This is a genomic window from Bordetella genomosp. 9 (assembly GCF_002261425.1).
Taxonomy (GTDB): Bacteria; Pseudomonadota; Gammaproteobacteria; order Burkholderiales; family Burkholderiaceae_B; genus Bordetella_C.
In genome coordinates, this window is sequence record NZ_NEVJ01000002.1 from 56,302 (window position 1) to 111,381 (window position 55,080).

Genomic DNA, 55,080 nt, shown 5'->3' on the forward strand with positions numbered 1-55,080 from the left:
ACCAGGCCTTCTTGCCCCAGTTCGAAGCGCTTGGCGCAAGCCTCATGGCGATTTCGCCGCAGATGCCGGACGGTTCGATTTCGACGGCGGAGCGCAATGCTTTGGCTTTCGAGGTCCTGAGCGATCCTGGCAATGAAGTTGCAAGGCAATTCGGACTCGTCTACACCCTGCCGCAAGAATTGCGTGACGCCTTGAAGTCGAACGGCAAGGCCTTGCCGCCCATCAATGGCGACGACAGCTGGGAGTTACCGGTTCCTGCCACCTACGTCGTTGCGCAAAGCGGCGAGATTGCGTTGGCGTTTGTCGACGTGGACTACCGACGCAGATTGGCGCCGGAACGCATCCTGGACGTTCTCCATATTCTGGCCAACAAGCAGGCGCCCGAGCCGTGATCCGCTTCCATTTTCATCCGACGCCGGACCCCGCGGGAGCCGCACTTCGCCTTGAATGCCTGCATCCTTGAGTAGAGAGCCAACATGGAACTGAAAAACAAACGTGTCTTGGTGACCGGTGGTTCGAGCGGGATCGGTTTGGCACTGGCGCACGCGCTTGGCGCGGCCGGCGCTGCCGTGTTCATGACCGGTCGGCGTGAGAAAACACTCAACGACGCACTGGCCAGCCTTCCCGGCGCGGCGGGAACTTGTGCCGATGTGGCGACCCCGGAAGGGCGCGCGAAGACGCTGGATGCGGCCATGGCCAGCCTGGGCGGCCTGGACATCTTGATCAACAATGCCGGCGGTGTCCGGGCTGGGCGACTGGAAAACATGTCTGAAGCAGACATCGAGGCCATGGTCACCGTGGACCTGCTGGCGCCTATCTTGTTGGTCCGCTTGGCCATGCCCGCGCTGCGGGCGAGTGGCGACGCGATGGTCGTGAACGTTTCATCGGGCATTGCCCTGGTTGGCGCGCCCTTCTATGCGACCTATGCCGCTGTGAAAGCGGGTCTGGCGCATTTTGGCGAGTCGCTGAGACGGGAACTCAAGGGCGAAGGTATACACGTCCTGACCGCCTATCCGGGTGGAACGGATACGCCCATGATGAAAACGAACCGCGCCGGTCCGGAATTGGGTTTCTCGCGCGAGCCGGCCTCCGCTGTTGCTCAAGCGATCGTGGCTGGCATGGAATCGAATGCTTTCGAAGTCATCCGGGGCGGCGAGGCCCGGGCCGAGATGATTGCACTGAACCGTGAAGATCCTGCGGCGGTCGATGCCAGGTTCCTCTCCCGCAAGGCGGCGCTGGAGGACGCAGTGAGAGACCACAACGCGTTATGAACGCGCGGATCGCGCGGGCGCGGGAATAACGGGCATTAAAGCCAGGTTGGCTCGATCGGTTTTCGTTGCGGGCCGTGGCCTCTTGATCCCTACATCAGTTTGGCAAGTTCGGTGACTGGCAACCCCACTTGCCGCGCAAGGTCCTTCCTGGACAACTTGCCGCTTGCCAGGAGAAGCTTGGCATTCTCTTGTCTCAAGGTTTTGAGCAGCTCCTGGGGCGGCACGCCGAAGTGCTGCTTGAATCTGCGCTGAAACGTCCGGCGTGACATATTGCACCGATCGGCCATGTCATCCACGGTCCATGGCGCGGCCAGGCTCTTTTCCATGCTGCCGATCAGATCCCGGAATGGCGCGCTGGCACGGTCCTGCACGCGCAGGGTCTGGCTGTACTGCCGCTGGTCGCCGCTTCGCCTCAAATAGACCACCAGGCGCCGGGCAACGCGCTGGGCAAGCGCGATGCCGCAATCGTGTTCGATCAGTGTCAGCGCCAGATCGATACCGGCAGTGACGCCGGCGGTCGTCCAGTATTTTCCGCTTTCGCAAAAGATACGTTCATCGACAACGTCCAGGTGCGGAAACGCCTGGCGAAGCCGGTCGGCGTTGCGCCAATGCGTCGTGACGGGCCGTCCGTCCAGAAAGCCGGCTGAGGCGAGTAGGAATGCACCGGTGCAGACGCTGCAGGTTCGAGCAGTGCTCAGGTCGCACGCGCGCAGCCATTGCAGGATGGCAGGATCCTGAGCGGCGCGATGCACACCGTCCCCGCCAGGGACGATCAGCGTGTGCAAGCGAAAGTCGATCGCCGCGTCCAGGGTGTGGTCGACCAGCAGGCGTAAGCCTCCGTCAGTGCTTTGCGCGGGAGTTTCGGGGCCAAAGCTGGACAGGTGATAGCGCTGGTATCCGAGTTCATCGTTGGCGGTCGTGAAGGCCTGCCAGGGACCGCTCAGGTCTATCGGTTGAAAGCCGGGGAAAACGAGAAAGCCAATGTGAAGTGGCGCAATTCCCTCTGCTTTTGGCGCATGTTCATTCACGAAGACCTCTACCTTGGAGACTTTCAAGGGGATTCTGTATGCAAGTCAATTTTCTGCTCTTTTCCGCGGTCACTCAACTCGATTTGACGGGTCCGTACGAGGTTCTGGCTCGTGCGCCAGGCTTCGAGATCGATCTGGTCTCGCCATCGATGGAGCCGGTCCGATCCGACCGCGGCTTGACCCTGCTACCCACCGCGACGTTCGATACGGCCAAGCCCTGCGACCTGTTGGTCGTTCCCGGTGGGCCGGGGACTGACGACGCCTTGGTAGACCCCCGCTGGGTGGATTTCACTGCCCGCCAGGCCGCGCAGGCCAGGTTCGTCTTCGGCATTTGCACCGGATCGCTTCTGTTGGGCGCAGCCGGATTGCTTCGTGGACGGCGCGCCGCATGCCATTGGCAGGCACGAGAGTTCCTGAGTGAATTCGGCGCCATTCCTGATGAATCCCGCATGTGCGCGGACGGCAACATCTTCACGTCGGGCGGTGTGACTTCCGGCATCGATATGGCCATCAAAGTGGTCGCCATCCTGCTCGGCGACGACGCCGCGCGGCAAATCCAACTGCAGATCGAATACGATCCGGAGCCGCCATTCGCCGGCGGCACGCCGCGCACGTCTCCCGACCATATCGTCCAGCGCTGCCTGGATGCCACCCGCAAGCGTCACGCTATTCGCGCACAAGCCGTCGCCCAGGCCGCGCGGGCGCTGGACGCGTAAAGCGACGACGGAGCGCATCATGAAATTGTTGAAGAGAGGACTCGCCGCAGCGCTTACGTTCTTTGTCCTTGCGTCAGGCGCCGCGCATGCGGCTTTTCCGGATCATCCGATCACGCTGATCGTGCCGTACGCCGCGGGTGGCCCGATGGACCGGCTTGCGCGTCAGCTCGCCGCCAAGCTCGTTCCCCAGCTTCACCAGCCGATCGTCGTCCTCAACCGGGGTGGCGCGGGCGGCAACATCGGCGCGGTGACCGCCAAGCACGCCGCGCCGGATGGGTACACGCTATTCCTCGATCACATCCATATGGCGACGGCACCATCGCTCGAGCGCAAGCTGGACTTCAAGCCGCTGGAAGACTTTACCCCTCTGGGCATTTTCGTCGAGTCTCCGCTGGTCCTGATAGCCCGGCCTGGGATTCCCGCCGACAACAAGGACGACTTCCTGCGTTGGTTGGCGAGTCAAGCCCAGGTCAGCATGGCCAACGCAGGAACAGGCTCGGCCTCGTTCCTGTGCGGTTCGCTATTGCAGTCCGGGCTGAGAAAACATATCACCATGGTTCCGTATCGGGGAACGGGGCCGGCGATGATCGACCTGCTTAGCGGCCAGGTCGATCTCATGTGCGATTTGACCGCCAATGCCATTCCTCAAATCCAGGCGGGAAAGGTCGAGGCGATCGCCGTTACTGTTTCGCAGCCGCTGATTGGCACTGCCTTGGCAACCACGCCGACGATGCGGGATTTCGGCATCCCCATTGCACCATTGACGGTCTGGTATGGACTTTACGCTCCGGCCAAGGCCCCCGATCCTGTAGTCCGGAAAATTTCAGAGGCACTCCAGAACGTGGTGCGGGACCCTGAATTCCAAAAGGAACAGGCGGACGCGGGTCTTAAGGTCATCAAGGATGAACGGCTCACCCCGGAAGGTCACCGGGATTTCCTTCAGGCAGAAATCAAGAGGTGGGGCTCCGTGATCCAGGAGCCTGGCAATTGATCCGAGATCGCTTTACCTGAGCACCAGCCTGTACTGAGGGCTGCAATTTTTCGATTTTCAAGGAAAGTGCTGATCGATTCCTGCGATTTTTCAGAAATGCGGGGTGACGCAATATGTGCGTACGCCACGGCCTTGTGGCCTACCCATCGAGTTTCTGCCTCGCCAGGCAAGGAGATCATCATGTCCGCCTTCCATCCCTTTATCCGTAAAGCCTTGATCGCGGCTCCCCTGGCCGCGGTGGCACCCGCTTCGATAGCCGCATTGGGCATGCCCGCGGGGGCGGCTCCCATCAAGCCCATCCAGGTCCAGCACCAGGCGCGTGAGAAGGCTTACGGCAAGCTGGAAACCGTGGCGATCTTTCACGATGCCATGCCGACCGGCGTGACGGTGACGGAAACGGGCCGCATCTTCGTCAATTTCCCGCGCTGGGGCGATGACGTGCCCTTCACCGTGGGCGAGGTGCGCGGCGGCAAGGTGGTTGCCTATCCGGATGCCGCCGTGAATCGCGGCGACGCGGGATCGCCGGGCAGCCAGTTCATCAGCGTGCAGAGCGTGGTGGCGGACGGCCGCAATCATCTCTGGGTGCTGGATACGGCCGCGCCGAAGTTCGGGCCGCCGGAGGCGGGCGGCGCCAAGCTGGTGGCCGTCGACCTGGGCACCAACAAGATCGTGAAGACCATCATTTTCCCGCCGAACGTGATGCGGCCGCAGACTTACGTCAATGACGTGCGCTTCGACTTCCGGGTCGGCAAGGCGGGCGTGGCGTACGTGACGGATTCGTCGTTGAGCGGCACGGGCGGCATTATCATCGTCGACCTGGATAGCGGCACGGCGGTGCGGCGCCTGACCGGCGATCGGTCGACCTCCGCCGATCCCGCTTTCGTGGCGGTCGTGGAAGGCGAAACGCTGATCGGGCGCAACCCGGACGGCACCACGTCGCCGTTCACGGTGGCATCCGATGGCATCGCGCTGTCGCCGGATGGCAAGACGCTGTACTTCTCGCCCCTGTCCAGCCGCCATCTGTATTCGGTGCCGACCGATATCCTGCGCGACCCGAATGCCAGCGACGCGCAGGTGGCCGCCGCCGTCAAGGACCTGGGCGAGAAGGGCGCTTCCGATGGCCTGGAAGCGGACGCGAACGGCGCGGTCTATGCCGGCGACTACGAGCGCAACTCGATACGCAAACTGCGTCCCGGCGGCCAATGGGAAACGATCGCGCACGATCCGCGCATCCTGTGGCCGGACACCATGTCGATCGGTCCCGACGGTTACCTGTACTTCACCGTCAACCAGTTGCATCGGCAGCCCGGTTTTCACGCGGGCAAGGACTTGCGGCAGAAGCCCTACAGCCTGTTCCGCATCCGCATCGACAGCGCGCCGGCGCCGACGCATTGACGCGGTTCAGAATGTCGTGAACAGACTGCGCATGACGACAGGCGCGTCGGTGAAGTTCTTCACATCGTCCATCACCTGCTGCGTTTTCGGGCTGGCAAGCGCGTCATGGACGCCTTGTTCCGAGGAAAAGGTATACACGCCTATCGATTTCCATTCGCCGTTTTCGGCGTATGGGAAGTATGCCTCCGCCGACTGGAGTCCATGCTCCGCCCAGCATGACTTTGCCAGCTTGAAGTGTTCATTGGCGTAATAGTCGCGGTCGAACCTTACGTTGGCGTCGCCAGCGCAAACAACGATCATCTTCGTCATGTTTTCTTCCATCATTTGTCCGAGGGCCCGTGTGGGCGTGTGTGGCCATTCAGGCGCTTATGCCGCCGTCGACAAGAATGCCCGAACCGGTGATGTAGGCGGCGTCGGGTCCCGCGAGGAAGGCGACGGCCTGGGCGACTTCCCGAGGCTTGCCGTAGCGGGCAATGGACAGGCTGGGAAGGACGGCAGCCGCGATAGGGCCGTCCGCGGGATTCATGTCGGTGTCGATGGGACCCGGGCGGACCAGATTGACGGTGATGTCCCTGGGGCCCAGTTCACGGGCGAGACCTCGCGTGAAGCTTTCCATCGCGGATTTGGTGGCTGCGTAGACCGCTATGCCGGCGAACGGGACGGACAAGCCCGCATTGCTGCCTATGGTGATGATGCGGCCGCCATTCGGAATGTGTTTCAGCGCGGCCTGCGTGGCGATGAAAACGCCGCGCACGTTCACGTCCAGCTGCAGGTTGATCTCCTCCAGCGTATGTTCGGAGAAAGGGCCCGCGATCAGGACGCCGGCATTGTTGACCAGGATATCGATGCCGCCGAGTTCGGCGACGGTCCGTTCGACTGCGGTCCGCGCGGCTTCCGGGCTGGCCGCATCGGCCTGGATGGCGGCTGCCTTGCGGCCTTGGGCACGAATCTCGGCGGCGACGCCCGCGGCCTTGTCGGCCGATTTTTCGAAGGTGATGGCGACGTCGGCGCCGTCTTCGGCGAGCTTGAGCGCGATGGCCGCGCCTATGCCACGGGCCGCGCCGGTAACCAGCGCGCGTTTGCCGGCGAGACGAAGAATGGGGGTGTTCATGCGATATCCCTGATCCGGACATTTATATATCAATCGGTATATAAATACTATCGCCCGTGGGGTTGATCTGCAAGAACTTTATGGAATAATCAGTACAGAATTGGACCGTACGAGGATTCGACATGAAATTTGATCGAACTGCGCCGCCCGCCCGCAGGGCCGGACGGCTGGCTCCGTCAGGCGGGGGTGGCAATGAATGATCCGAAACACAAAGTGCGGTCCGCGGGCGGTGACGGTTTGCGTCTCGTCGGGATCGGCGTGATCGTCATCGCGGCCGCGGGCGCTTTCGCCTACACGGCCGGCTGGCTGAGCCCCACGCGCATCACCCCGGAGAAAGTCGTCGATTCACTGGCGCCTCCCGGCGGACCGGTGAAAGGCTATCGTCGGAATCACGCCAAAGGCATCTGCTTTACCGGCACCTTCGAAGCCAATGGGGCAGGCGCCGATCTGTCGCGCGCGTCGGTATTCAAGGCGGGTGCCTACCCGGTCACGGGGCGGTTCAATCTGGCCGGTCCGATTCCGACCATGGCGGATGGCACCGGGCGGGTGCGCGGGCTCAGCTTGCGGATTCAGCCGCCCGACGGGCAGGAATGGCGCACCGCCATGCTCGACGCGCCGATTTTCCCGGTCGCGACGCCAGAGGACTTCTATGCACTGCAACTGGCCTCCGCGGACAAGGAAAATCCCGCCGCCATGAAGCAGTTCGCCGCCACGCATCCTTCGCTGGGGGCTTTCGGCGCGTGGGCGCACAGCGCGCCGTTTACCGAGTCATACGCCGAGGATCGCTACAACAGCCTGAACAGTTTCGTGCTGACCGATGCGAAAGGCGAAAACAGGGCGGTGCGCTGGTCGTTCGTGCCGGCTGCCACCGCGGTGCCCATCCCGCCCGAAGAGTTGGCCAAGCGCGACCCCGACTTCCTGTCCAAGGAAATCGTCGGACGCGTCGCGTCCGGCGCGCAGAAGTGGGCCTTGGTGCTGACGATCGCCGACAAGGGCGATCCGACCGCTGATCCGACCCAGGCCTGGCCGGACAGCCGCCGCAAGGTCGACGTCGGTACGCTGGTGGTGAGCCGGATCGAAGCCGAGGCGGACGGCCCATGCCGCGACATCAACTTCGATCCCACCGTGTTGCCCACCGGCATGAGTACATCGGACGACCGCTTTCCCGCCGCCCGTTCGGCGGCCTATGCCGTGTCCTATGACCGCCGCACCAGCGAGTCTTCGAGCTATCCGCGTGTGCCTGCCCAGGAGAAACCATGAAAGGCGCCTGTCCGACCTTCACGCCTTTGCAGCGTGCGTTGCATTGGCTCATGGCGATCGCCATCCTGGCCATGTTGTTCATCGGCGTGGGGATGATGTCCACCATCGAGCCCGTATATCTGGTGCTGGTGAATATCCATAAGCCGCTGGGGATCGCGATTCTCGTGTTGGCCGTGCTGCGGCTGATCGTGCGGTGGCGCAAGGGCGCCCCGCCGTTGCCGGCGGGTATGCCGGAGCCGATGAAGCTCGCGGCGCGGCTGTCGCACGTCGCCTTCTATGTGCTGATGATCGCGATGCCGCTGCTGGGGTGGTCCATGCTTTCCGCGGCCGACTATCCGGTGATCGTGGCGGGGGTGCGATTGCCCTCCATCGTGCCCCCCAACGCCGAATTGCATAGCGTGCTCTGGTCGGCGCACCGGGCGCTGGCGTTCTGCTTTTTCGCGCTGATCCTGCTGCACCTTGCCGCCGCGCTTTTTCACGCGTGGATCAGGCGCGACGGCGTGTTCGAGGCGATGGCTCCCGTCCGCCGCCGGCGGATATGAAACGCGTGCAGCCCACGGCTGCCTCCACGGCCAGCGGCGCCGTGGAGACGCTTAGCCAGGTGCGGATTCGACCAGGATGCGCCTTGCGCAGCGCATGACTTCTTCCACGAGCGCCTGGACGGCAGGGTGGTCCCGTTCGCCTTTCCTATAGGCCAGCAGGATGCGCCGTTGGATCTCCGGACGCAGGCGCACGGCCTTGACGCCCGGCAGGGGGCGGCTGAGCCGCAGGCCGGAAGCCAGCGAGACGGAGCACCCGGCCGCCACCATCGCGGCGACCAGTTCGAATCCGGCGCAGTGGGCGTTGATGTGAGGTTCGAAGCCGGCGCGCCGGCATAGCCCGGCGACGAAATCGCCGAAGGAGCTGTTGGAAGAGTCCAGCGCCCACGACGCGTCCTTGAGGTCCGACATGCGCAAGGACGTGCGCCGCGCCAAGGGATGCTTGGCGGGCAACATCACGTGCAAGGCGTCCGATGCCAGCGGAACCAGTTCATAGGCATGATGGCGGACGCCCGGGTGCACCGCGAGATCGTCGATGACGGCGACGTCGGTATGCCAGGCGGTCAAGGCAGCCAATCCTTCGCGCGCCTCCATTTCGCTGACGATCACCTTCAGCCGTGGATGGCGGGCTTGCAGGGACCGCAGGGCGCCGGCCAGCACCGCCACCGAGATCGAGGAAAAGGCCGCCACGCGCAATTCGCCGGCAATGTCGGTGCGCAACTGCGCCAGTTCGGACCTGGCCTCGTCGAGCACCGACATGAGTCGTTCGGCGTGCCGCACCAGCGCGTGGCCGGCCGCGGTGAGCGCCACGCCGCGGCCGCGCCGTTCGGTGAGTTTCGTGTCCAGGTCTCGCTCGAGCTGCGCGAGCTGCTGGGATATGGCGGACGGGGTCAGATGCAGGGCCTGCGCCGCCGCGGCCATCGTGCCGCAACGCGCGAGTTCGCGCAGGGTGAGCAGGCGATTCATGTCCATCCTGGGACTCCAGCATCCTTGGTTCGACAATTTTTCTAATGGTACGCGTAAATTTATATAAGTAGACATGTCGATACGCTCTTCCTACCATGGGCGTGGCATCTCATGCTTCCCGGCGGCGTTGCGTCGCCCGTCTTTGGCGCACATCCATGGCAATCAGCGTTTTCGACCTGTTCAAGATCGGCATCGGACCGTCCAGTTCCCATACCGTGGGACCGATGCGCGCGGCCAGGCGCTTCTGTCGCGCGTTGGTGGATCATGGGCAGATGCACGAGGTCGCGAGGGTGCAGGTCTCGCTGTATGGATCGCTGGGCGCGACGGGCAAGGGGCACGGAAGCGACAAGGCCGTGCTGCTGGGTCTGGCCGGCCATCGGCCCGACACCGTCGATGTCGACCGGGTGCCGGACATCCTGCAGGGCATACGCGAGGCGGGCGCGATTCGGCTGGGCGGCGATCACGCAGTCGCCTTCGACGAGAAGCGTGACATCCTGTTCTTCCGGCGCGCCTTGCCTTTCCATGCGAACGGCATGACCTGCGCCGCCTTCGACGCGGGTGGCCGGCTGCTGCGCGAGGCGACCTACTACTCAGTGGGCGGCGGCTTCATCGTGAGCGACTCGCTGGCGGCCGATGGCGAACGGCAGCGGGTCATCGCGCCCGATGCGACCGTGCTGCCCTTGCCTTTCCATCATGCGGACGATCTGCTGCGGCTGACGCGCGAACTTGGCATCAGCATCGCCCAGGTGATGCGGTGCAACGAACGGCACTGGCGGACCGACGACGAGATCGACACCGGGCTGCTGGACATCTGGCGGGTCATGCAGGCATGCGTGCAGCGGGGCTGCCGCACGGAAGGCGTGCTGCCCGGCGGTTTCAAGGTAAAGCGCCGCGCCGCCGACTGGGCGCGGCGCCTCGGACCGGTAGGCGACGATGGGGACGATCCGCTGCGCCTGCTGGACCGGGTCAATCTCTGGGCACTGGCGGTCAACGAAGAAAATGCCGCGGGCGGTCGCGTGGTGACGGCGCCGACCAATGGCGCGGCCGGCATCATTCCGGCGGTGCTGCATTACTACGCGTTTGCGGTTCGGGGCGCCACCGAACAGGGCATCGTCGATTTCCTGCTCACGGCGGGTGCCATCGGCATCCTCTACAAGGAGAATGCGTCGATCAGCGGGGCGGAAGTCGGTTGCCAGGGCGAAGTGGGCGTGGCGTGTTCCATGGCGGCCGGCGCGCTGTGCGCGGTGATGGGCGGTACGCCGGCCCAGGTCGAGAATGCCGCCGAAATCGGGATGGAGCATCACCTGGGCCTGACCTGCGATCCGGTGGGAGGCCTGGTGCAGATCCCCTGCATCGAGCGGAACGCGATTGCCTCCGTCAAGGCGATCAATGCCGCGCGCATGGCCCTGCATGGCGACGGCTCGCACTACGTCAGCCTGGACAAGGTGATCAAGACCATGCGCGAGACCGGCGCCGACATGCACATGAAATACAAGGAAACGGCCCGAGGCGGCCTGGCGGTGAATATTGTCGAGTGCTGAGATCCGCCTGTTTCTCGGCTAGCCCGTCCGTATCTCCGTCCTTGGCGTGCCGGCGGCCCGCGCCATCAGCTTGCCAGCGTCTGTCAGCGTTTCCAGTTCCCATACGCCGCCGATGATGGCCTCCGCGTCGCAGCCCGATCCACCATAGGCGCAGAGCTCGCGCAGCTTGTTTTCCAGGTCGGCGTCGGTAAGCGGGTTGCCCGATGAGCCGCGAGCGGCGTCGATGCGGTGCTCGAAGCCGCGGCCGTCGTCCAGGGTGATCCGTATCTCGACCGCGTCGACGGTATAGGCGTCGTCGTCGTGGAAGCGCAGCCGCGTGTCCAGCGCGTGGGCGCGCGGGTCGGCGACGGCCTGGTCGGAGAATTCCGCCAGGCCGGCACGGCCATGCAGCAGGCATACCGCGATGGCGTGTTGCGCGCTGACTTGCGATTCGCGGCCGTTGCGCACGCCTGGACGATCGGTGCGCTGGCGCAGCAGCGGATGGCCAGTGAGTTCGACCCGCGCGACGCGGGCCGGATCGCGATCGGCAAGCGCCATGCGCTCCCTGAGTGCCAGTACGGCCTCTATGACCGGGTTCAGCACGACACCGCAGGGATAGGGCTTGTAGGTGTTGGTGCAAAGCTCCCACCGTTGGCCCAGGCCGTCGATCAGCTTTTCCGGCGCCGGCGTGGCGGACAGCACGTTCAACACGCCGCGTGCGCCTTCGATCGGCTGGTCGGGGCCCGCCAGGCCCTCGCGCGCCAGCAGCGCGGAAAGCAATCCGTTGCGGGCGGTGTTGCCCACCGAGATGCTCTTGGACATCGTACCGAGCGTCTCCACCAGCCCGCCGGTCTGGTTGCCCGCGCCGGCCAGCGCCCAGGCGGTGCGGCGCGCATCCAGGCCGAGCAGGCTGGCGCTGGCGATGGCCGCGCCGAATACGCCGCAGGTCGACGTGATATGCCAGCCATGCGCGTAATGCCCCAGCGTCAGCGCATTGCCCATGCGGCATTCGATCTCCGCCCCCAGGATGAAGGCGTGCAGCAGGCGCACGCCGCTGACCGGCTGGACCTGCGCCAGGGCGAAAGCGGCCGGCGCCACGGGCGCGGTGGGATGGATGATGGTGGCGGGATGGGTGTCATCGAAGTCGAAGACATTGGCCATCATGGCGTTCAGGCTGGCTGCGTTCAGCATATCCATCCGCTGGCCGCGACCGATGACCGTGGCCTGCTGCCCCGCGCTGAATCGCGCGAACACGCGCGCGGCGATGTCGACCGTCGGGTCGGCGCTGCCGGCCAGCGCCACCGCGAAGTAGTTCAGCAGCGAACGCCGGGCTTCGTGGCGCACGGCTTCCGGGATGTCCTTCCAGCGCCATTCCGCGCCGAAGCGGGCCACCGCACGGGTGATGGGGCCGAAGCGCTCCATATCCGTATCGATATCCGTACTTGGAGTCGAAGCGAGGTCCGATGATCGTCCGGTCATAGGATGCCGTGTCCTTTGCAAAATATCAATAATACAATCATACTAACCGTCATCCCGGCGCGGCGGAAGTCCTGTCGCGTCCCCCGGCCGACAATAAAAGAGGAGCACCATGGAGACAGAGAGCGCCATCGCGCCATCGATGCGCGGCCGTTGCGCGGTCATCACCGGCTCCGTCGCGGGGCTGGGCCACGCCATCGCACGGCGGCTGGCGCTGGCGGGCGCGGACGTGATGCTGCACGGCCTGGAACCCATCCAGGACGCCCAGGCCGCCGCGCGCCGGCTGGCCGAAGAGACCGGCTCGCGCGTGTCGCTGTCGCGCGCGGACCTGAACGACGTGGACCAGATCGAAGCCATGATGGCCCAGGCGGAAACGGAACTGGGCGGCGTCGATATCCTGGTGAACAACGCCGTGGTCAGGCATTTCGCGCCGGTCGACCAGTTGCGGACCGAGCACTGGAACGAAGCCGTGGCGGTCAACCTGTCGGCGGCTTTCCATACGGTGCGGCTGGCGCTGCCCGGGATGCGGGCGCGTGCATGGGGCCGCATCGTGAACATGTCCTCGGTATATGGCGCTGGCGCGACCTCGGACCGCATCGCCTATATCACCACCAAGACCGCACTGATAGGGATGACACGCGCCATCGCGGTGGAAACCGCGCGCACGGGCGTGACCTGCAACGCCCTGATGCCCGGCACGGTGCCCACGCCGCCCATCGTCGACCGGATCGCGGGTATCGCGGCGACACAGGGCATCACCGAAGCCGAAGCCGCGGCGAATTACCTGCGGGCACGGCAGCCCACGGGACGCTTCGTGGCGATGGATAGCGTGGCGGCCATGGTCATGTTGCTCTGCTCGCCCGCCGGGGCGGACATCACCGGCGCGATGCTGCCGGTGGACGGCGGCTGGACGGCCGCTTGAGGAAACGCAGTCTTCGACCCGCACGCCCGCGCGGCTTCTGAACGACCATCACGATGGAGACGAATATGAACGACAAGGACAAGCCTCACCTGGGCTTCGTCGGCATAGGCCGCATGGGAGCGCCCATGGTGCGGCGGCTGCTGGAAGCCGGCTATCCGCTTACCATCCACGACGCGCAGCCGGCGGCGGTAAAGGAACTGGTCGCGCTGGGCGCGCGCGCCGTCGACTCGCCGCGCGCGGTCGCCGATGCCGCGTCCATCGTGCTGGTTTCGCTGCCCAAGCCGGACATCGTGACCGACGTCGCGCTGGGCGCGGACGGACTGGCGCTGGGCAGCGCCATCCGCATTGCCGTCGACCTGTCGACGTCGGGCGCACAAGCGGCACAACGCCTGGCGAGCGGCTTGGGCGAGCGCGGCATCGCGTCGGTGGATTGCCCCGTCAGCGGAGGCATGGCGGGCGCGGCCAAGGGCACGCTCGCGCTCATGCTTTCGGGACCGCGCGAGGCCTGCGACACGCTGGATCCGGTGCTGCAGGTGCTGGGCAAGCCCTTCTACATCGGCGAAAAGCCGGGCCTGGCGCAGACCATGAAGGTCATCAACAACCTGGTGTCGGTGACGGCGCTCGCCGTCACCTCCGAAGCCCTGGTCATGGGCGTGAAGGCCGGGCTCGATCCGGACATCATGGTCCAGGTCATCAATTCGGGCTCCGGCCGCAGCAATTCCTCGGAAGACAAGATACCCAAGTACGTGTTGAGCCGCAGCTTCGGTTTTGGCTTCGCCATGGGCCTGTCGGCCAAGGATGTCGGCCTGTGCCTGTCCGAAAGCGAGGCGATCGGCGCGCCGTTGCGCGTGGGCAGCGTCGTGCGCGACCTGCTGAACGATGCGGTCGCGCGTTTGGGCGACCAGGCCGACATGACGGAAATCGTGCGCCTGGCCGAAGCGGCCGCGGGCGTGGAAGTGCGCGGCAAGGCAGCCCGCAAGGAGGCATCATGACTCGATCCGAACGATTCCGCGAGCTGCTCAAGCAGCCGCCCTTCGTCTGCATGGGCGCCCATGACGCGGTCACCGCGATGCTGGCCGAGCAGGCCGGCGCGCCGGCGATCTACGTCAGCGGCTTCGTCGCGTCCGCCATCGTGGCGGGCAAGCCGGACGTCGGGCTGCTCACCCAGACAGAGATGTTCGACCATATCCGGCGCATCTGCCGCGTGACCAGCATCCCCGTCTTCGCCGACGCCGATACCGGCTACGGCGGCGTGCTGGACGCCCAGCGCACCATACAGCTGTGGGAAGAGGCCGGCGCATCCGTGCTGCACCTGGAAGACCAGGCCGTGCCCAAGCGCTGCGGCCATTTTGCCGGCAAGCAGCTGGTGTCCAAGGAGGAAATGACGCAGAAGCTGCGCGCGATGCTGGACGCGCGGACGGACCCGAATTTCTTCGTCGTCGCACGTACCGATGCGATCGCCGTGACCGGGCTCGCGGATGCCCTGGATCGCCTGGAGGCCTACTCGGAAACCGGGGTCGACGGCCTGTATGCCGACGCCCCGGAAAGCGTCGACCAGATGCGCGAAATCATTCGCCGGCTCAAGCCGCTGGGCAAGCCCATCCTGTTCAATATGGTGCGCTCGGGCAAAAGCCCCTACCTGTCGCTGAAGGAGATCCACGACATCGGCTTCGACTATGCGCTGTGCCCGGTCGAGCCCATGCTGGCGATGCACAAGGCCGTCAAGGAAATGATGGAAACCTTCATGCGCGAAGGCTGCTCGACCAATGCGATCGCCGACCGCCTGACGTCGTTCGAAGCGTTCAACCAGTTCGTCGGCCTGGACCGCATCACCGGGGAGGAATCCAGGTACGCGATCTAGGTTTTCAGCCGTCCGCAGTGCTTGCATCCAAACAGAAGGGCAGCGGGACTGGCGCGCAGCGCCGGCCGACGCCGCCCACGAGGAGACAAACCATGAAGCATCGGATCGATTCCATCCTGCTGGCGTCCGCCCTGGCGCTGGCGGCCACGGCCGCCGGCGCGCAATCCGCCGCCGACAGATTTCCCGATAAGCCCGTCACACTGGTGGTGCCGTATTCGCCCGGTGGCGGCAGCGACAACATCGCGCGCGCCACGGCCAACTTTCTGTCGCAGCACTGGAAGCAGCCTGTCATCGTCGAAAACAAGCCCGGCGCCGATGGCATGATCGCCACCCGCCAGGTCATGCGCGCGGCGCCGGACGGCTACACCCTGCTGATTTCGATTCCCGCGATCGCGGCCCTGAAGTACATCAGCAAGTCCATGGATGCCGATCCCCTGGTGGAATTGCGTCCGGTCAGCATGTTGGCGTCGGGGCCCACCGGCATCGTGGTCAAGGGGGGCACCGACATCAAGACCATCGATGACCTGAAGCGCGCCTGCGCGAAGACCGCGGCGCGCTGCAGCTGGGCCAGCGGCGAACCCTTTACCTTGCTGGCGGGCACCGGGCTGGTGGAGAAGATGGGCCTGAAGGATATGACGAACGTACGCTATGCGGGCACGTCCGCCGCGGTGAACGACATTATCGGCGGGCGCGTCACCATGATGGTGACCGGCCTGTCGTCGGTGGTGCCGCACCACAAGGCGGGCACCATGAAGATCCTCGCGTTGAGCAGCGACCAGCGCCTGGCGGAAGTGCCCGACGTGCCCACCTATGCCGAAACCGGCCTGGGCGACGTGGACTTCACCAATAACTGGTACGGCATCTTCGTGCCGGCCAGGACGCCGGATGCCCTGGTGGGGAAGATCGCCGACGGCATGCGCCTGGCGGCGCGGGATCCGCAGGTGCTCAATGTGCTGCAGCCGCTGCTGATCCAGCCGGTGGGAAATACCCCGGAGGAATTCGCCGCGACGGTGCGGCGTGCGCAGGCGACCGTCGACAAGCTGTCCAGCCACCTGACACAGTGAGCCGCCAGAAGGCGGCAGGGCGGCACTGCGGCAGGGGTATCAGCGGGCAAGGGATATCAGGCGTATCAAGGCGCCGGCCGCGTTTCCACGGCGTCGCCGTTGAAGCGCGCCTGCCAGGTGCGCAGCCGCTGCTCCGGATACTCCACGCACTGCCCGTCGCGCAGCCGGAAGTGCTGCTTGTACAGGGGCGACGCCACCACCAGCTCGCCGTTCAGGTGGCCGACGATCCCGCGGCCGACGACGTTCGCGCCGGACCTGGGATCGCGGTTGTCGACGGCATACAGGTCTGCGCCTTCATGGCCGGGTACGTAGAACAGGGCGACCTGCGCGCCGTCGACCAGCGCCACCACGCCGGAGTTCTCCACCAGGTCGCGGCGGTCGCAGGCGTGGCGCCAGCTGCCGGGGTCTGTCGTGGCTTGCATCAGGCGATCTCCTCGACGATGGGATGGGTTCCTTCGGGCGGCGCGGGGCGCGGCTGGCCGCGTTCCTGCACGAAGCGTATGTCGGGGTCGGGCCGCCGGTCGTTGACGAAAGTCCGGAAGCGCTTGAGCTTCTCCGGATCCTTCAAGGCGTTGGCCCATTCGCATTCGTAGCGGTCGACCACCAGCTGCATCTGCGCTTCCAGTTCCGCGGCCAGGCCCAGGCTGTCTTCGATGATGACCGCCTTCAGGTAGTCCAGGCCGCCCTCCAGGGCGTCGCGCCAGACGGAGGTGCGCTGCAGCTTGTCGGCGGTCCGGATATAGAACATCAGGAAGCGATCGATGTAGCGGATCAGGGTGGCGTCGTCCAGGTCGGTGGCGAAGAGTTCGGCATGGCGTGGCCGCATGCCGCCGTTGCCGCAGACATACAGGTTCCAACCCTTTTCGGTGGCGATCACGCCCACGTCCTTGCTCTGTGCTTCCGCGCATTCGCGCGTGCATCCGGAGACCGCGAATTTGAGCTTGTGCGGGGCGCGCAGGCCCTTGTAGCGATTCTCGATGTCCAGGGCCATCTTGACGCTGTCCTGCACGCCGTAGCGGCACCAGGTGCTGCCGACGCAGGATTTCACCGTGCGCGTGGCCTTGCCGTAGGCGTGGCCGGTCTCGAAACCCGCCGCGATCAGCGCGGACCAGATGTCGGGCAGATCATGCAACTGCGCGCCGAACAGATCGATGCGCTGCCCGCCGGTGATCTTGGTGTACAGCTGGTATTCCTTGGCGATGGCGCCGATGGCCAGCAGGCCGTCGGGCGTGATCTCGCCGCCCGGTATGCGCGGCACCACGGAGTAGGTGCCGTTCTTCTGCATGTTGGCCATGAAGGTATCGTTGGTGTCCTGCAGGGGAACCAGGCTGGGGTCCTGGATCGGCCGGTTCCAGCACGACGCCAGTATGGATGCCACGACCGGTTTGCAGATATCGCAGCCGACCCGGCCGCGGCCATGCCGGGCCAGCAGTTCTTCGAAGGTTTCCACGCCTTCGACGCGGACGATGCCGTACAGCTCCTGGCGCGTGTAGGCGAAGTGCTCGCACAGGCTTTTATCCACGGCCACGCCGCGGCGCGAGAGTTCGTGTTCGAAGACCTGCTTGAGCAGCGCGGCACAGCCGCCGCATCCCGTGGATGCCTTGGTGCAGGACTTGATGGCGGACAGGTCGGTGCAGCCTTCGTCGATGGCCGCGCAGACGGCGCCCTTGCTAACGTTGTGGCACGAGCAGATGGTGGCCGTGGCGGGCAGGGCATCGGGGCCCAGCGCCGGCGCGCCCGCGCCGGATGGCAGGATGAGGCTGGCCGGGTCGGCGGGCGGCGCGATGCCGTTCTGCGCATATTGCAGCAGCGTGTCGTAATAGCTGTTGTCGCCCACCAGCACCGCGCCCAGCACGCGCTTGCCGTCGGCGGAAACCACCAGCCGGCGATAGCTCGCGCCTGCCTCGTCGATGTACCGGTAGCTGACGGCGCCGGGCGTCCGGGCGTGGGCGTCGCCGATCGAGCCGACGTCCACGCCCAGCAATTTCAGCTTGGTCGACATGTCGGCGCCCGTGAAGGCTTGCGGCGCCGCGCCGCACAGGTCGGACGCGGCGGTGCGGGCCATCTGGTAGCCCGGCGCGACCAGGCCGAAGACCGTGCCGTTCCAGATCGCGCACTCGCCTATGGCGTAGATGGCCTCGTCGCTGGTGCGGCAGCGGTCGTCGATCACGACGCCGCCACGTTCGCCCACCGCCAGGCCGCCGGCGCGCGCCAGGCCGTCGCGTGGCCGGATGCCGGCGGAAAACACCACCAGGTCGGTTTCCAGCGGTTCGCCTTCCGCGAATCGCATGGCGTAGCGGTAGCGCAGGCCTTCCTTGATCGCCTGCGTGGAGCGCGACAGGTGCACATGGGCGCCCAGCGCCTCGATGCGCGCTTTCAGCGCGGCGCCGCCGAAGTCGTCCAGCTGCACGGGCATCAGCCGCGGGGCGAACTCCACCACGTGCACGTCCAGGCCCAGGGTCTTCAAGGAATTGGCGGCCTCCAGCCCCAGCAGGCCGCCGCCCACGACCACGCCGCGCCGCGCGCCCACGGACGCCGCGCGGATCAGGTCCAGGTCGTCCAGCGTGCGGTACACCAGCCCGGCCGTGCCCTCGGCGCCGGCCACGGGCGGCACGAAGGGAAAGGAGCCGGTCGCCAGGACCAGCTTGTCGTAGGACTGGCGTCCTTCATCGGTGACGATCTCGCGGTTGCGGCGGTCGATTTCCTGCACGCGCACACCCAGTCGCAGGTGCAGGCCGGGGCGATCGTAGAAAGCCGCGTCGCTCATGGCCATGGACTCCGCGTCGCGTCCGGCCAGATATTCGGACAGGTGCACCCGGTCGTAGGCGCGGCGTGTTTCCTCGCCGTAGACCAGGATGCGGTAGCGATCCAGCGCGCCCTGGGCGATCGCCTGTTCCACGAAGTGATGGCCGACCATGCCGTTGCCGACCACGACCAGGGTCTCTAGGGTAGGGGTGGGATGCGCTGCATTCATATGAAGTCACCGGGGTCGCGTCTGCGGGAGACGTAAACAGAAGACGGAAAGCAAACGACAAAAAGGCGCCCGCGACCGTGAGGTCGAGGCGCCTTTGCCTGTCATGCTCGAGTTGTGTGCCGGGATTGCTCCCGGCCTGGAAGATCAAGCAATACGCATGCCAGGTACGGTGCCGGGCACGCCGGGTCGGAACGTGGTCCGCATGCGCGTGTGTGGTGCGCAATGCGGTGCGTGGTGCACGTCTTTGGGGCTGTCGCGTTTCGGTGTCGCGGCGTCGCCGTGTTCAGGCGGTCCGCCGATCCGGCTTGGTCTCAGGCCAGCAGGCGCGCCATGATCACGATGTCCTCGTGGTGGCCGTCCAGGTAGCGCGCCTTGCGTTTCACGCCTTCCTCGACGAATCCGCAGGACCGATAGAGCGCGCGCGCGGCGGCGTTCGCCGCATAGACTTCCAGTTCGATGCGGTGCAGTTCCATGGCCGCGGCGGCGCCCAGGGCCGCGTTCAGCAGGGCCTTGCCGATGCCGCGCCCGCGCCAGTCCGGCCGCACGCCCATCCCCAGCACGCCTGTGTGCGTGAAGCCGGGCTGCGCCAGGGGCACGATGTCGCACCATCCGACGACGTCGCGATCGGCCAGGGCGACATAGTGCGGATGCCGCATGGCGATGTTGTTCATGACGAAGGCGCGCGTCTGCTCCACCGGCGGCGCCTGCAGGAAGCTCAGGTGCCGCCGTTCGCGCGCGACCGTGTCCAGCGCGCGCCGATAGCCGTCGATGTGCGCGGGCGAGATGGGAAGGACGCTGTAGTCGGTGTCCGCCCCGGGAAGTGCTTCGCGGGGGGGCGAACGGCGGAGCAGCTGCAGGCGTTTCATGGGGTCGGCGTGTCTGTGGGCAGCCCATAGTATGCGCGGTGATGTGACGCCGCGCGCGGTCTAGGGCTTACGTGTCGCTGAACGATACCAAAGGCCTAGCCCGACGGGCGATGGATTTGACAAGCGATCGGACGCAAAATATAGTCCGTTGAACGATATAGTGGTTCGATCAGCGGAACATAGCTTCCCGGTAGCAGGGGAGGCCAGTCCGTCGCGCGCCTTGAACAACAAAATCAGGAGACAAATCAATGAAACTCGCCAGCCTCGTCGCGGCAGGTATGACCGCGCTTTTCGTCGGCGGAGCGGCGCAGGCCGCCTATCCGGACCGGCCCATACACATCATCGTGCCCTTCCCGCCGGGCGGTTCGACCGACGTCGTCACGCGCATCGTCGTGGCCAAGGCGCAGGAGCTGCTGGGGCAGAACATCATCGTCGAGAACCGCGGCGGCGCCGGCAGCATCATCGGATCGGACTACGTCGCCAAGGCGGCGCCCGATGGCTACACCCTGCTGGTCGGCCAGACCGCCTTCGCGGTCAACGCCTCGCTGCGCGAGAAGCTGCCCTACGACACCGTCAAGGACTTCACGCCCATCGCGCTGATGGCGGACCATCCCGGCGTGTTCCTGGCGCAGTACACCAAGCCGTACAACACCTTCAAGGAGTTCATCGCCTACGCCAAGGCCAATCCCGGCAAGGTGGTGTATTCATCGGCCGGCACGGGTAGCTGGCCGCACCTGTCCATGGCCATGCTGGCCAAGGATGCCGGCCTGCAGATGGTGCACGTGCCCTATCAGGGAACAGGCCCCGCCAAGGCGGACCTGATCGCCGGACGCGTGGACGTCAAGATCGAGGCCTATGCCACGTCCATGGGCATGGTCAAGGATGGCAAGTTGAAGGTCCTGGCCGTCACCAGCGCGCAGCGCGACCCCATCCTGCCCGACGTGCCGACCATCGCCGAACTCGGATACCCCGGTTATGAAACGTCGTACTGGATCGGCCTGCTGGGCCCCGCCAGGATGCCGGCGGACGTCAGCGCCAAGTTGGAGAAAGTCTTCCTGCAGGCGGTCAACGATCCGGAGGTCAAGCAGAAGCTGGAAGCCCAGACCATCCATCCCCACGCCTTGCCCGCCAAGGACCTGCAGGCCCTGATCCAGAAGGAAATCGACAAGTGGGCCGCGGTGATCAAGGACAGCAACATCGACAAGCAATGAAGGCGGGGACAGCACGCATGGCGAATTTCTACGAGTCAGCCCGACGCACGACCGAAAGGATGGAAGTGGCGCCCGGGGTCGATATCGCCTACGTCGTGGACGACTACACCGATGGCTGGCGCGATGCGCCGGTGGTCATGTTGCTGCACGGCGTATCGGAATCCGCCGAGGCATTCACGGGATGGGTGCCGGCGCTGGCCAGGCATTGCCGTGTCGTACGGGTGGATCTGCGCGGCCACGGATTGTCGTCGGCGGTCGGCGAACACGACCCGCTGTCGATCGCGGCCATGGCCGACGACATCGACGCGCTGGCGCGCCACCTCGGTGGCGCGATACACGTGGTGGGGGCGAAACTGGGCGCGCAGATCGCGCTGGAGCTCGCGCAGCGCGGCGCGACCTGGATGGCGACGCTGACCCTCGCCGGCGTCCTGATTTCGCCGGGCGGCGCCCTGGGCAAGTGGGTGGACGACTGGCTGGGCCTGGTCGACGGTGGTGGCGTCGAAGGCTGGGCGCGCGCGACCATGCCCGGCCGCATGGGCACCGCCTTGCCGCCCGAGGGCATGGCGTGGTGGACGCGGTACATGGGGCTGGCGCCAGCGGCGACGGTCAAGGCCTGCATCCGCATGTTCCCACGCCTGGCCGAGCCGACGCGCCTGGAGGACATACGCTGCCCCACGCAGGTCATCGTCGCCGTGCAACCGGAAAAGCCGGGCGCCTACGACCAGCGCCAGCCGGTGGCGGAAGTGCGCCGCTGGCAGACGCGGATTCCCGGGTCGTCGCTGGTCGAGCTGCAGGCCGACTCGTATCACATCGCCGCCACGCATCCCGATGCCTGCGCGGAAATCGCCCTACGTTTTATCGAAAGGAATACATCATGATGGGATGGCGCGGCCGCATCGGCTTTCTGGTTCCTCCGGGCAACCCGACCGTGGAGCCGGAGATGCAGCAATTGGTGCCGAAGGGCGTGTCCCTGCATTTCACGCGCATGGTGGCCCACGGGCTGACCGGCGCGCATGCCGGCCAGGACGACCGTAATCGCACCCAGATCGAGCACATACCGGAAAACGTCGAATTGCTCGCCATGGTCAAGCCCGGCGTGATCGTCATGGCCCATACCGCCACCAGCTATACGCTGGGCAAGCAGGGCGAGGCCGAACTGGTCGCGCGCATGGAACAGCAGTACGGCATTCCCTTCATCACCGCCTTCGGCAGCGTGCTGGCGGCGTTCAAGCATCTGGGCATCGAGCGTGTGGCCTACGCGACGCCGTACAACGAACAGACGACGCTGCAGGGCAAGGCGCACCTGGAAGCCCATGGCATGAAGGTGGTGGCACATGGCATCCTGCCGGGCGTGGTCAACATCTATGATGAAACCCCGGAACGCGCCTATTCGCTCGGACGCCAGGTCGATCATTCGGATGCGCAGGCCCTGTTCCTGAGCGGCGTCGGCATGCCGACGGTGGACGCGATCAACCTGCTGGAGCGCGATCTGGGCAAGCCCGTGATCTCCAGCGCCACGGCGATGATGTGGAATGCGCTGCGCACCATAGGCGTGCGCGACACGGCGGCGGACGGCGGACTGCTGCTGTCGGGCGCGCGGGGCGTGGCGATCCGGTGATACGCACGTGATACGTAGTGGCGCCGCCGGGCAAGGGCGGCTATCTTTTCCATTTCGGCGCGGACGCGCCTACAGGATGCCGGCATGGTGCTCTATCTGAACGAATCCGACGTGCGTCAACTGTTGACCATGTCCAGGGCGGTGGAAGAAGTGGAACGCGCCTTCTCCGCGCATGGCCGCGGCAAGGCCTTCGACGTGCCCCGGCGCCGCACGCGCCAGCCCGGCGGCCATCTGCACATCCTGCAGGCCGCCGCGCCGGAGATCGGCTACATCGGCTACAAGGCCTACTACAACAGGCCGGGCAAGCCGCTGAATACCCTGCTGCACATGATGAACCACGAGCAGGGCAATACCGAGGCGATCATCGAATCCGATTGGCTGGGCCGCATACGTACCGGGGCGGCGACTGGCGTGGCCGCGCGCTACCTGGCGCGGCAGGATGCGCGCGTCATGGGCCTGTTCGGCTACGGCCGCCATGCCCGCACGCAGCTCGAAGCCGTGTGCACCGTGCGCGGGATCGAGGAAGTCAAGGTGTTCGGACGCAACCAGGACGCCGTGCGCGCCTTCTGCGACGAGATGTCGCAGCGCGTGGCAGCGCGTCTGCGGCCCGCGGCCTCGCGGGAGGACGCCGTCCGCGGGTCGCACGTGGTCGTCACCATGACCAAGGCATCCGAACCGCTGTTCGATGGCCGTTGGCTGGAACCCGGCACCTTCGTCGCCGCCACCGGCTCCAATGCGCTGGACCGGCGCGAGATCGATCTCGAAACCGTGCGCCGCGCGGACGTCATCGTGGTGGATTCGCGCGAGGTCGCGCAAGGCGAGTGCGGCGACCTGCTGCCGGCCTACGAGAATGGCCTGGTCTACTGGGAAGACCTGGCTGACATGGGCGGCGTGGTCACGGGCCGCTGGCCCGGCCGCACGTCCGACGACCAGATCACGCTGTTCGAATCGCACGGCATGGCGGTGCAGGACCTGTACGCCGGCGCCGTCGTCCTGGCCACCGCCCGCGAGCGGGGCATGGGCGTGCAACTCCCCATGGGGGCGGCGGGGTGATGCGTTTCATGCATCAATCATCCGAATATTTGCGCTTTACTGGATAAGCGCGTTTGCGCATCATGCTGGCCGTGCCGCCCGAACCGGGCGGCGCTTCCGCTTTTATCGGGGACGAGACCAGCCATGACCGCACAAGTACAAGACAATCACCTCTATACCGAGGCAGAACTCACCGACCTGGGTACCCGGGCTTTCATGGGCTTGGGCCTGCCCGAGGCCGACGCCGCCGACGTGGTGCGCATCCTGGTGCTGGCGGACCTGTTCGGCTTGTCCACGCATGGATTGAGCCGTATCGAATCCTATGGCGATCGCCTGCAGGTGCGGGGCATCAATGCGCGCGCCCGGATCAGCACGCAGGCGGTGGCGCCGGCGCTGCGGCTGGTCGACGGCGACAACGGTGTCGGGCCGCTGGTGGGCATGCATGCGCTGCGCGCGGCCATGGAAGCCGCCGAGTCCTGCGGCGTCGGCGTCGCCTTCGCCCGCGGCAGCAACCATTTCGGGCCGATCTCGCCCTATGGCCTGATCGCCGCGCAGGCCGGCTACGCCAGCATCATCGGCAGCAATGCAACCACCACCATCGCGCCCTGGGGCGGCAGCGACGCCAGGCTGGGCAACAGTCCGCTGGGCTTCGGCGTCCCCAATCCGGGCGGCGATCCTTTCCTGCTGGACATGGCCATGAGCGTGGTGGCGCGCGCCAAGATCCGTAACGCGCTGAAGGCCGGCCAGGCCATACCCGATACCTGGGCCACCGACGCCGGCGGTCGTCCCACCACCGATCCCAAGGCGGCCCTGGACGGCTTCCTGCTGCCCATCGGCGGACACAAGGGCTATGGGCTGGCGCTGCTGGTGGACATGTTCTCCGGCGTACTCGCCAACGCCGCCTACCTGACGCACGTGAAGTCCTGGGTGGACGCGCCGGACGAGCCGCAGAACCTGGGCCATTTCTTCATCCTGATCGACACGCGCAAGCTGGGTTCGACGCAATGGCTGGCCCAGCGCATGAACGATTTCGCCGCCATCCTGCACGAGAGTCCGCCGGCCGACCCCGCGCGGCCGGTCATCGTCCCGGGCGAGATCGAGCTGGGCAAGATGGCGCGCCAGCGCCGCGAAGGCATCGCGCTGGACGCGGCGACGGTGGCGCTGCTGCAGCAGCACGCCGCCAAGGCGTCCGCGTAGGACATAAAGCCCGCGTTCACGCGGGCGGCGTCGAAAAGCGATAAAGCCCGCTCGCCCGCGTAAACGCGGACAGCGTCGAAAAAGCATAAGGAGACAGCAATGTGGAAGACCATGGGCAGGCTGGTCCTGTTCGCGCTGGCCCTGCCGTGCATGCATGCGCAGGCGCTGGCCGCCGAGGCCGGCAACTATCCGAACAAGCCGATACGCGTGATCGTGCCCTACGTGGCGGGCGGCGCGGCCGACATCACCGCGCGCGTCATCGCGCAGAAGATGTCGGTCAGCATGGGCGTGGCGTTGGTGGTGGAGAACAAGCCGGGCGCCAACGGCATGATAGGCACCGACTTCGTCGCCAAGGCGCAGCCGGATGGCTATACGCTGCTGCTGGACGCCAGCGGGCCGTTGGTGGTGAATCCCTCTCTTTACGCGCGCAAGACCCCTTACGACCCCGTCAAGGACTTCGCGCCCATCTCGCAGATCGCCAGCTACCAATACGTGCTGGTCGTCCCGCAGAAATCCCCGATACGCAGCCTGGATGACCTGATCGCGCAGGCGCGCGCCCACCCGGGCCAGCTCAGCTACGGATCGGCGGGCGTCGGCGCCGGCGGCCATCTGGCGGGCGAGCTGCTGGCGTTGACGACGCACACCCAGATGACGCATGTGCCGTACAAAGGCAACGCACAGGCCTTGACCGACGTGCTGAGCGGCCAGCTGTCGTTCACCTTCGATACGGTGGTGACGTCCGCGCCGCAGATCCAGGGCGGCCGACTGCGTCCGTTCGCGGTCTCGGGTCCGCGTCGCGCCGCCGTGCTGCCTGATGTCCCGACCATGGAAGAGCTGGGCTATAAAGGTTTCTCGGTCACCCAGTTCCAGGGCATGCTGGCGCCGGCCGGTACCGATCCGCGCATCGTCGGGCGCCTGCATGACGAAGTGGTCAAGGCATCGCGCGACCCCGACGTCGTGCGCAAGCTGGTGACGGAAGGCGGCAACGATATGGTGGCGGGCACGCCCGAGCAGTTCGCCGCGCAGATCCGTTCGGACCTGGAGCTTTACCGGCGGCTGATCGAGGATGCCGGCATACCCAAGCAATAGGCCCGGACGGGCACGGAACGCGGCCGCCACCTGGCCGGAACGGAGCGTAGACATGTACCAACTGGATGTCCTGATCAACGGCTATCCCGGGCGCAGCCTGTTTCACGGCACCCTGGGGTGGAGCACCACCACGCTGTTGCGTGGCGAAGGCCGCAATATCCTGGTGGACGTCGGCGCCTTCGGCGCCCGTCATCTGCTGAAGCAGCAGCTGACCGAATTGCGCATGGACGCCGCCGACATCACCGACGTGGTGCTGACGCATGCGCACTACGATCATTCGGTCAACTTCACCCTGTTCCCCAATGCCACCGTGTGGATCGGCGATCGTGAACTGGCGTGGGCGGCGGCGCAGCCGCCCGGATTCGATCCGCTGCCGGAACTGTATGTGCGCGAATTGACCGTGTCGCCGCGCGTGCGCCGCATCGCGGACGGCGAACAATTCCTGCCGGGCTTCACCGCCATCGTCGCGCCGGGCCACACGCCGGGCCATCTGCTGTTCACCGTGTCCGGCGCCGCGCAGCCGCTGCTGTTCACCGGCGATGCCGCCAAGAATCGCGCCGAGCTGCTCAGCATGAGCGTCAACGACACGTATGATATGCAGGCCAGCCGCGCGACGCTGGCGCTGATCTGGACGACCTGGCGACGGCTGCCCGATACGTTGCTGATTCCTGGCCACGACCTCTGCATGCGCCTGGACGACGCGGGCCAGCCGGTCTATGTCGGCGAGCGGCGCGCGGCCATGAAAGCCTGGTTTGGCGAAGACCTGCAGCCCACCGTCATCGACCTATGCTGCGGCGGCGAGACCGCCCGCTATAGCGCCTGACGCGCGGGCTGCGCAAGCGCTCGCGGCTGGCCGCGAGTCCGGTTCACCACACGACCCATTTTTCGAGAGATCCGCTATGCCGCTCGATCCGCAAGTCCTGCAGACGTTCATTCCCACCGGCCGCCTGCGCGCGTCCATCAATGTCGGCAATCCCATCCTGGCGCGCCGCGACGACGGCCCCGGAGGCGCCGCCGGCGTCTCCGTGGACCTGGCGCGCGCCTTCGCCAAGCGGTTGGGCGTGGAGCTGGAACTGGTGGTCTTCGACAGCGCCGGCAAATCGGTGGACGCCGTCACGGCGGAACAGGCCGATATCGGCTTCTTCGCCATCGACCCCGTGCGCGGCGCCGGCATCGACTTCACCGACGCCTATGTGCTGATCGAGGGCGCCTATCTGGTGCGTGAAGATTCGCCGCTGCGCGACCGCGCCGAAGTCGACCGCCCCGGCACGCGGGTGACGGTGGGCAAGGGCAGCGCCTATGACCTGTACCTGACGCGCGAGCTCAAGCAGGCCGAGATCGTCCGTGCGCCGACGTCGCCCGCCGTGGTGGATTTTTTCGTGGCCGAGAAAACCGAGGTCGCGGCCGGGGTCAAGCAGCAGCTGGAAGCCGATATGCAGCGCGTGCCGGGCCTGCGCCTGCTGCCCGGAAGCTTCATGGTGATTCGCCAGGCGATGGGCCTGCCCAAGGGACGGGGCGACGCTGCCGCCAACGAGCTGCGCGCCTTCGTCGAGGAAATGAAGGCGAGCGGTTTCGTCGCGGATGCGCTGCAGCGCCACAAGATCGAGGGCGCCGCGGTCGCGCCGCCGGCTGCCTGACCCCAACCCGCCCGCCCGCGCGGCGCCCGGCCTGCTCAGCGCGGCGCGGGCGGTATTTCCGCCACGCGGCCGATGAAGGCGTCCAGCGCGGGATTGTCATGCCGTTCGCGCCAGGCCAGGTAAAGCTCGGCGTGCAGCCTGTTCTGCGCCAGCGGCAGGAAGGACACGCCGTCCAGGCGCAGTTCGCGCGCGGACGCCGGCACCAGGCCCGCGCCCAGTCCCGCGCGCACCAGGCCCAGCAGCGTGTGCGTCTGCCCCGCGTACTGGACGTAGTCGGGCTCCACGCCGGCCAGCGTCAGCGCGGCGGCGATGCGATCGTAGAAGTACTTGCCTTCGCTGGGCGCATAAGCCACGAAGGGCTGCCGGTGCAGCGCCCGCAGCGGCATGGCCTTGTGGGCCAGCAGCGGCGATTTGCGCGGAACGGCCACCACCATGGGTTCGCGCTGGATCAGGTGGTGCGCCAGGCCGTCCTGCCGCGGCAGATGACGCGCGAGGATGGCGTCGAGTTCGCCCGCCACCAGCAGCCGGCCCAGGTCCGTGGACACGCGTTCGCGCAGATCGATGGCCACGTCCGGCAGAACCTTGCCGGCCTTCATGACCCAGTCGGGCACCAGGCGGTAGGCCGCCACCGCGGTGAACCCCAGGGTGATGTGTCCCGCCTCGCCGCCGGAGGCCCGCCGCGCGGTGGATGCCGCCCGAACCGAATAGGCCAGCAGATGGCGCGCATCGCGCAGGAAGTTGCGGCCGGCGGAAGTCAGCGTGACCACGCGGCTGCTGCGCTCCAGCAGCGTGACGCCCAGGCTCTGCTCCAGCAACTGGATCTGCCGGCTGAGCGGCGGCTGCGTCATGCACAGGCGCGCGGCGGCGCGGCCGAAGTGCAGCTCCTCCGCGACCGCGACGAAGCATTCGAGTTGGCGCAATTCCATCGATATAAGCCTTGTATTGATCGTTGCTATTTATAGCTCGATTGCGCTGCGCGCCGCGCTTCCTTCCTATACTGGTCCGCATAACGAAGCCGGACCAGAACCGGAGGAGACGACATGAAGATTTCAACGCGAGCCCGTCGCGCCATGGCTGCGTGCGCCGCCGTGGCCCTGGCCGTCGCGGTGGCGCTGGTGCCCGGCACGGCCGCCGCCGACGATTTTCCCTCACGGCCCATCAGCCTGATCGTGCCTTTCTCGCCGGGCGGCGGCACCGACATTTCCGCGCGGCTGCTGGCGGTGGCACTGGGCCAGCGGCTGAACGAATCCGTGGTGGTCGACAACCGCCCCGGCGCTGGCGGGCAGATCGCCGCCGACCTGGTCGCGCGCGCCGCGCCCGACGGCTACACGCTGCTCTTCGCCAATTCCGGCATGCTGGCCATCAACCCCTGGCTGTACAAGCTGCACAGCGATCCCGCCAAGGCGTTCGTCCCGGTGTCCATGTTTTCGGACCTGCCCTTCGTGCTGGTGGTCCCGCCGACGCTGCCGGTCAACTCCGTGGCCGACCTGGTGAAGCTGGCGAAATCGCAGCCGGGCGCGCACACCTTCGCAAGTTCGGGCACGGGCGGGGCGCCGCATCTGGCGGGCGAGATCTTCCAGCAGGCGACCGGCGTCCAACTGACCCACGTCCCCTACAAAGGCGGCGGTCCGGCCATGACCGACCTGATGGCGGGCCGCGTCGATATGCTGTTCGCGTCGGTGCTGGAGACGGTGACCTACGTCAACGCCGGCAAGCTGCGCGCGCTGGCGGTGACGGGACCGGAGCGCTCGCCCGTGATGCCGGACGTGCCCACGCTGGACCAGGCCGGGGTGCACAATGCGCAGACAGGGTCGTGGACGGCGGTGCTGGCGCCGGCTGGCACGCCGCCGGCAATCGTCGATAAACTGTCGCTCGCGATCCGTCAGGTGGCGGAGCTGCCGGACGTCAAGGAAAAGCTGATTTCCCAGGGCGCCGTGCCGCACGGTTCGACGCCGCAGGAGCTGGCCCGGCTTGCCGCCCAGGAACGCGCCCGCTATGGCGACATCATCAAATTGCGCAACCTGCGCGTCGATTAGGAGACGCGGGCTGCGTCCCACATGCGAAACGAGACATGCCTACCGCTGCTACAGATGCCGTGAACCACAATGCCGATAGCCGCAGCGACGGCGCGGATGGCGCGCCCGCCGACATCCTCATTGCCGGACCCTTGCTGCCCGAGCTCATGCAGCGCATCGAAGCGAAGTATCGTGTGCATCGCTGGTGGGAGGTCGCCGACACAGCGGCATTCCTGCAGGCCCATGGCGGCTCCATACGCGGCATCGCCACCAGCGGCCGCTGGGGCGCCACGCGGGCCATGATCGAATCGCTGCCCGCGCTGGAAGCGATCGTCAGCTTCGGCGTGGGTATCGACCCCATCGATATGGAAGCCGCGCGGCAGCACGGTGTGGTGGTGACCAACACGCCCGGGGTGCTGGACGATTGCGTGGCCGATACCGCGCTGGCCCTGATGCTGGCCGTGTCGCGGCGCATCTGCGAGCTCGATCGTTTCGTGCGCGCGGGCCGGTGGCGCAGCGAAACCCCGCCGATGGGCCGCAAGCTGGGCGGCCGGCGCTGCGGCATCCTGGGGCTGGGCAACATCGGCCGCCAGATCGCCCGCCGGGCCGAGGCCTTCGGCATGGACATCGCGTACCACAACCGTTCGCCGCGCAAGGATGTGCCTGCGCACTTCATGTACTGCGAGGATATCCACGCCCTGGCCGAGGCCAGCGACGTCCTGGTGCTCGCCGTGCCGGGTGGTGCCGGCACGCAGCGCGTGGTCGATGCCGCGGTGCTCGACGCCCTGGGCCCGCAAGGCATACTGGTGAACGTCGCCCGCGGCAGCGTGGTGGACCAGGACGCGCTGGTGTGCGCGCTGCGCGAAGGGCGGCTGGGCGGGGCCGGCCTGGATGTCTTCGAGAACGAGCCGGACGTCCCGGACGCGCTGTGCGCGATGGATCAGGTCGTGCTGTCGCCGCACATCGGCAGCAGCACGGTGGAAACCCGCCAGGCCATGGCCGACCTGGTCATGGCGAACCTGGACGGATGGTTCGAGCGGCGGCGTCCCCTGACGCCCGTCGCATAGGCGGTCCTGCCTAGCGCGGAAACAGCTGGTCGTACACGTCGCCGGCCAGGGCCTGCAACTGGCTCGCCGGCAGATCGCCGTTCAAGGCATAGCCGTAGCCGTTTTCCACCCAGTAGAAGGCGGTGCCGCTGGCGGACTGGACCGAGCGGAAGGCGGTTTCCCCGGGCGCCACGCCGGTGGGAAAGACCGCGACGTAAAGGGTCACACGGCGGCCGCGCTCATCCTCGTACATGAACTGCGCGCGGGCCAGCGCGGCCTTGGCCGCATCCTGCCCGACGGTCTCGCCGGGCAGCAGCCGGCCTCCCAGCAGGCGGAAGCCGCGATCCTGCAGCACCGGCGCGGCCAGGGGACGGCCCAGGCGCCGGCGCAGCCATTGCACCAGATGCGCTTCTTCCTGCGCGCCGACTTCGACGGGGTGCCGCACTTCCGGCGAGAACACCGCATATGCCGCCGCCGCGTCGCGCACGAACTGCGGCGTGGCCGACGCCGCGGCGATGGTGGGGGCGGCGCCGCGGACGCCCGTTGCCTGCCAGGCGCGCATGCCGGCCGCGCCCGCCACCACCAGCAGCATGGCGGCGCATGCCTGGAGCCAGGGATTCCAGCGCCGGCGGCCGTGGCGCATCACCGTGTTGGCCAGGGCGGCGGGCGCCGGCCCGATGTCGGTGGCGTGATGCAGGCGGCGCAGCGCGAAGCGCTGGGCATGCCAATGCGCGACGCGCACCGCGGCGTCGGGATGGCGCCTGAGATGCTGCAACACCGCGGCGACCCGGGACGCGTCCAATTGGCCGTCGACGAAGGCGTGCAGGTCGTCATCGGAGACAGGGGCGTCGGTTTCCATCATCGCTTCACTAGATGCAAGGGGGCGGCCGCCTCTTCCGGTCCGGCCATGGCGGCGCGCACGGCTTCCCGCGCGCGGTGCAGCCGCGACATGACCGTGCCCACGGGCACCTGCAGGATGTCGGCGGCCTCGGCATAGGTGTATTCCTCCACGGTCACCAGCAGCAGCACGGTGCGCAGCGTGGGGGTCAGGCGCGCCAGCGCGCGCTCCAGATCGAGCATTTCCGGCGCACGCGCCATGGGCTCGTGCGCCAGATCGGTGTCTTCGTCCCAGGTTTCGTGATTGTCGTCATGGCGCCAATCGCGCACCCGGTTCAGGTACAGGTTGTGCATCAGGGTCATCAGCCAGGCGCGCAAGGCGGTTCCCGGCTTCCACAGCGACCATTTGGCGCAGGCGCGTTCCAGCGTGTCCTGCACCAGGTCGTCCGCGCTGGCCGCATCGCCCGCCAGCAGGCGGGCATAGCGGCGCAGCGACGGAATATGGGCGAGGATCTGCTCCACGCCCGAACCCGATGCCATGGCCGTATCAGGGCTTGGCCGCGTGCCAGACGCCGCCGACGCCGTCGCCGGTCTTGTCGCCGGCGGCCTTGTCCTTGGTCCAGTAGTACACGGGCTGACCCTTGTAGGCCCATTGCTTGGAGCCGTCGTCACGGGTGACGACCGTCCACTGGCCTTCGGCCTTGGCGCTGGCCGGCGCCATCAGCGGCGGCCAATTGGTGGCGCACTTGTCGTTGCAGACGCTCTTGCCGGAATTGGCGGTGTCTTTGTCGAACGTGTACAGCGTCATGCCTTTTTCGCCGACCAGGACGCCATTGCTGGTCTTGGCCGGGGGGGCGGCGACGGCGCCGGTGGCGACCAGCAGGGCGGCGGCGCCCAGGGCGGAAAGCGTGAAGTTGCGAACCATAAGACCTCCGTGTGGTGGGTTTGCATGGGAGTGAACACGGCAGGGGCCCGATTTATTCCATCGGGTCGTTCCATCGGGTTGTTCCAATGGGCCGGCGCGTGCCTGCCCAGCTTACTCCCGCCGGCCGCCATCACTTGGCCGGCGCTGCCTGCGTCAGCTCGGCGACGACATCCACCACTTGCTCGAGGGCAACCTTGATATGCGCGCGCAGCGCGTCGACCGCGCCCTTGATGTCGCCCTTTTCAGCGTGTTCGATCAATTCCAGGTGTTCGGCGTGCGCCTGCTGGCGCAGCGGCACGTTGACGACCTGGAAGCGCAGGTAGCGGTCCCCCCGGTCATGCAGCTGGCGCAGTACGTTCATGGCCAGGTCGCGCCGGGCGGGCTGGTACAGGGTTTCGTGCAGGCGCCAGTTGACCCGGCCCCAGTCGGCCGCGTCGGCGTGGCGGGTGGCTTCCAGGGCCGCGCGCGCCGCGTCCAGCCGCCCGCTGCCGCCCGCGCGGATCGCCTCGCCGAACAGCCAGGGTTCGATCTGCAGGCGCAGTTCGAAGGTTTCCACGACGTCGCCCGCCGAGATGCCGCAGACATAGGCGCCGCGGTGGGCATGGACCGCGACCAGGCCTTCGGCTTCCAGGCGGCGGATGGCTTCGCGCACGGGGATCCGGCTGACACCCAGCTCGTCGGCCAGCGCTTCCTGGCGCAGGGGCGCGCCGGGACGCAGATGCCCGGACAGGATCTGCTGGCGCAAGGCATCCAGCACCAGGTCGACCGTCGTGCGCCGTACGAGCTTGGTATCCCCAGGGGGGGAGGGCGGATGGTTCATGGTTCTCACGTAAACCCTAGGACTGATTTTGTTGACCCTGGGATAGCGTGCAGTTTAGCATGGGGTCCGTATCCAGGATATTGGATCCAATTTAATCGACGGTCCCGCGCGGCTTTCCGTTGGTGGCCTGCCACTGTAGCCCGCCCGGGCCCGTGTGCGGCGCAGCCGCGCCATCGTGCCCTTGGAGTGAGCTTTCCATGAATCGCCGTCATTTCGTCGCAGCAACCCTGGTCGCCGCCGTGGCCAGCAGCCTGGGCCTGCCGGCCTGGGCACAATCCACCGATTTCGTGGTGGGCGCGCTCAGCCCGCTCACCGGGTCCGGGGCGCCCTACGGGCCGGGCATGGTCAAGGCCATCCAATTGGCCGCGAAGGAAATCAACGCCGCCGGCGGCGCGCAGGGCGCGCAGTTCCGCGTGGTGGCGGAAGATACCCAGACCGCGCCGCAGGCCGCCGTGACCGGCGCCAAGAAAATGATCGAGGTGGACAAGGTGCGCGCCATCATGGGCTGCTGGAGTTCGGGCGAGTCGCTGGCCGTGATGCCGCTCACCAATGAAGCCAACATCCCGCTGATGCATGCCTCGGGTGCGCCGGCGCTCAGCGCGGACGCCAATCCCAAGCGCCTGGGCTTCCGCTTCCAGGCCACCAACGGCCGCTTCGGCCAGGCGTTCGCCAAGATCGCCGAACGGCAGGGCTACAAGCAGCCGGCCACCATGGCATTCAACAATGCTTCGGGCATCGGCAACACCGAAGGCTTCACGCAGGCCTGGAAGGCCGCGGGCGGCAAGGTCGTGGCCAGCGTGGTGTACGAGCCGAACCGGCCGTCCTACCGTTCCGAGCTGCAGTCCGTGCTGCGCGCCAAGCCCGACGTGATCGTGACGGGCTCGTACCTGGCCGACACCACCATCCTGCTGCGCGAGTGGTACCAGACCGGCATCGATACGCATTGGATCATTCCCGGCTGGGCGGCCAATGCCGACCTGATCAAGGCATTGGGACCCAAAGTGACCGAGGGCGTGATCTCGGTGGAGTCCGTCAGCAACGAAAACGCGCCCAACTACGCCCACGTGCGCGATGCGCTGAGCAAGGAAGGCGTCGACGTGGCGGGCAACGTCTATGCCCCGATGGCCTACGACCAGGCCATCATCCTGGCGCTGGCGGTGCAGGCCCTGGGACCGAAGGCGACCGGCCCCGAGCTGGCCAAGAAAGTGCATGAGATGGGCACGCCCGGCGGCGAGGTCGTCTACAGCTTCGCCGACGGCAAGAAACTGCTGGAGGCAGGCAAGCGCATCACCTACGTCGGCGCCTCCAGCGCCCTGAACTTCGACCAGTACAACGACGTCACGCCGGACTTCGCCGCGTCCTTCGTCGAAAACGGCAAGCTCGTCCGCAAGTACGTGGTCAAGCTCTAAGGCCGCGGCGTGTCGTACGCGGATTACATCAATCTGGTCATCAACGGGCTGGTGGAAGGGCTGATCATCGCCCTTCCGGCCCTGGCTTTGACGCTGGTCTACGGGCTGGCGCGCTTTCCCAACGCGGCGACGGGCGACTTCGTCGCCGTCGGCGGCTACGCTGGCCTGGCCGCGCATCACCTGAGCGGTTCCCTGGTCGTCGCCGGCCTCGCGGGCGCCCTGGGCGGCGCGGCGGCGTCGGTGCTGGCTTACCTGCTCGCGTTCAGGCCGGTGATCCGCCGGTCCGTGATCACCTTGCTGCTGACCTCCATCGGCGTGGGCTTCGTCATCCGCGCCGGGCTGGGGGTGGCGTTCGGCCATGATCCGCGCGCCTTCGACATGCCGCTGGATCGGGCCTGGCGCTTCGGCGACGTGTCCATCGCGCCGGCCGACCTCAATCTGGCGGGCCTGACCCTGGTGACGCTCGCGCTGGTGTTCTTCATGCTGTATGCGACACCGCTGGGCCGGTCGCTGCGCGCCATCGCCGACGATCCCGACCTGGCGCGGGTCAGCGGCATCCGGCGCGAACGCTGCATGCTGGCCATGTGGACCATCGCCGGGCTGGTCTGCGGCATCGCGGGCACCGTGACCGGCATGCGCACCGTGGTCTATCCGGACGCCGGCTGGAACCTGTTGCTGCCGGCGTTCGCGGCCGCGGTGGTGGGCGGCCTGGGCAATCCGGTCGGGGCCGTCATGGGCGCGCTGCTGCTGGGCGTGCTGCAGGAGCTGTCCACCCCGTTCGTGGGCTTCGTCTACAAGATCGCGCTGGGCTATGTGTTCATGATGATCGTGCTGCTGCTGCGTCCGCAGGGGTTGTTCAACCGGCCGGTGGGGGTGCGCTGATGATGACCTATCTGCTGTCGATCCTGGTGATCATGGGCATCTACATGCTCCTGGCGCTGGCCCTGGATCTTCAATACGGTTTCACCGGCCTGATCAATTTCGGGCTGGCCGGCTTTTTCGGCGTGGGCGCCTATACGTCGGCGCTCCTGACCTTGAAGGCGGGATGGACGCCGCTGCTTTCCTTCCCCGCCGCCATGCTGGTCGCGGCCCTGCTGGCCTGGCCGCTGGGGCGCGTGGCCTTGCGGCTGCGCGACGATTACCTGGCCATCGTGACCTTGGGCTTCTCCGAAATCGTGCGCCTGGTGCTGGTGCAGGAACAGTGGCTGACCAATGGGGTGCAGGGCGTTCCCGGCGTGCCCCGCCTGGGCGCCGGCTGGGGCGACGCGCGCTTCAGCGACAGCCTGCTGCTGGGGCTGCTGGCCTTGTCCATCGTTGTCGCGGTGGTGCTGCTGCGCCGGGTGACGCACAGTCCCTACGGCCGCACCATACAGGCGGTGCGCGATGACGAAACGGCCGTGCGCGTGCTCGGCAAGGAGCCGGCCCGCTTCAAGACCCAGGTGCTGATGCTGGGCGCGGCGCTCTCCGGACTCGCGGGCGCCTACTTCGCGCACTACATGACGTACATCGTCCCTGACCAGTTCGTCCCGCTGATCACTTTCTATGTGTGGATGGCCATCATCATGGGCGGGGTCGCGCGCCTGTCGGGCAGCGTGGCGGGCGCCGTGCTGCTGGTGTTGTTCCTGGAAGGCGTGCGCTTCACCCGCGGCATCATTCCCGGCGTATCGGATGCCGACATGGGCAGCGTGCAGCTGGGGGTGGTGGGCCTGATCCTGATCCTGTTCATGCGCTGGCGGCCGCAAGGCCTGTTCGGCGGCAGGGGGGCGCGATGAACGCCTTGCCGGTGAACGAAGCCAGCCTGGCGACCGCGGGGATATCGTTGTCGTACGGCGATTTCCAGGTGCTGGACGACGTGACGCTTTCCATGAGCCTGGACGGGCTGCACGGCATGATCGGCCCCAATGGCGCGGGCAAGAGCACGTTCTTCGCCGTGCTGAGCGGCTTTCTGCAGCCGTCGGCCGGCACGGTCGGTTTCGGCGGCACGGTGCTGCGCGGCGCGGGGCCGGCGGCGCGGGCGCGCCTGGGCCTGGGCCGGACCTTCCAGATCCCGCGCGAGTTCACGCACCTGACGGTGCGGCAGAACCTGATGGTCGGGCCGCGCGACCAGCCCGGCGAATCGCTGCTGCCCTTGTTTTTCGCCCCGGGCCGCGTGCGCCGCGCCGAAGCCGAGATCGCCGATCGTGCGCAGCACATCCTGGACTTCCTGAAGCTGAACGCGGTGGCGGACAAGCCGGCCGGCGGCCTGTCCGGCGGCCAGAAGAAATTGCTGGAGCTGGGCCGCGCGCTGATGTCCGAGCCCAGGTTCATCCTGCTGGACGAACCCTATGCGGGCGTCAATCCGGTATTGATCGAAGAGATCTCGCAGCGTATCCGCGAGATCAATGCCGAGCGGGGCATCGGTTTCCTGATCATCGAGCACAACCTGATGGCGCTGAATCGCCTGGTGTCCGACCTGTACGTGCTGGATGGCGGACGCCTGCTGGCGCACGGCGATCCCGACCAGGTCCTGGCGGATCCGCGCGTGCGCGCCGCCTATATGGGCGCGCTGGCGCCCACGGCCACGGAGGCGCCATGACCGATTCCGTGCTACGGCTGGCCGACCTGCGTGGCGGCTACGGCGACGCCGATATCCTGAAAGGCATCTCCCTGCACGTGCTGCCCGGCGAGATCGTCACCATCGCCGGCACCAACGGCGCCGGCAAGTCCACCATCATCAAGGCGGTGATGGGCCTGCTGCCCCGCACCTCGGGACAGGTGATCCTGCGCGATCGCGACATCGCCGCGTTGAGCGTGGAGTCGCGCCTGGACCGCGGGATCGGCTACGTGCCGCAGGTCGCCAATGTGTTCGGGTCGCTGACCGTCCACGAAAACCTGCTGGTGGTGCAGGGCGTCAAGCGCCCGCGCGCGCGGGTGGATGCGATGTACCAGCTCTTTCCGGCGCTGGTGCGCCATCGCCGCCGCGCGGCCGGCACGCTGTCGGGCGGCGAGCGGCAGCAACTGGCGTTCGCGCGGGCCTTGATGCGCGAACCGGATATGCTGCTGCTCGACGAGCCGACGGCGGCGCTTTCGCCGGCCCGCGTGGACGAGATCTTTGCCTACGTACAGGCGCTGCCGGCCGCCGGCACCACGGTGCTGATGGTGGAACAGCGCGCCCGCCAGTCGCTCGCGGTCAGCCAGCGCGGCTACATCATCGACCAGGGCGCGGTCGCCATGGAAGGCGCCGCCCGGGATCTGCTCGACGATCCGCGCGCGGCCGACCTTTTCCTGGGCAAACACGATGCGTAGAACGGAAGAAGCATGAAGGAACTTGTCGTCGTCGGCGCGGGCGTGATCGGGCTGGCCTGCGCGCGGCGCGCGCAGCAAGCGGGCTGGCGCGTGACCCTGCTGGACCGCGATTTCGAAGGAGACCGCGCCTCCCACGGTAATGCCGGCGGCATCGCCGTCAGCGAATCGACGCCAATCGCGGTGTCGGGCTTCAGCCTGAAGGCCGCCCGCTGGCTGCTGGATCCCCTGGGACCGCTGGCCATCCGCCTGTCTTACGCGCCGCGGCTGCTGCCCTGGCTGCGGGTATTCAACCAGGTCGGCCAGCCCGAGCACTTCCGCCGTATCTCGCGCGCGCTGGCGGCGCTGAACGACCGCGCGCTGGCCGACCTGGCGCCCCTGCTGGACGATCTGGGCCTGGCGGGCCAGCTGCACCGGCGCGGCGCGCTGACGGTCTACGAGACCGATGCGGCCTACGCGACCGATGCCGGCGAATGGGCCTGGAAACGCGAACTGGGCGTGCGCTGGCGTCCCGTGACCGTGGATGAGCTGCGCCAGCTGGAGCCCGCGCTGGCGCCCGTGTTCCGCCACGCGATCATGCTGGAGGACTGGGCGCACGTGGACGATCCGCTGAACATCGTGCGGGCCTTGCGTGAACGCATCCGGCAGGATGGCGGCCAGCTGGTGACGGCCGACGTCGCCGCCCTGGCGCTCGACGATCCGGGCCGTCCGGCCGCACTGGGCCGCGATGGCCGCCGCCATGCGGCGGACCGTGTCGTCGTCGCCGCCGGCGCGTGGTCGGGCGCCCTGGCGCGATCCGTCGGCGACCGCGTGCTGCTGGAAAGCGAACGCGGCTACAACACGACGCTGCCCGCCGCGACGGGCATGCTCGACCGCGAGGTCATCTTCGCCGAACGCAAGTTCGTCGCGACGCCGCTGGCGATCGGCCTGCGCATCGGCGGCGCGGCCGAATTCGCCGGCCTGGACGCGGCCCCCAACTATCGCCGCAGCGATGCGTTGCTGGCGTTGGCGCGGCGCTATCTGCCCGGCATGGACGAGCGCGACGCGCGTCGTTGGATGGGCCATCGCCCCGCCACGCCGGACTCGCTGCCGGTGATCGGCGCGTCGCCGGTGTCGGATCGCGTGTTGTACGCCTTCGGCCATGGCCATCTCGGCTTGACGCAGGCGGCCACGACCGGCGCCATCGTCGGCGACCTGCTGGCGGACGCCGACCCCCGCATCGACCTGCGGCCCTATTCGATTTCCCGCTTCAACAAGGCGAACCCGCTATGCTGATTCTGAAGAACGCGCGCATCCTGGATGCGCATCACGAAGAGGACGACGGCTCCTACGACGTCGTCGTGGAAGGCGACCGTATCCGCGAAGTGTCGTCGCGGCCGGTGCAGGCAGGCGGCAACGACCAGGTCATCGACGTGGCCGGCCGCACCCTGATGCCGGGCATGATCGATTGCCACGTGCACGTCGTCGCCTCCATGGCGAACCTGGGCACCAATGCCCGCATGCCGGCGGCGTTCGCCACGCTGCGCGCCGTGCCCATCCTGGCCGCCATGCTGCGCCGTGGCTTCACCACCGTGCGCGATGCCGGCGGCGCGGATTACGCCCTGCGCCGCGCCGTGGAAGACGGCCTGATCGACGGCCCGCGCCTGTTCATCGCCGGCAAGGCGCTGTCGCAGACCGGCGGCCATGGGGATTTCCGCGAACGGATAGACCTGAGCGATCCGGATCCCTGTCCCTGCCACCGCAACCTGGGCGCCATTGCCCGCGTGGTCGACGGCGTCGATGCGGTGCGCAAGGCCGTGCGCGAAGAAATGCGCGCCGGCGCCACGCACATCAAGATCATGGCTTCGGGCGGCGTGGCGTCGCCCACCGATCCCATCGGCAACCTGCAGTATTCGCGCGACGAGGTCGCCGCCATCGTGGAGGAAGCCGCCTCGCACCAGACCTATGTGATGGCGCACGCCTACACGGGACAGGCGATCGCGCGCGCGGTCAGGCTGGGCGTGCGCACCATCGAGCACGGCAACCTGGTCGACGACGACGCGGCGGCCGCCATGGCCGAGCACGGCGCTTTCGCGGTGCCCACCCTGGTGACCTACGACGCCCTGCACAAGGTCGGCGCGCAGTTCGGCGTGCCGCCGGAGGCCGTGGCCAAGATCGACGACGTGCGCCTGCAGGGCCTGCAATCGCTGGAGATCTTCAAGCGCCATGGCGTGCGCATGGGCCTGGGGTCGGACCTGCTGGGCGAGATGCACACGTTCCAGAGCGATGAGCTGCGCATCCGTTCGCAGGTATTGAGCAATTTCGAGGTGATCTGCCAGGCCACGCAGGTCGGGGCCGAGATCGTGGGGCAGAAGGACAGGCTGGGGGTGGTGGCGCCGGACGCCTATGCCGACCTGTTGATCGTCGATGGTGACCCCGTTGCGGATATTTCCCTGCTGGGCGGCCAGGGCGAGCACCTGTCCATGGTCATGAAGGCCGGCAAGCCGGTGCATTTGCGCTGAAGGTTCTCGTGCCGCGGCGGATGCCCCGCCGCGAGCGTCTTCCATTTCTTCTATCGGATGGTAATCATGAAAGTCAATTGGGCTGGCGTCTTTCCCGCCGTCACCACCAAGATGAAGGCGGATCAATCCCTGGACCACGACGCCATCGCGGCGGGCCTGGAACGTCTGCTGGACAGCGGCGTGGGCGGCGTGGTGATGATGGGCATGGTCGGCGAAAACGCGTCGCTGGCGCCCGAGGAAAAGCTGACGGTGCTGCGCATCGCCAAGGAAACCATCAAGGGCCGCGTGCCCATTGTCTCCGGCCTGGCGGAAACCACCACGGCGTCCGCCGGCCGCTATGCCAAGGAAGCCGAGCGCATCGGCGTCGATGGCCTGATGGTGTTTCCGGCCTTGACCTACAAGTCGGATGCCGCCGAGACCATGGCGTTCTACCGCGGCGTCGCACGCAGCAGCGGGCTGCCCATCATGGTCTACAACAATCCGCGCGGCTATGGGGTCGATATGACGCCCCAGCTGCTGGAGCAGCTGGCCGACGAGCCCACGCTGGCATGCATCAAGGAAGAGACCTACGACACCACGCGCGTCACCGATATCTACGCCCGCCTGGGCGACCGCTACACGGTGTTCTGCGGCGTCGACGACCTGGTGCTGGAAAGCGTGGCCCTGGGCGTCAAGGGTTGGGTGTCGGGCATGGCCAACGCGCTGCCCAAGGAATCCGTGCAGCTGCTGGATCTGGCGGTCAAGGGCGATTACGAAAACGCCCGCGTGCTGTATCGCAAGCTGATCAAGCTGTTCCACCTGGATACGCACGTCAAGCTGGTGCAGTACATCAAGCTGGCGGAAAGCGTCACGGCGGGCTATGCGGAAACGGTGCGCGAACCGCGCCTGCCCTTGACCGGCGCGGAGCGCGAAAGCACGCTGGCCATCATCCAGGAAACACTGGCCGCGCTGAAGACGGCATGACGCGGGCGAGGTAAGGCGCGCAGCCGGAAAAGTCCTGCAGCACGCCGGTGGCCGCCGTGTACAGCACGAAGGACGACGGGTCGCCCAGCAGGTAGCAGATGACGTGCAGCTCCCGCCGCGCCTTCCCGCCGTCCTCCGGGCGCGCCAGGTCGGCGCGCGCGACTTTTTCTTCGAAGGTCTCCTTGAAGGTCCTGCTGTAGAAGTAGTCGCGTTCGTGGTCTTCCAGCGTGTCGCGGGCCAGCCGCTGCATGAGCCCCAGACGCAGCCGGCCCGCGCTGTCCGCGTCGTCACAGGCGTCCTTGCAGGCGCCCTTGCAGGCGCCCTTGCCGGCGTCGCGAAGCAGGGAGGCCGCTTTCGTCGCCAGCGCGATGAGTTGCTCGCGGATCGCGTGGTGGCCGGGACTGCCGGCCACCACCGGCGCATGCGGCTCCGCATACTGCGGCAGGGTAGTGGCCAGATGGCTGTAATAGCCGACGATGGCTTCGTCCCAGGCCAGCGCGTCGGTGATGGTGCGGACGACTTCGACGTGGCCGCTTTCTGCGGCTTGCTGGACACCGCTGCTACCCGCGGCGGGTGTGTAAGAGGGGAGCTGCATGGCTTGCCTTCCTTGGGACCATCTGCGTTGCCGTGCCAGGCGCGGCGCGAGGGGGGTAGGTAGGCAAGCGGCAGGGCGGGTTCCGCGGCTTGGGAAGTTGTCGGACCAATCGACGCTCCCGCCGTGGCCGGACCCGCTGTGACTTGGCGAGGGAGGTGGCCCGACAGGCGGGCGCTTCACAGGCGGCTCGCCTGGGAGGGCAGGGCAGGTTCGCGAAGGAATCAAGTCATATGTATTAATATCTATAACTTATATAAGACTTAAACGCCGTCCCCATTTTGACGCCGCCGCTTCGGCGGCCGTCTTTCCGTCCGCCTCGCAGCATCATGTCCACGCCTACCGGCACGTTCGCTTCACGCTCGACTTCCAATTCCCAACCGTCCAGCCTGACCCACCGCGAGATCATGCGCGTGATCGGCGGCATCGTGCTTTGCATCCTGCTGGCGGCCTTGGACCAGACCGTCGTCATCCCGGCCGTGCCGGCCATCGCCGCGGATCTGAACGGCTTCGACCATCTTTCCTGGATCGTCGCCGCCTATCTGATCGCCGCCACCGTCACCACGCCGATCTACGGCAAGCTGTCCGACATCTACGGGCGCCGCCAGCTGTTGACGGTTTCCATCGGACTGTTCGTCGTCACCTCGGCCATGTGCGCGATGGCCCAGACCCTGGACCAGCTGATCCTGTTCCGCGCCTTGCAGGGCCTGGGGGGCGGTGGGCTGATGTCCCTGGCGCAGGCCGCCATCGCCGACGTGGTGGCCCCACGCCAGCGCGGCCGCTACCAGGGCTATCTGGCGGCGGTCTGGGGCGTGGCGTCGATCGCCGGTCCGCTGGTGGGCGGCTACGTATCCGAGCACCTGTCCTGGCGCTGGCTGTTCTGGCTGAACCTGCCCCTGGGCCTGTTCGCCATGTATTCGTGCAATCGCGGCCTGCGCATGCTCAAGCCGCGCGGCGGCAAGATCCGCCTGGACATCCTGGGATCGCTGCTGCTGGCTTCGACCATCGTGTCATGCCTGCTGGCCTTGAGCTGGGGCGGCGCCAGCTATGGCTGGCTGTCGCCGGAGATCCTGGGGCTGCTCGCGTTGAGCGTGGCGACGCTGGCCGCGCTGGTCTGGCAGGAACGCCGCGCCGCCGATCCGCTGCTGCCGCCGCGCATGTTCCGCAACCGCACCTTCGCCTGCGGCGTGGCCGCGTCGTCCCTGGGCGCGCTGGCGATCTTCATGTGCATTTTCGCGCTGCCCCTGTATTTCCAGCTGGTGCGCGGCACCAGCGCGTCGGAATCGGGCTTGTTCGTCACCCCCTTCCTGCTGTCCAACGTGCTGGGCAACATCATCAGCAGCAATCTGGCGCGCCGCACCGGGCGCATGCGGGGCATCCTGTCGGCCGGCTTCATGGGCGGGGCCATCGGGCTCGCGCTGCTGGCTTTCATGGGGCCCGCGACCCCGCTGGCCGCGGTGCTGGCGGCCACCTTGCTGACCGGCGTCGGCCTGGGTTCCTGCATGGTCGCGACCATCATGGTCGTGCAGAATGCGCTGGATCCGCGCGATATCGGCGCGGGCACCGGCTCGGTGCTGGTGCTGCGCTCCATGGGCAGCGCCTTCGGCAGCGCGCTGGCCGGCACGCTGTTGGGCCTGGGCTTCGCGGGTTCGCTGGCGGCCGCCGGCATCCATCAGCAGATCGACCTGGGCGCGCTGCGCCATGGCAGCGATGTGCTGTCGCAGCTGCCGGCTTCGGCCAAGCTGGTTTTGATGGATGGCGTGGCATCGACCTTCCGCGATATCTTCGCCTTCGGCGCGGGGATCGCGCTGCTGTCCCTGCTGGTGGTGCGCCGCATGCCCGACCTGGAACTGCGCAGCGGGCTGGCCGCGCACACGCCCATCGGCGACTGAGCGGCCGGCGTACGGCGGCCGGCGTCCGGCGTCCAACCGGACGTTTCCCATGGGACAATCGTGCGCCATCCGCCGTTGCGGGCCTGCCTGGCGGTACCACCCTGGGGAGATCGATTTGCGACCGTCGCGACATCGGCCAGCCTTGCTGGCTTTTGCCCTGCTTGCCTGGACCCTGCCAGCCGCCGTCCTCGCGCAGATCGCGCCCGGCCAGCGCCACTACGCGCGCTACGAATATACGGTGCAGGCCGACAAGCGCTACACCGAAATCCGCACCGTCGAAACCCGGCTCGCCAATGCCGCCATGGCGGCGGAGGGCGGCACCGCGTTTTTCGACTTCGACCCCACCGACGAAAGCCTGGAAGTGCTGGAGGCCTGGATCGAGCACCCCGACGGCACGCGTATCGACGTGCCGCAGGCCAGCATCTACACGCGGCCCAGCGCCGCCGCGCGCAACGCGCCCGGTTTCGTCGCGACGCAGACCACCACGGTCGTGTTTCCGCAGATGCAGACCGGCAGCGTGGTCCACAGCAAGTGGCGCCATACCATCAAGGCGCCGCGCATCTTCGGCTTCGATACCAACGTGCTGCTGGGGCTGGAGTCGCACTCGGCGGTGGATGTCCGTATCGAGGCGCCCGCCAGCCTGCCGCTGGCCTATCGGCAGCGCGGCGGCTTCACCGCCACGGAAACCCGGGATGGCGATACGCGGGTGATCACCGCCTCGGCGAGTGTCGGGGCGACGCCGCAGCCCGAACCGTTCATGGTCTCGCCCGCCGACGTCGGCCCGGCCTTCGTCGCGTCGACGCTGTCCGGGTATGAAGAGATCGGCGCCATCTATGCCAGCCGCAGCGCCGGCAAGGCCGCCGTCACGCCCAAGATCGCCGCGCTGGCCCGCCAGCTGGCGGGCGCCGCGCAAGGCCTGGACGCCGCCCGCGCGATGCACGATTGGGTGGCGTCGCATATCCGCTACGTGGCGGTCTACCTGGATCCGGCCGACGACCTCGTGCCGCACGACGCCGCCACGGTGCTGCGCAACGGCTATGGCGATTGCAAGGATCACGTGGTGCTGATGCAGGCCTTGTTGTCGGCCATCGGGATACGCGCCGAAGCCGCGCTGGTGAACTGGGACAACCGCATGCAGCCGCTGCCCCTGTGGTCCAGCGCGTCGTTCAATCATGCCCTGGTGTATCTGCCGGACTTCGACGTCTACGGCAATACCACCGATCCCTACGCCGCGCTCGGTGCGTTGGATAACCTGCTTTCCGACAAACTGGTCGTCATCGCCAGCCAGCAGGGCGAGGTGCGGCGCACGCCGGCATCGACGCCAGCGCAGAATCAATTCCGGATGGAAGCGGACGTGTCGATCGCGGCCGACGGCACCGTGTCCGGCACCAATGCCACGACCGCATCGCCCCGGCTTGAGTCGTTGCTGCGCGGCGCCGTCGCCACCGGCGGATCGCCGGAAACGCTGGGCGATCGGCTGCTGGCGCCCACCCCTGAAGGCGGATTCGGCACGCTGCATGCCAGCGACCCGCGCGACCTGTCTCGGCCGCTCACGCTATCGGGACGCTGGCGCAGTCCCCATGGCGTCGTGCGCGCTGCGCCGGCCACCTATATGACGGTGCCGCTGGGCATCGACCTGACGCCCCATGGCAACATGCGCGCCTATCTCGCGCGCGACGGTCGGCGCCGGTTCCCCTTGATGGTGGGCGCGCGCGACTACACGTGGATCTACCGGATACGCCTGCCGGCCGGCGCGGTGGTGGAGCATCTGCCGGACGACATCGACGTGGCCACGCCCGCCGGTCGGATGACCGCGCGCCACGTGCGGGAAGGGGACGGAATCACGGTGACCCGACGCCTGCGCATCGACGCCGACATCTATGCGGCCGACGCGTATCCCGCGGTGGAAACGCTGCTGTATGCCTACGTCGACGCGCTGCGTTCGGTGCTGGCCTACCGGCCGGCGCCTTGACGCTGGCGAGCGCCGGCCGGTGACGCCGGCGCGCATGCCGGCACGTCACGCCATCAGGGAACCAGCGACAGGCCGATGCCGATCTGCGAACGCTGCCGTTGGTTGTAGGCCAGCAGCGTGTCGCCATAGCCGTTGAAGTACTGCAGGTGCAGGTAGCCGTTCATGTTCAGGAAGGTCCGCTTCAAGGGCCACGCCAGGTCCAGCTGGGTGGTCCGCCGCGCGCTGTCGCCCTGGCGATACATGACCGACGCCACCAGGCCGTTGTCCTGCGCCCAGCGCAGGTGGTAATCGACCCAGCCGGTGTAGTCCGTGTAGTCGCGGTTTTCGTCGCCCAGGGCGAAGTAGCCCTTGATGCGGGGCGCGAAGGTCAAGGTGCTGCCGCCTTCGAAGCGGTAGTTCAGGGCGGGTTGCACGAAGGCGTCGTTGACCGAACGCGAGTCGTCGCCGGCCTTGCCGTTCGAGGCATGCTCGACGCCGCTGGCCAGGCCCAGGCTCCAGTCGTTGCTCCTGGATTGCCACACCTTGTCCGACAGCCAGAACAGGCTCGGATTGAAGGTTGTGTCGATGAAGGGCCGCGAGTCGCCCTGCAGGTCCCATACCGAGGTCTGCGTGTAGGCCAGGTACAGATGATCCAGGAAGCCGGGCTGCTCGCCGCGATCGGGCGTGAACAGCCGGTACTTGAAGCTGAACTGGAACTTGGCGGTGGTGCGGTCGCGGGTGCGCAGATCGAAATAGGTGGGCTCGTATTCCGACAGGCCGGCGCGCAGGCGATCGAAGGCGGGATTGCCGGTGGCGCCGGCGTCCGTGGCGACGGCGACCTGGGTCGGCGCGGGGCCGGCGGTCGGCGACACGCCGGTGGCTTCGACCTCCGCCGGGGGCAGGGGCTTGCCGGTGCGCGCATCCACCACCGGCACGTCGGCCGGCTTGCCGGCGATGGCGCCGATGCCGCTGGCGTCCAGCGCCATCAGGGCCGGCTCGCCTTCGATGGAAACCGCCTGCAGGCCGGTGGCGGTGGTCGGCACCACCGCCGTCCACGACATGCGGGCGAAATTGTTGACCGGCACATTGATGTCCAGGTCGTCGCTGTCGGCCTGCGCCAGGCTGCGCACCACGGCGCCGGACGGCGAGCGCCACTGCAGGACCAGGCTGCGCGGCGGCTGCCAGCGGCCGCCGGCTTCGCTGTCATTGAAGTACACGGCCTGGATGTGCACGGTGCCGCCGGGGGCGGCCGACGCGCGATCCAGCTTGTAGCTGATACCCGCGTGTGCCGCGCCGGTGACGGTCGATGCAAGCAGGGCGCCGATGACGCCCGGGTGCCGCGTAAGGAAGGAGTGGACGGTACGAGGCATGGTAACGATGGCCAGGGAATTGCAGTCGTTGCACTCTAGCACCGCACTTGGGGTCTATTGAAACAACCTGTAATGTCATTGTGGAGCAGGCCAGCTGCGGGAGGGCTTGCTGCGACGCAATGGCTGGCGTTCAGCATGCTTCCACGATGCCTGATCCCGTGGGAGACCCGTACGACTGGTTACCGCCGGCGGGGAATGGATTACACACTGGGTCTTTCGCGCCACACGGGTCGGTCCTGTTCCACGTTGCTGCCGCCGGGACATCCGGTCATACAGGGTAAAATCGCGGCGCCGCGAACCGGCACCCGGACCTGGCGACTTTCTCCCTCGCCAGATTCTTCTCCGCCCTTAGCTCAGTTGGATAGAGCACTCGCCTTCTAAGCGAGCGGTCACACGTTCGAGTCGTGTAGGGCGGGCCAATCGGCCCATCTCCTCAGCAGGTATGCCATTTGCCCTACGCGGCCGACCGGCCGGCTTTCATGCCGGTAGGCCGTCCGCGAGTACCGGCCCGCCCTGTGCCGGCGTGGCATCACGATGAGGGAGACGCCAGGCATGGAACGACACGCGGCTGCGCGCCGGACGGAAGCTCGCCTGGAGCACTGGTTCGCCGAACGCGGATGGAAGTCGGCGCCCTTCCAGCGCGAGACCTGGCATCGCTACCTGGACGGCGAGTCGGGCCTGCTGCACACGCCCACGGGCAGTGGGAAGACCCTGGCTGCCTTCGGCGGCCCCTTGCTGGAAGCGCTGGCCGATACGCCTACCGATACGCCTACCGATACGCCTACCGATGCGGCCGCCGAGGCGCCCGCCAACAGGCCTGAAACGCGGCCGGCCTCCGGCGACGGCCCCAAGGTGTTGTGGGTCACGCCACTTCGCGCGCTGGCCGCCGACACGGCGCGGGCCCTGACCGAAATCACCCAGGCCGTGCAGCTGCCGTGGACCGTGGCGCTGCGCACCGGCGACGCCAGCGCGCGCGATAAGCGCCTGGCGCGGCAGGGCAAGGCGGACGTCCTGATCATCACGCCCGAGTCGCTGGCCCTGTTGCTGTCGTACGCGGACACCGCCCCGCGTTTCCGGAGCTTGCGCTGCATCGTGGTGGACGAATGGCATGAATTGCTGGGAAACAAGCGCGGGGTGCTGCTGCAGCTGTGCGTGGCGCGCCTGCGCCGCCTGTCGCCGGGCGTGCGCATCTGGGGCCTGTCCGCCACCCTGGGCAACCTGGACGAAGCGCGCGCCGTGCTGTTGCCGCATGCGCCGCCCAGCGCGCTGGTGGCGGGCGCGCGCCCGCGCCGCATTCGCATTTCCACGCTGTTGCCGCCGCGCGATGGCGCCTTGCCCTGGGCCGGTTATCTCGGTCTGTCGCAGTTGCCGCGGGTGTTCAAGCGCCTGTTCGACGTGCGCGCCAGCCTGCTGTTCACCAACACGCGCGCGCAGGCCGAACTGTGGCACCGGGCATTGGAGTCCATCTGGCCGGAAGATCCGTCCACGCTGGCCCTGCATCACGGTTCGCTGGACGCGCGCCTGCGGGCCGGCACCGAGCAGGGCCTGCGCGAAGGCCGCATCCGCTGCGTGGTGGCGACCTCAAGCCTGGACCTGGGCGTGGATTTCCCGGCGGTGGACCAGGTCCTGCAGATCGGCAGTCCCAAGGGCGTCGCAAGGCTGATGCAGCGCGCCGGCCGGGCCCGGCACCGGCCGGGCGAATCCGGCCAGGTGGTCTGCGTGCCCGCGCAGACGCTGGACCTGATCGAGTATGCCGCCGCCCGCCAGGCGATCGAACGCGGCGAAATCGAGTCGCGTCCGCCGCCGCGCGGCAGCCTGGACGTGCTGGCGCAACATGCCGTGACGCTGGCCCTGGGCGGTGGCTTCGAGGCCGAGGACCTGTATCGTGAAGTCCGCGCCACGCATGCCTATGCCGACCTGGATGCCGCCACCTGGCAGGCCGTGCTGGATTTCATCGTGCAGGGCGGCCGGGCCCTGGGCAGTTATCCGGAGTTTCGCCGTGTCGACATCGACGAGGATGGCGCCTACCGCGTACACGATCGCCGCATCGCGCTGCGCCATCGGCTGTCCATCGGCACCATCACGGCCGACGGCGCCGTCGCCGTCAAGTATCTGCGTGGCGGCAGCCTGGGCTCGGTGGAAGAAGGCTTCCTGGCGCGGCTGCGTCCCGGCGACCGCTTCCAGTTCGCCGGCCGCACGCTGCAGCTCGCCCGGCTGGAAGGCATGACCGCGTACGTGCGGCGGGCCAAGGGCGGCGATGGCCCCGTGGCGACGTGGCTGGGTGGGCGCATGCCGCTGTCCACGCAGCTCGCGCACGAGGTGGAAGCCTTGTATGGACAGGCCGGAGAGGAGAGCGAAGAAAAGACCGAAGAACTGGACGAAGAAGAGGCCGAGAACAAGGCCGAAAACAAGGCCGAACCCGCCGCGCCGGAAATGCGCGCCGCCGAACCCTTGCTGCGCATCCTGCGCCATATCGGCGCGCTGCCCGGGCCTGGCCGCCTGGTGGCCGAGCAGGTGGGCACGCGGCGCGGCATGCATCTTTTTCTCTATCCCTTCGCCGGCCGCTTCGTGCACGAAGGCCTGGCGGCGATGATGGCGCTGCGATGGGGCCGGCTGCACGCGAACACCTTCTCCTACACGGTCAACGACTACGGCCTGATGCTGACGCTGGCCGAACCGGCGGAACTGGACGAGGCCCTGTTGCGGCGCCTGCTGCGTGTCGAAGGCATGGAAGCCGACCTGAGCGAAGGCGTGAACCTGGGCGAGCTGGCGCGCCGGCAGTTCCGCGAAATCGCCCGCGTCGCCGGCCTGCTGACGCCGTCGTTCCCTGGCAGGGAGCTGCGTTCGCTGCGCCAGGTCCAGGCGTCCAGCGGGCTGCTCTACGACGTGCTGCGGCGCTACGATCCGGACCATCTGCTGCTGGCGCAGGCCGAGCGCGAGGTCTTCGACATCCAGCTGGAAGCCCCCCGGCTGCAGGCCGCCCTGCGCGATTGCGAGAATCGCACCCTGGTGCTGCGGAATACGGGCGCGTTCAGTCCGCTGTCCTTCCCCTTGTGGATGGAGAGCCTGCGCGGCCAGCTCAGTACCGAAACCTGGCAGGCGCGCGTCAAGCGCGCGGCCGCGCAACTGGAGAAGCGCTATGAACGCGTCACCCGGGCAAGCATCGCCTGACGACGGCCATGCCCTGACGCTGGCGGGCGAAGCGGTCGTCCTGATGGGCGCGCGGGCCCTGCATTGGCCCGCGCGGCGGCGCCTCATCATCGCGGATCTGCACCTGGGCAAGGGGAATGTGTTCCGCCAGGCCGGCATCGCCGTGCCAAGCGGCGCCACGGGCGACGATCTGCTGCGGCTCACGCGGCTGCTCGCACGCGTGGATGCGCGCGAATTGTGGATCGTCGGCGACGTGCTGCACGGACCGGCCTCGCACGCCGCCTGGCGTGACGCCTGGGCGCGATTTCGCCAGGCTCATGCGGGCGTGGACATCGCGGCGGTCATCGGCAACCACGACCGGGCCCTGGGCGGCGCCGAACTGGATATACGCCAGCTGGGCGACGCCCATGCCGATGGCCCTTTCCTGTTCCGGCATCTGCCCGACCGCGATGCCCGCGGTCGCCACGTGATCGCCGGACACGTGCATCCCAAGGCGCGCGTGCCGGGCGTACCGCGCGCGTGGCCGGCGTTCTGGCTACGTGAGGGCGTGACGGTATTGCCGGCGTTTTCCGAATTTACCGGCGGCCACGCCCTGGACGCCGGGCAAGGGCAGGCGCTGGTCGCCTGCGTGGAAGGACATGCTCTGCCGTTGGGGCTGGACGCCCCCCGTGCGCCCCCCGCTCCTGCTGCTGGGCATGCCCCTTGCTGAACTGTAAACATGCGCCAATTCCGGCGTTCTTTGTAAGGAGCAGAGCGATGAACAAGGACCAAGTGAAGGGTGTTGCCGAACAAGTGAAGGGCAAGGTCAACGAGACGGTCGGCAAGGCGACCGGCAACAAGAGCCAGGAACTGAAGGGCGACGTCCAGCAAGGCCTGGGCAAGGCCCAGAAGGCGGCCGGCGACGTGCGCGAAGACATCAAGAAGAACGATCAGCCCTAAGGGCACGCCCTAAGGGCACGCGCCGCGGCCTCGCAGCCGCCCTTTTTGCGTGAGCTCAGGACTGGAGCTCAGTGCTCGGGCTCAGGACTTGGCCGGCTCCTCGTCGACCAGCTTCTCTTCCAACGTTTCCAGAACGCGCCCCGTCTGCCCCTTGGTTTGCAGGGTGAACAGGAGCAGCGAGCGGCCCGTGACCTGGTAGACATCGCCCGATCCGAAGCTGGGCAGCTCGGTCCGCACGGGCGCGTTGGTATCGATCATGCAGGTCCACTGGTCGCTGCCCGGGATTTCCGGCACGGTGAAATCGACGACATCGTGGTGTGCGTTGAGCACCAGCATCAAGGTGGCGTCGGAGGCGGGGCGGCGGATCCCGGTAGCGCGCGCGCGGCCGTCGATGATCAGGCCGAAGCACCGCATGCCGGGATCCGACCATTGGTCGTCGGCGATATCCACGCCGGCGGGGCTGATCCAACGCACGTCGGATACGTCCAGCTCTTCGTGGTAATCGCCCGTCAGGAAACGGCCGCGCCGCAACACCGGCAGGGTGTGCCGCAGCGTGGTCAGCTTGCGCGTGAACTCCATCAGCGCCTGGCCTTCCTCGTCGATATTCCAGTTGACCCAGCTGATCTCGTTGTCCTGGCAATAGGCATTGTTGTTGCCATTCTGGGTGCGGCCGAATTCATCGCCCGCCACGACCATGGGCGTGCCCTGGGAAAACAGCAGCGTCGCCAGCATGTTGCGCTTCTGCCGTTCGCGCAGCGTACGGATGTCCGGATCGTCCGTCGGGCCTTCCGCGCCGCAGTTCCAGGAACGGTTGTCCGAATGGCCGTCGCGGTTGTCTTCCCCGTTGGCGTCGTTGTGCTTGTCGTTGTAGGAAACCAGGTCGTGCAGGGTGAAGCCGTCGTGGGCGGTGATGAAGTTCACGCTGGCCCACGGACGCCGCCCGTTGTGGTTGAACTTGTCGCCGGATGCGGTCAGGCAGGAAGCCAGGTCCGCCACCATGCCTTCGTCGCCCTTCCAGTAGGCGCGCACGCAATCGCGGAAACGATCGTTCCACTCCGCCCAGCCCGGCGGGAAGTTGCCGACCTGGTAGCCGCCCGGCCCGCAATCCCAGGGTTCGGCGATCAGCTTGACGCTGGACAGGATGGGGTCCTGGCGGCAAGCCTTCAGGAAACCGCTTTCATAGTCGAAGCCGCCTGGCTCGCGTGCCAGGATGGTCGCCAGGTCGAAGCGGAATCCGTCGACGTTCATCTCGGTGACCCAGTAGCGCAGGCTGTCCATCACCATCTGCAGCACGCGCGGGTGCGACAGGTTCAAGGTGTTGCCCGTGCCGGTGTCGTTGATGTAGTAGCGCTTCTGGTCGGGCAGCAGCCGGTAGTATGAGGCGTTGTCGATGCCGCGGAAGGACAGGGTGGCGCCCAGCTCGCTGCCCTCGGCCGTATGGTTGTAGACCACGTCCAGGATGACTTCCAGGTTCGCTTCGTGGAAGCGGTCTATCATCTGTTTCAGTTCGGTGATGTCGCTGGGGCCGCGCGCGAAGTAGCGCGGGTCGGGCGCGAAAAAGCCGATGGTGTTGTAGCCCCAGTAGTTCGTCAGGCCCTTGTCCAGCAGGTGGCTGTCGTTGACGAAGGCATGGATGGGCAGCAGTTCCACCGACGTGACGCCCAGCGACTTGATGTGGTCGATCACCGCCTTCTGGCCCAGTCCCTCGAAGGTCCCGCGCATCGATTCGGGCACGGCGGGATGCAGCTTGGTGTAGCCCCGCACATGGGTCTCGTAGAAAATCGTTTCTTCCCACGGCACGCGGACCTTGCTCGGATGCTCCCAGCTGAAGCGCTGGTCCACCACCTGGCATTTGGGCATGAACGGCGCGCTGTCCCTTTCGTCGAAGCCCAGGTCGCCTTCTTCGCTGCCGATGGTGTAGCCGAAGACGGCCGGGTCCCACTTGAGTTCGCCCACATACGCCTTGGCGTACGGATCGAGCAACAGCTTGTTGTGATTGAAGCGATGGCCGTTTTCGGGGTCGTAAGGGCCGTACACGCGATAGCCGTAGACCGCGCCGGGCTCCAGGCCCCGCACGTGCACATGCCAGACCTCGTCGGTGAATTCGGGGAGTTCGATACGTTCGATTTCTTTCTGGCCCGTGGGGTCGAACAGGCAGACTTCGACCCGGGTGGCGTGCGCTGAAAACAGGGCGAAATTCACGCCTTCGCCGTCCCAGGTGGCGCCCAGGGGGAATGGCGAGCCTTCGGTGATACGTGGCTGGTGGGTCATGGTAACGCTCCGGGGGAATTGATGGCCGCGTATGGAAGAGCAAACGGCGCGATAAGGAAGCAAGCGACATGCCCGGCGCGGGAATGCGGATTGCCGGCGGTCGTGTCGGCATCATGACGGCAAATGGAGGCTGCGATGAACACCCTGAAAGACACCGTGCAAGGCCTGGCGATGGAGCTGGGCGTCGAATCCCCGATGGATGCCAAGCAGGTGGACGACGGCGCGCCGGCGGCGCACCAGTTCGCCCTGTCGGCCACGGCGGGCCGCATCTACATCCAGAACGCCGCCGGGAAAGTGATCGAGGTCGGCGACCTGCTGGAAGAACAGGGCCGTTACAGCTACCGGCTGGACCAGGGCGCCGTCGTCGGCCGCGACCTGCCGGACCTGGGTAGCGCGCTCAAGCATCTGGCCGGCCAGCTGACGTTCCTGTACGTGGACGGCCTGTTCCGGCAATTGCCCGACAGCGCGGCCGAGGCGTCCAGCCATTCCATGTCGGCCGCGCCGGTCTTCGTCACCCTGGCCGACGGCACGGACGAACTGCGCGGGCCCGGCGGGACGGAGACAACCGGCCGTTGAGCCGCGCCGCTGGCCGGCGCGGGCGGGGGCGTCAGGCAGGCGCGGGCCGCCTGGCCCGCGGACTTCTGGCGTCGGCCTCTTCCTGGCGCGCTTCGCGCACCAGCCTGGGGTAGACAGTCTTTGCCCCCGCCAGGAAGTTTTCCACCGCGTAGCGCACCTTGTCGTCGAACGACACTTCCATGGGCGACTGGTAGATGGTTTCGCGGATGGCGGTATAGAACAGGCCATCGTGCAGCGTCCAGTAGAACTCGATCTCCTGTTCCGTCACCGGCCCGTCATCCGCGACGCCGCAGTGATGGCGCAGTTCCTGGCAGCAGGGCGCGAGCAGGTCCTTCTTGATCAACTGCAGGTAGCGGCGGTTCAGCCCGCTGCTTTCCAGGCCGGCGAACATATAGATGCGTATCCATTCGGGCTGGTAGGTCGCCCGCGCGTATTCTCGGTAGAAACGCACCAGTCTGTCCTGCAGCGGCATCGTCCGATCGCGCAGCAGCGCGACCCATTGCGGCTGCCAGCGTCCCATGAAGACGTGCAGGTAGACCTGGTCGATCAGGTCCTGCTTGGATTTGAAATACCGGTACAGCAGCGGCTGCGTGATGCCCAGGCGCTGGGAGAGCTCGCGCGTGTGCCCGGCAAAGCCTTTCTCGGAAAAATAGCGGATGGCGCCGTGCAGGATCTGCTGCTGGCGTTCGGCCGCGCGCAGGCGCGGTTTCTTCTCCGCCGGCGCGGTCTTGCCGGCGCGGGGAGTCGCGGTCTTGGCTGGCGTGGCGGATCGCGCCACGCGTGTGGATTTGGTCGCG

The 55,080-nt window shown here is 67.2% G+C and carries 53 protein-coding genes and 1 tRNA gene (2 of these 54 cut by a window edge); 37 read left to right on the forward strand and 17 right to left on the reverse strand.

The features are described from left to right. Positions 1–392, forward strand: partial view of a peroxiredoxin-like family protein gene (locus CAL26_RS06205; RefSeq protein WP_094846086.1) — the 3' portion only. The gene continues 286 nt to the left of window position 1, outside the view; only the last 392 of its 678 coding nucleotides appear in the window; the start codon falls outside the window, past its left edge; it ends in the stop codon at positions 390–392. Between the two features lie 84 nt (positions 393–476). After that, a complete protein-coding gene (locus CAL26_RS06210; RefSeq protein ID WP_094846087.1) occupies positions 477–1,271 on the forward strand; it encodes an SDR family NAD(P)-dependent oxidoreductase in 795 nt (264 codons plus the stop codon). An 89-nt stretch (positions 1,272–1,360) separates the two neighbouring features. On the opposite strand, the gene CAL26_RS06215 is transcribed toward CAL26_RS06210, so the two are convergent. Continuing rightward, positions 1,361–2,326: a GlxA family transcriptional regulator gene (locus CAL26_RS06215; RefSeq protein WP_306437090.1), complete on the reverse strand. Its 966-nt coding sequence runs from the start codon at positions 2,324–2,326 to the stop codon at positions 1,361–1,363. An 11-nt stretch (positions 2,327–2,337) separates the two neighbouring features. Here CAL26_RS06215 and CAL26_RS06220 point away from each other — a divergent pair, with 11 nt between their 5' ends. From CAL26_RS06220 to CAL26_RS06230, 3 genes are all read left to right on the forward strand, one after another. After that, the gene (locus CAL26_RS06220; protein WP_094846088.1) at positions 2,338–3,015 is read left to right on the forward strand and encodes a DJ-1/PfpI family protein; all 678 of its coding nucleotides are present in this window, start codon (positions 2,338–2,340) and stop codon (positions 3,013–3,015) included. 19 nt (positions 3,016–3,034) lie between these two features. Next, positions 3,035–4,006 (forward strand): tripartite tricarboxylate transporter substrate-binding protein, encoded by a 972-nt coding sequence (locus CAL26_RS06225; protein ID WP_094846089.1) that lies wholly within the window; start codon positions 3,035–3,037, stop codon positions 4,004–4,006. Between the two features lie 180 nt (positions 4,007–4,186). Further along, positions 4,187–5,401, forward strand: a complete 1,215-nt coding sequence (locus CAL26_RS06230; RefSeq protein WP_094846090.1) for an L-dopachrome tautomerase-related protein — start codon at positions 4,187–4,189, stop codon at positions 5,399–5,401. A 6-nt stretch (positions 5,402–5,407) separates the two neighbouring features. On the opposite strand, the gene CAL26_RS06235 is transcribed toward CAL26_RS06230, so the two are convergent. Together CAL26_RS06235 and CAL26_RS06240 are read right to left on the reverse strand one after the other, a co-directional pair. Beyond that, positions 5,408–5,710, reverse strand: coding sequence for an EthD family reductase (locus CAL26_RS06235; RefSeq protein WP_094846947.1), 303 nt, complete (start codon positions 5,708–5,710; stop codon positions 5,408–5,410). A gap of 49 nt (positions 5,711–5,759) precedes the next feature. Next, positions 5,760–6,500: an SDR family oxidoreductase gene (locus tag CAL26_RS06240; RefSeq protein WP_218831530.1), complete on the reverse strand. Its 741-nt coding sequence runs from the start codon at positions 6,498–6,500 to the stop codon at positions 5,760–5,762. 141 nt (positions 6,501–6,641) lie between these two features. Between CAL26_RS06240 and CAL26_RS06245 the strand changes: the two genes are divergently transcribed. Both CAL26_RS06245 and CAL26_RS06250 read left to right on the forward strand, forming a co-directional pair. Next, complete coding sequence (locus CAL26_RS06245) at positions 6,642–7,772, forward strand: catalase family peroxidase (RefSeq protein WP_373454457.1); 1,131 nt, start codon at positions 6,642–6,644, stop codon at positions 7,770–7,772. Further along, positions 7,769–8,314 (forward strand): cytochrome b, encoded by a 546-nt coding sequence (locus CAL26_RS06250; RefSeq protein ID WP_094846093.1) that lies wholly within the window; start codon positions 7,769–7,771, stop codon positions 8,312–8,314. Before CAL26_RS06245 ends, CAL26_RS06250 begins: the two co-directional genes overlap by 4 nt. A gap of 51 nt (positions 8,315–8,365) precedes the next feature. Here the strand turns inward: CAL26_RS06250 and CAL26_RS06255 are convergent, their stop codons facing one another. Beyond that, positions 8,366–9,283, reverse strand: a complete 918-nt coding sequence (locus tag CAL26_RS06255; RefSeq protein ID WP_094846094.1) for a LysR family transcriptional regulator — start codon at positions 9,281–9,283, stop codon at positions 8,366–8,368. 149 nt (positions 9,284–9,432) lie between these two features. Between CAL26_RS06255 and CAL26_RS06260 the strand changes: the two genes are divergently transcribed. Beyond that, positions 9,433–10,818 carry an L-serine ammonia-lyase gene (locus CAL26_RS06260; protein WP_094846095.1) on the forward strand — a complete coding sequence of 462 codons (1,386 nt, stop codon included), beginning with the start codon at positions 9,433–9,435 and terminating at the stop codon, positions 10,816–10,818. An 18-nt stretch (positions 10,819–10,836) separates the two neighbouring features. Here the strand turns inward: CAL26_RS06260 and CAL26_RS06265 are convergent, their stop codons facing one another. Beyond that, positions 10,837–12,219, reverse strand: a complete 1,383-nt coding sequence (locus CAL26_RS06265; protein ID WP_094846096.1) for an MmgE/PrpD family protein — start codon at positions 12,217–12,219, stop codon at positions 10,837–10,839. Between the two features lie 166 nt (positions 12,220–12,385). Here CAL26_RS06265 and CAL26_RS06270 point away from each other — a divergent pair, with 166 nt between their 5' ends. The 4 genes from CAL26_RS06270 (at position 12,386) to CAL26_RS06285 (ending at position 16,120) form a co-directional block, all read left to right on the forward strand. Beyond that, the gene (locus CAL26_RS06270) at positions 12,386–13,195 is read left to right on the forward strand and encodes an SDR family oxidoreductase (protein ID WP_256988089.1); all 810 of its coding nucleotides are present in this window, start codon (positions 12,386–12,388) and stop codon (positions 13,193–13,195) included. A gap of 65 nt (positions 13,196–13,260) precedes the next feature. Beyond that, on the forward strand, positions 13,261–14,187 hold the full coding sequence (locus CAL26_RS06275; RefSeq protein ID WP_094846098.1) for an NAD(P)-dependent oxidoreductase: 927 nt from the start codon (positions 13,261–13,263) through the stop codon (positions 14,185–14,187). Then, positions 14,184–15,056, forward strand: coding sequence for an isocitrate lyase/PEP mutase family protein (locus CAL26_RS06280; RefSeq protein ID WP_094846099.1), 873 nt, complete (start codon positions 14,184–14,186; stop codon positions 15,054–15,056). Before CAL26_RS06275 ends, CAL26_RS06280 begins: the two co-directional genes overlap by 4 nt. 92 nt (positions 15,057–15,148) lie before the next feature. Beyond that, positions 15,149–16,120, forward strand: a complete 972-nt coding sequence (locus CAL26_RS06285; protein ID WP_094846100.1) for a Bug family tripartite tricarboxylate transporter substrate binding protein — start codon at positions 15,149–15,151, stop codon at positions 16,118–16,120. Positions 16,121–16,185: 65 nt separating this feature from the next. Here CAL26_RS06285 and nirD read toward each other — a convergent pair whose 3' ends face one another. The 3 genes from nirD to CAL26_RS06300 all read right to left on the reverse strand — a co-directional run bounded on the left by nirD (position 16,186) and on the right by CAL26_RS06300 (position 19,960). After that, positions 16,186–16,542: a nitrite reductase small subunit NirD gene (gene nirD / locus CAL26_RS06290; RefSeq protein ID WP_094846101.1), complete on the reverse strand. Its 357-nt coding sequence runs from the start codon at positions 16,540–16,542 to the stop codon at positions 16,186–16,188. After that, positions 16,542–19,094, reverse strand: coding sequence for a nitrite reductase large subunit NirB (gene nirB, locus CAL26_RS06295; RefSeq protein WP_094846102.1), 2,553 nt, complete (start codon positions 19,092–19,094; stop codon positions 16,542–16,544). Before nirB ends, nirD begins: the two co-directional genes overlap by 1 nt. A gap of 311 nt (positions 19,095–19,405) precedes the next feature. Beyond that, positions 19,406–19,960, reverse strand: coding sequence for a GNAT family N-acetyltransferase (locus CAL26_RS06300; protein WP_094846103.1), 555 nt, complete (start codon positions 19,958–19,960; stop codon positions 19,406–19,408). Between the two features lie 248 nt (positions 19,961–20,208). Between CAL26_RS06300 and CAL26_RS06305 the strand changes: the two genes are divergently transcribed. The 8 genes from CAL26_RS06305 to CAL26_RS06340 all read left to right on the forward strand — a co-directional run bounded on the left by CAL26_RS06305 (position 20,209) and on the right by CAL26_RS06340 (position 27,744). Next, positions 20,209–21,171, forward strand: coding sequence for a Bug family tripartite tricarboxylate transporter substrate binding protein (locus CAL26_RS06305; RefSeq protein ID WP_094846104.1), 963 nt, complete (start codon positions 20,209–20,211; stop codon positions 21,169–21,171). 17 nt (positions 21,172–21,188) lie between these two features. Beyond that, on the forward strand, positions 21,189–22,049 hold the full coding sequence (locus CAL26_RS06310) for an alpha/beta fold hydrolase (protein WP_179283280.1): 861 nt from the start codon (positions 21,189–21,191) through the stop codon (positions 22,047–22,049). Beyond that, a complete protein-coding gene (locus tag CAL26_RS06315; RefSeq protein WP_094846106.1) occupies positions 22,046–22,789 on the forward strand; it encodes a maleate cis-trans isomerase family protein in 744 nt (247 codons plus the stop codon). The genes CAL26_RS06310 and CAL26_RS06315 overlap by 4 nt, the downstream gene beginning before the upstream one ends. 84 nt (positions 22,790–22,873) lie before the next feature. After that, a complete protein-coding gene (locus CAL26_RS06320) occupies positions 22,874–23,842 on the forward strand; it encodes an ornithine cyclodeaminase family protein (RefSeq protein WP_094846107.1) in 969 nt (322 codons plus the stop codon). A gap of 123 nt (positions 23,843–23,965) precedes the next feature. Beyond that, entirely contained in the window at positions 23,966–25,018 is a 1,053-nt protein-coding gene (locus CAL26_RS06325) for an Ldh family oxidoreductase (RefSeq protein ID WP_094846108.1), read from the forward strand. Between the two features lie 99 nt (positions 25,019–25,117). After that, positions 25,118–26,107, forward strand: coding sequence for a Bug family tripartite tricarboxylate transporter substrate binding protein (locus CAL26_RS06330; RefSeq protein ID WP_256988091.1), 990 nt, complete (start codon positions 25,118–25,120; stop codon positions 26,105–26,107). A gap of 52 nt (positions 26,108–26,159) precedes the next feature. Next, positions 26,160–26,930 carry an MBL fold metallo-hydrolase gene (locus CAL26_RS06335; protein ID WP_094846109.1) on the forward strand — a complete coding sequence of 257 codons (771 nt, stop codon included), beginning with the start codon at positions 26,160–26,162 and terminating at the stop codon, positions 26,928–26,930. 76 nt (positions 26,931–27,006) lie between these two features. Continuing rightward, positions 27,007–27,744 carry an ABC transporter substrate-binding protein gene (locus CAL26_RS06340; protein WP_094846110.1) on the forward strand — a complete coding sequence of 246 codons (738 nt, stop codon included), beginning with the start codon at positions 27,007–27,009 and terminating at the stop codon, positions 27,742–27,744. Positions 27,745–27,779: 35 nt separating this feature from the next. On the opposite strand, the gene CAL26_RS06345 is transcribed toward CAL26_RS06340, so the two are convergent. Next, positions 27,780–28,670, reverse strand: coding sequence for a LysR family transcriptional regulator (locus tag CAL26_RS06345; protein ID WP_094846111.1), 891 nt, complete (start codon positions 28,668–28,670; stop codon positions 27,780–27,782). 114 nt (positions 28,671–28,784) lie between these two features. Here CAL26_RS06345 and CAL26_RS06350 point away from each other — a divergent pair, with 114 nt between their 5' ends. Both CAL26_RS06350 and CAL26_RS06355 read left to right on the forward strand, forming a co-directional pair. Continuing rightward, positions 28,785–29,780 carry a Bug family tripartite tricarboxylate transporter substrate binding protein gene (locus tag CAL26_RS06350; RefSeq protein WP_094846112.1) on the forward strand — a complete coding sequence of 332 codons (996 nt, stop codon included), beginning with the start codon at positions 28,785–28,787 and terminating at the stop codon, positions 29,778–29,780. Between the two features lie 35 nt (positions 29,781–29,815). Beyond that, the gene (locus CAL26_RS06355) at positions 29,816–30,826 is read left to right on the forward strand and encodes a 2-hydroxyacid dehydrogenase (protein WP_094846113.1); all 1,011 of its coding nucleotides are present in this window, start codon (positions 29,816–29,818) and stop codon (positions 30,824–30,826) included. Positions 30,827–30,836: 10 nt separating this feature from the next. Here the strand turns inward: CAL26_RS06355 and CAL26_RS06360 are convergent, their stop codons facing one another. The 4 genes from CAL26_RS06360 to CAL26_RS06375 form a co-directional block, all read right to left on the reverse strand. After that, a complete protein-coding gene (locus tag CAL26_RS06360) occupies positions 30,837–31,664 on the reverse strand; it encodes an anti-sigma factor family protein (RefSeq protein WP_094846949.1) in 828 nt (275 codons plus the stop codon). Next, the gene (locus tag CAL26_RS06365; RefSeq protein WP_094846114.1) at positions 31,664–32,182 is read right to left on the reverse strand and encodes an RNA polymerase sigma factor; all 519 of its coding nucleotides are present in this window, start codon (positions 32,180–32,182) and stop codon (positions 31,664–31,666) included. Before CAL26_RS06365 ends, CAL26_RS06360 begins: the two co-directional genes overlap by 1 nt. A gap of 7 nt (positions 32,183–32,189) precedes the next feature. Next, positions 32,190–32,567 carry a COG4315 family predicted lipoprotein gene (locus tag CAL26_RS06370; RefSeq protein ID WP_086063801.1) on the reverse strand — a complete coding sequence of 126 codons (378 nt, stop codon included), beginning with the start codon at positions 32,565–32,567 and terminating at the stop codon, positions 32,190–32,192. A 130-nt stretch (positions 32,568–32,697) separates the two neighbouring features. Further along, complete coding sequence (locus tag CAL26_RS06375) at positions 32,698–33,387, reverse strand: GntR family transcriptional regulator (RefSeq protein WP_094846115.1); 690 nt, start codon at positions 33,385–33,387, stop codon at positions 32,698–32,700. 197 nt (positions 33,388–33,584) lie between these two features. Here CAL26_RS06375 and CAL26_RS06380 point away from each other — a divergent pair, with 197 nt between their 5' ends. The 8 genes from CAL26_RS06380 to CAL26_RS06415 all read left to right on the forward strand — a co-directional run bounded on the left by CAL26_RS06380 (position 33,585) and on the right by CAL26_RS06415 (position 41,542). After that, entirely contained in the window at positions 33,585–34,796 is a 1,212-nt protein-coding gene (locus CAL26_RS06380; RefSeq protein WP_094846116.1) for an ABC transporter substrate-binding protein, read from the forward strand. Positions 34,797–34,805: 9 nt separating this feature from the next. Further along, positions 34,806–35,678, forward strand: a complete 873-nt coding sequence (locus CAL26_RS06385) for a branched-chain amino acid ABC transporter permease (RefSeq protein WP_094846117.1) — start codon at positions 34,806–34,808, stop codon at positions 35,676–35,678. Then, positions 35,678–36,568 (forward strand): branched-chain amino acid ABC transporter permease, encoded by an 891-nt coding sequence (locus CAL26_RS06390; protein ID WP_094846118.1) that lies wholly within the window; start codon positions 35,678–35,680, stop codon positions 36,566–36,568. Before CAL26_RS06385 ends, CAL26_RS06390 begins: the two co-directional genes overlap by 1 nt. Continuing rightward, a complete protein-coding gene (locus CAL26_RS06395; RefSeq protein WP_094846119.1) occupies positions 36,565–37,371 on the forward strand; it encodes an ABC transporter ATP-binding protein in 807 nt (268 codons plus the stop codon). Before CAL26_RS06390 ends, CAL26_RS06395 begins: the two co-directional genes overlap by 4 nt. After that, entirely contained in the window at positions 37,368–38,081 is a 714-nt protein-coding gene (locus tag CAL26_RS06400; RefSeq protein WP_094846120.1) for an ABC transporter ATP-binding protein, read from the forward strand. The genes CAL26_RS06395 and CAL26_RS06400 overlap by 4 nt, the downstream gene beginning before the upstream one ends. Before the next feature lie 12 nt (positions 38,082–38,093). Beyond that, complete coding sequence (locus tag CAL26_RS06405; protein ID WP_094846121.1) at positions 38,094–39,353, forward strand: NAD(P)/FAD-dependent oxidoreductase; 1,260 nt, start codon at positions 38,094–38,096, stop codon at positions 39,351–39,353. Continuing rightward, a complete protein-coding gene (locus CAL26_RS06410) occupies positions 39,347–40,579 on the forward strand; it encodes a metal-dependent hydrolase family protein (protein ID WP_094846122.1) in 1,233 nt (410 codons plus the stop codon). The genes CAL26_RS06405 and CAL26_RS06410 overlap by 7 nt, the downstream gene beginning before the upstream one ends. 66 nt (positions 40,580–40,645) lie before the next feature. After that, on the forward strand, positions 40,646–41,542 hold the full coding sequence (locus CAL26_RS06415) for a dihydrodipicolinate synthase family protein (RefSeq protein ID WP_094846123.1): 897 nt from the start codon (positions 40,646–40,648) through the stop codon (positions 41,540–41,542). Here CAL26_RS06415 and CAL26_RS06420 read toward each other — a convergent pair. Next, positions 41,505–42,137 carry a hypothetical protein gene (locus tag CAL26_RS06420; RefSeq protein WP_094846124.1) on the reverse strand — a complete coding sequence of 211 codons (633 nt, stop codon included), beginning with the start codon at positions 42,135–42,137 and terminating at the stop codon, positions 41,505–41,507. The genes CAL26_RS06415 and CAL26_RS06420 overlap by 38 nt on opposite strands. 404 nt (positions 42,138–42,541) lie before the next feature. Here CAL26_RS06420 and CAL26_RS06430 point away from each other — a divergent pair, with 404 nt between their 5' ends. Further along, positions 42,542–44,026 carry an MDR family MFS transporter gene (locus tag CAL26_RS06430; RefSeq protein WP_094846126.1) on the forward strand — a complete coding sequence of 495 codons (1,485 nt, stop codon included), beginning with the start codon at positions 42,542–42,544 and terminating at the stop codon, positions 44,024–44,026. A 115-nt stretch (positions 44,027–44,141) separates the two neighbouring features. Beyond that, positions 44,142–45,998, forward strand: coding sequence for a DUF3857 domain-containing transglutaminase family protein (locus tag CAL26_RS06435; protein ID WP_179283281.1), 1,857 nt, complete (start codon positions 44,142–44,144; stop codon positions 45,996–45,998). 53 nt (positions 45,999–46,051) lie between these two features. Here CAL26_RS06435 and CAL26_RS06440 read toward each other — a convergent pair whose 3' ends face one another. Next, positions 46,052–47,347 carry a phospholipase A gene (locus tag CAL26_RS06440; RefSeq protein WP_094846128.1) on the reverse strand — a complete coding sequence of 432 codons (1,296 nt, stop codon included), beginning with the start codon at positions 47,345–47,347 and terminating at the stop codon, positions 46,052–46,054. A 342-nt stretch (positions 47,348–47,689) separates the two neighbouring features. Between CAL26_RS06440 and CAL26_RS06445 the strand changes: the two genes are divergently transcribed. The 4 genes from CAL26_RS06445 (at position 47,690) to CAL26_RS06460 (ending at position 51,436) form a co-directional block, all read left to right on the forward strand. Further along, positions 47,690–47,766, forward strand: a tRNA-Arg gene (locus CAL26_RS06445). A gap of 133 nt (positions 47,767–47,899) precedes the next feature. Next, positions 47,900–50,518, forward strand: coding sequence for a ligase-associated DNA damage response DEXH box helicase (locus CAL26_RS06450; protein ID WP_094846129.1), 2,619 nt, complete (start codon positions 47,900–47,902; stop codon positions 50,516–50,518). Beyond that, positions 50,487–51,206: a ligase-associated DNA damage response endonuclease PdeM gene (gene pdeM, locus CAL26_RS06455; protein WP_094846130.1), complete on the forward strand. Its 720-nt coding sequence runs from the start codon at positions 50,487–50,489 to the stop codon at positions 51,204–51,206. Before CAL26_RS06450 ends, pdeM begins: the two co-directional genes overlap by 32 nt. A 47-nt stretch (positions 51,207–51,253) precedes the next feature. Next, a complete protein-coding gene (locus tag CAL26_RS06460) occupies positions 51,254–51,436 on the forward strand; it encodes a CsbD family protein (RefSeq protein ID WP_086063815.1) in 183 nt (60 codons plus the stop codon). Positions 51,437–51,517: 81 nt separating this feature from the next. On the opposite strand, the gene glgX is transcribed toward CAL26_RS06460, so the two are convergent. After that, a complete protein-coding gene (gene glgX, locus CAL26_RS06465) occupies positions 51,518–53,707 on the reverse strand; it encodes a glycogen debranching protein GlgX (protein ID WP_094846131.1) in 2,190 nt (729 codons plus the stop codon). Positions 53,708–53,842: 135 nt separating this feature from the next. Here glgX and CAL26_RS06470 point away from each other — a divergent pair, with 135 nt between their 5' ends. Further along, on the forward strand, positions 53,843–54,283 hold the full coding sequence (locus CAL26_RS06470; protein ID WP_094846132.1) for a hypothetical protein: 441 nt from the start codon (positions 53,843–53,845) through the stop codon (positions 54,281–54,283). A gap of 31 nt (positions 54,284–54,314) precedes the next feature. Here CAL26_RS06470 and CAL26_RS06475 read toward each other — a convergent pair whose 3' ends face one another. Further along, positions 54,315–55,080, reverse strand: the 3' portion of a protein-coding gene (locus CAL26_RS06475; protein ID WP_094846133.1) for a TetR/AcrR family transcriptional regulator. The gene runs 8 nt beyond the window's last position; only the last 766 of its 774 coding nucleotides appear in the window; its start codon lies off the right edge, out of view; the stop codon is at positions 54,315–54,317.

What these genes read in the sequence shown, in the direction of transcription:
- CAL26_RS06210 (WP_094846087.1), top strand. Translation starts at nt 477, where the DNA reads ATGGAACTGAAAAACAAACGTGTCTTGGTGACCGGTGGTTCGAGCGGG.
- CAL26_RS06420 (WP_094846124.1), bottom strand. Translation starts at nt 42,137, where the DNA reads ATGCAGCTCCCCTCTTACACACCCGCCGCGGGTAGCAGCGGTGTCCAG.
- CAL26_RS06400 (WP_094846120.1), top strand. Translation starts at nt 37,368, where the DNA reads ATGACCGATTCCGTGCTACGGCTGGCCGACCTGCGTGGCGGCTACGGC.
- CAL26_RS06280 (WP_094846099.1), top strand. Translation starts at nt 14,184, where the DNA reads ATGACTCGATCCGAACGATTCCGCGAGCTGCTCAAGCAGCCGCCCTTC.
- CAL26_RS06330 (WP_256988091.1), top strand. Translation starts at nt 25,118, where the DNA reads ATGTGGAAGACCATGGGCAGGCTGGTCCTGTTCGCGCTGGCCCTGCCG.
- nirB (WP_094846102.1), bottom strand. Translation starts at nt 19,094, where the DNA reads ATGAATGCAGCGCATCCCACCCCTACCCTAGAGACCCTGGTCGTGGTC.
- nirD (WP_094846101.1), bottom strand. Translation starts at nt 16,542, where the DNA reads ATGCAAGCCACGACAGACCCCGGCAGCTGGCGCCACGCCTGCGACCGC.
- CAL26_RS06220 (WP_094846088.1), top strand. Translation starts at nt 2,338, where the DNA reads ATGCAAGTCAATTTTCTGCTCTTTTCCGCGGTCACTCAACTCGATTTG.
- CAL26_RS06405 (WP_094846121.1), top strand. Translation starts at nt 38,094, where the DNA reads ATGAAGGAACTTGTCGTCGTCGGCGCGGGCGTGATCGGGCTGGCCTGC.
- CAL26_RS06305 (WP_094846104.1), top strand. Translation starts at nt 20,209, where the DNA reads ATGAAACTCGCCAGCCTCGTCGCGGCAGGTATGACCGCGCTTTTCGTC.
- CAL26_RS06450 (WP_094846129.1), top strand. Translation starts at nt 47,900, where the DNA reads ATGGAACGACACGCGGCTGCGCGCCGGACGGAAGCTCGCCTGGAGCAC.
- CAL26_RS06270 (WP_256988089.1), top strand. Translation starts at nt 12,386, where the DNA reads ATGGAGACAGAGAGCGCCATCGCGCCATCGATGCGCGGCCGTTGCGCG.
- CAL26_RS06350 (WP_094846112.1), top strand. Translation starts at nt 28,785, where the DNA reads ATGAAGATTTCAACGCGAGCCCGTCGCGCCATGGCTGCGTGCGCCGCC.
- CAL26_RS06410 (WP_094846122.1), top strand. Translation starts at nt 39,347, where the DNA reads ATGCTGATTCTGAAGAACGCGCGCATCCTGGATGCGCATCACGAAGAG.
- CAL26_RS06440 (WP_094846128.1), bottom strand. Translation starts at nt 47,347, where the DNA reads ATGCCTCGTACCGTCCACTCCTTCCTTACGCGGCACCCGGGCGTCATC.
- CAL26_RS06260 (WP_094846095.1), top strand. Translation starts at nt 9,433, where the DNA reads ATGGCAATCAGCGTTTTCGACCTGTTCAAGATCGGCATCGGACCGTCC.
- CAL26_RS06310 (WP_179283280.1), top strand. Translation starts at nt 21,189, where the DNA reads ATGGCGAATTTCTACGAGTCAGCCCGACGCACGACCGAAAGGATGGAA.
- CAL26_RS06365 (WP_094846114.1), bottom strand. Translation starts at nt 32,182, where the DNA reads ATGGCATCGGGTTCGGGCGTGGAGCAGATCCTCGCCCATATTCCGTCG.
- CAL26_RS06230 (WP_094846090.1), top strand. Translation starts at nt 4,187, where the DNA reads ATGTCCGCCTTCCATCCCTTTATCCGTAAAGCCTTGATCGCGGCTCCC.
- pdeM (WP_094846130.1), top strand. Translation starts at nt 50,487, where the DNA reads ATGAACGCGTCACCCGGGCAAGCATCGCCTGACGACGGCCATGCCCTG.
- CAL26_RS06390 (WP_094846118.1), top strand. Translation starts at nt 35,678, where the DNA reads ATGATGACCTATCTGCTGTCGATCCTGGTGATCATGGGCATCTACATG.
- CAL26_RS06255 (WP_094846094.1), bottom strand. Translation starts at nt 9,283, where the DNA reads ATGGACATGAATCGCCTGCTCACCCTGCGCGAACTCGCGCGTTGCGGC.
- CAL26_RS06335 (WP_094846109.1), top strand. Translation starts at nt 26,160, where the DNA reads ATGTACCAACTGGATGTCCTGATCAACGGCTATCCCGGGCGCAGCCTG.
- CAL26_RS06275 (WP_094846098.1), top strand. Translation starts at nt 13,261, where the DNA reads ATGAACGACAAGGACAAGCCTCACCTGGGCTTCGTCGGCATAGGCCGC.
- CAL26_RS06285 (WP_094846100.1), top strand. Translation starts at nt 15,149, where the DNA reads ATGAAGCATCGGATCGATTCCATCCTGCTGGCGTCCGCCCTGGCGCTG.
- CAL26_RS06250 (WP_094846093.1), top strand. Translation starts at nt 7,769, where the DNA reads ATGAAAGGCGCCTGTCCGACCTTCACGCCTTTGCAGCGTGCGTTGCAT.
- CAL26_RS06360 (WP_094846949.1), bottom strand. Translation starts at nt 31,664, where the DNA reads ATGGAAACCGACGCCCCTGTCTCCGATGACGACCTGCACGCCTTCGTC.
- CAL26_RS06430 (WP_094846126.1), top strand. Translation starts at nt 42,542, where the DNA reads ATGCGCGTGATCGGCGGCATCGTGCTTTGCATCCTGCTGGCGGCCTTG.
- CAL26_RS06395 (WP_094846119.1), top strand. Translation starts at nt 36,565, where the DNA reads ATGAACGCCTTGCCGGTGAACGAAGCCAGCCTGGCGACCGCGGGGATA.
- CAL26_RS06470 (WP_094846132.1), top strand. Translation starts at nt 53,843, where the DNA reads ATGAACACCCTGAAAGACACCGTGCAAGGCCTGGCGATGGAGCTGGGC.
- CAL26_RS06375 (WP_094846115.1), bottom strand. Translation starts at nt 33,387, where the DNA reads ATGAACCATCCGCCCTCCCCCCCTGGGGATACCAAGCTCGTACGGCGC.
- CAL26_RS06325 (WP_094846108.1), top strand. Translation starts at nt 23,966, where the DNA reads ATGACCGCACAAGTACAAGACAATCACCTCTATACCGAGGCAGAACTC.
- CAL26_RS06460 (WP_086063815.1), top strand. Translation starts at nt 51,254, where the DNA reads ATGAACAAGGACCAAGTGAAGGGTGTTGCCGAACAAGTGAAGGGCAAG.
- CAL26_RS06225 (WP_094846089.1), top strand. Translation starts at nt 3,035, where the DNA reads ATGAAATTGTTGAAGAGAGGACTCGCCGCAGCGCTTACGTTCTTTGTC.
- CAL26_RS06300 (WP_094846103.1), bottom strand. Translation starts at nt 19,960, where the DNA reads ATGAAACGCCTGCAGCTGCTCCGCCGTTCGCCCCCCCGCGAAGCACTT.
- glgX (WP_094846131.1), bottom strand. Translation starts at nt 53,707, where the DNA reads ATGACCCACCAGCCACGTATCACCGAAGGCTCGCCATTCCCCCTGGGC.
- CAL26_RS06265 (WP_094846096.1), bottom strand. Translation starts at nt 12,219, where the DNA reads ATGGAGCGCTTCGGCCCCATCACCCGTGCGGTGGCCCGCTTCGGCGCG.
- CAL26_RS06235 (WP_094846947.1), bottom strand. Translation starts at nt 5,710, where the DNA reads ATGACGAAGATGATCGTTGTTTGCGCTGGCGACGCCAACGTAAGGTTC.
- CAL26_RS06380 (WP_094846116.1), top strand. Translation starts at nt 33,585, where the DNA reads ATGAATCGCCGTCATTTCGTCGCAGCAACCCTGGTCGCCGCCGTGGCC.
- CAL26_RS06345 (WP_094846111.1), bottom strand. Translation starts at nt 28,670, where the DNA reads ATGGAATTGCGCCAACTCGAATGCTTCGTCGCGGTCGCGGAGGAGCTG.
- CAL26_RS06320 (WP_094846107.1), top strand. Translation starts at nt 22,874, where the DNA reads ATGGTGCTCTATCTGAACGAATCCGACGTGCGTCAACTGTTGACCATG.
- CAL26_RS06415 (WP_094846123.1), top strand. Translation starts at nt 40,646, where the DNA reads ATGAAAGTCAATTGGGCTGGCGTCTTTCCCGCCGTCACCACCAAGATG.
- CAL26_RS06355 (WP_094846113.1), top strand. Translation starts at nt 29,816, where the DNA reads ATGCCTACCGCTGCTACAGATGCCGTGAACCACAATGCCGATAGCCGC.
- CAL26_RS06315 (WP_094846106.1), top strand. Translation starts at nt 22,046, where the DNA reads ATGATGGGATGGCGCGGCCGCATCGGCTTTCTGGTTCCTCCGGGCAAC.
- CAL26_RS06340 (WP_094846110.1), top strand. Translation starts at nt 27,007, where the DNA reads ATGCCGCTCGATCCGCAAGTCCTGCAGACGTTCATTCCCACCGGCCGC.
- CAL26_RS06370 (WP_086063801.1), bottom strand. Translation starts at nt 32,567, where the DNA reads ATGGTTCGCAACTTCACGCTTTCCGCCCTGGGCGCCGCCGCCCTGCTG.